Here is a 57671-nt window from a genome sequence, read left to right as displayed (position 1 = left end):
AGCGCCGCATGCGTCGGTGAGGTTTTGAAGCCGAGGCTGATCAGATCGTGTGCGCTGTAGCCCGTGTCGTCGAGTGGATCGCTCCAGCTGTCGGCTTCGAGCGCTCCGCCTTCGGGGCTGGCGATGTCGACCTGGTATCCGTGCTCGGTGAATTCCCAATAGGGGTGGGTCAATTCGGACCACCAGAATCCGATCGGCCACCCCGTCTGCCGCGATACCGCGGGATTGGATGCCACGATCAGCACTCGCTTGGGTTTGTCCGGATTCAGGATGTCCACGGTTGCAACCACCGTTCACACCTTCCTGTCACGCGCGGCCCGGTCGATCGCGCCGCGCTCCGCCCATGAGTGTGCGGCGGTGTGGGCGCGATGATGCCGGACTACGCGTTCAGCGAACTACGCCCGAAGCCGAATCTTTCGCCGGAGCAATGAACGCCGGATCAATCAACGCCGAATCAATGGACGCCGGATCAATCAACTACATGGCGGGCGGCAGCTCGAGCCCCACCGACTCGCCCCAATACCGGGGATCCCAATTGACCAGGATCATGCCGGACACGCTCCCGGCGCAGGCGCAACAGGAGTGCACGCTGATGTGCTTGTCCACATCGATATCGCCGCTCATGACCGCGCGGGCCGATAGCCAGACCGCGCGGACGTTCAGCGGTGCGGGTTTCCCGCATCGCACGCATTCGGGAAATCCGGTGCCCTCGTCATTGCGGGCGATGCGCACCTCGGGGACCACCGGGGCGCCGGGGCCCAGGTCGTCGTCGAGAAGCGGCGAGAATTCGTGGCGCTCATGGTCTTGCACCTGCGAAGGCTAGCGAGTTCCGAGATCACGCGCACCCGCTACGACCGGGGACGTTATTCGAGCAGGATGGAATCGTGAGCTCAGATGGTGGTCGATTGGCCGCCGCGGAACCACGGGTCAACGGTATTGATCGCCTCGAGTAGCAGGCGGATTGCCGCCACCCGGCGTTCCTTGCCGGGCAACAGATCCAGCGCGCATTCGGGATCGGCGGGCGGACCCAGATGGGTGCAGCCGCGCGGACAATCTTCGATCGCCTCGGCGAGGTCGGAGAAGGCGCTGATGACATCGTCGGAGGTGATGTGGGCCAGGCCGAAGGAGCGCACACCGGGGGTGTCGATGACCCAGCCGCCATTGGGCAGTGACAGCGCCACCGACTGGGTGGAGGTGTGCCGCCCCTTGCCGACACCGGACACCACGCCCACGGCCCGATCCGCGTCCGGCACAAGCCGATTCACCAGCGTGGACTTGCCGACACCGGAATGCCCGATGAAGGCGGTGAGCTTGCCGTCGAGCAGGTCGAGCACCGGTTCGACCGGATCCTCGATGCCGCCGTAGACGATGGTGAGATCCAAATCCTCGAAGGCCTCGGCGAATTCGGATTCGGCGGCCAGGTCATGCTTGGTGAGGCACAGGATCGGTTGCAGCCCACCGACATACGCGGCGACCATGGCGCGCTCCACGAATCCGGTGCGGGGCTGCGGATCGGCCAGGGCGACCACGATGAACAGCTGTTCGGCATTCGCGACGACGATCCGCTCGAACGGATCGGTGTCATCGGCGGTGCGGCGCAGGACCGTCGACCGCTCGGCCACCCGCACGATGCGGGCGAGGGAGTCCGGCTTACCGGACAGATCGCCGACCAGATCCACCTGATCGCCGACCACGATGGGGGTGCGCCCGAGTTCGCGGGCGCGCATGGCGACGATCCGCTGCTCCGGATCGTCGTCGAGCACGCAACCCCACCGGCCCCGGTCCACCGCGACCACCATGGCGGCCTCGGCGTCCTTGTGTTCGGGCCGATTCTTGGTGCGCGGACGAGTGCTCTTGCCCGGGCGGACCCGGACGTCGGACTCGTCGTACTCGCGGCGCCTCAGTGTCCCGCCTCCGGACCCGCCAGCATGGCTTCCCAGAGTTCCACGAAGTTCGGGAGGGTCTTGGCGGTGGTGCCGATGTCCTCGATCTCGACGCCCGGCACGACCAGGCCGATGATCGCGCCCGCGTGGGCCATGCGATGGTCGGCGTACGAGCGCCACTGCCCGCCGCGCAGCGGAGTCGGGTCGATGATGAGGCCGTCCTCGGTCTCGGTGACCTTGCCACCGAGGCGGTTGATCTCGGTGGTGAGCGCCGCGAGCCGGTCGGTCTCGTGCCCGCGCAGATGCGCGATGCCGCGCAGCCGGGACGGCGAATCCGCCAGTGCCGCAAGGGCGGCCACGGTCGGGGTCAGTTCGCCCACATCGTGCAGGTCGATATCGATGCCCGCCAGCCGGTCCGGTCCCTGCACGGTCAGCGCGCCGTCCAGGAAGCCGCATTCCGCGCCCATGCGCACCAGGATTTCCCGGATCACATCGCCGGGCTGGGTGGTGTAGCGCGGCCAGTGCGGAATGCGCACCGCGCCACCGGTGACGGCGGCCGCCGCCAGGAACGGGGTGGCATTGGACAGGTCGGGTTCGATCTCCCAGTCCACCGCCCGGATCGGGCCCGGCGCTACGGTCCAGGTCTGCGCCTTGCGCGGATCCTTGGGTGCCTCCACCTGCACGTCGGCCTCGCGCAGCATCTGCACGGTCATCTCGATATGCGGCATCGAAGGCAGTTGCCCGCCGTCGTGATTCACCGTCACGCCCTGCTCGAACCGCGCCGCCGAGAGCAGCAGCCCGGACACGAACTGCGAGGACGCGGACGCGTCGATGGTGACCGGGCCGCCGCGCAGCGCGCCGGTGCCGTGCACCACGAAGGGCAGTGTGTTGCCGTCGATATCGACGCCCAGCGTGCGCAGTGCGTCCAGCACCGTGCCCAACGGCCGCACCCGCGCCTGCTCATCCCCGTCGAACGCCACATCACCCTGCGCGAGCGCCGCGACCGACGGCAGGAACCGCATGATTGTGCCCGCCAGCCCGCAATCCACCATGGCGCTCGTGAATTCCTTCGGCGGCGTGACGGTGAGCGTCTCGCCCTCGCCCTCGATGGTGGTACCCATGGCCTGCAATGCCGCGATCATGAGATTGGTGTCCCGGCTGCGCAGCGCACCGGTGAGAGTGGACGGCCGATCCGCCAGGGCGGCGAGAATCAGGGCCCGGTTGGTGATGGATTTGGACCCGGGCAGGGTCACGGTCGCGTGCACGGGAGCTTGAACATGGGGCGCGGGCCAGAAAGTCACCCCCCTATCTTCCCAAACGATCCATACTTCGCGGCGGTCCGCGCCCCTTTAACCTCGCCGACCCCTGGAAATGGCGAACGCCGGTCCCTCCATAGGGACCGGCGTTCGCCGAGACGCAGCTCCTGGGGGTTCGGGGGCGAAGCCCCTGAGGACCCCAAGAGTTGGGTCAACTCCTACTTATGGCGTCCGTGGACGAACGGCACGATCTTGCGCAGCAGCTTCATGGTGCTGTCGGTCCGCGAGTAGGACAGCAGCGCCATGCCCGGAATCGTGAAGCGCTGCACCGCGATCGAATGCGGACGGGAGAACTCCAGCAGGCCCGGCGCGCCATGGATGCGGCCGATGCCGGAATCGCCGGTGCCGCCGAACGGCAGTCCGGAGATGGCGGCGTAGCTGAGCACCGAGTTCACCGAGGTGCAGCCGACATTGAGGCGGCGGGCGATCTCGAGGCCGTTCTTGCGGGAGTACACCGCCGAACCCAGGCCGTACTTGCTCTTGTTGGTGAGCTCGACGGCCTCGTCGATGCCGTTCACGGTGCGAATGGTGACGGTCGGGCCGAACGTCTCCTCGCAGACCGCGTCGGAGGATTCGTCGGTGTCGACCAGGATGACCGGCTCGATGTAGGGGCCCTTGATCGATTCCGGCCCGCCGAGTACGGCCTTGCCGCCGTTCTTGAGGGCGTCGTCGATATGGCGGCGCACGATATCGATCTGGCTGGGCATGGTCATCGGGCCGTAGGAGGCCTTGTCGTCCGAGCCGGGCTTGATATCGGTCAGGATGCGCTTGACCTCGGCGATGAACTCGTCGGCGACCGACTTGTCCACGTACACGCGCTCGACGCCCGCGCAGGTCTGGCCCGAGTTGGCGGTGGCGCCCCAGGCGACCGCGTCGGCCGCGGCCTTGATGTCGGCGTCGGCGGCCACGATGACCGCGTCCTTACCGCCGCACTCGAGCAGCACCGGGGTGAGGGTCTCGGCGGCGGAGGCCATGATCTTCTTACCGGTCGCGGTGGACCCGGTGAAGGCCAGCTTGTCGACGCCGGACTTGACCAGCGCCGCACCCGTCGCGCCGAAGCCATTGACGGTGATGAACACCCCGTCGGGCAGTTCCGGATTCGCCTCGGCGAAGGCCTTGGCGACGAAATTGCCGATGCCCGTGGAGAATTCACTCGGCTTGAACACCACCGCATTGCCCGCGGCGAGCGCGTAGGCGATGGACCCGTTGGGGGTGTAGACCGGGTAGTTCCACGGCCCGATCACGCCCACGACGCCCAGCGGCCGCTGCTCGAGGTGCGCGGCGAAGTTGGCCATGAACATGCCCGGCGCGACCTTCTTGGCCTTGAGCACCTTCTCGGCATTGGAGGCCGCCCACTTGATGTGCTCGAGGGCCAGCATGAGCTCGAGGAAGGCGTCATCCAGGGGCTTGCCGTTCTCGGCGTGGATGAGCTCGCTCAGGGCGTCGGACTTCTCGACGAGCTTGCTGCCCCAGCGCAGCAGATGCTTCTTGCGCTCGGCGAAGGTCAGCGCGCCCCAGGTGGCGGCGGCGGTGCGGGCCTTGGCAACGGCCGCGTGCACCGCCTCCTCGTCATCGATCTTGTAGGTGGCGAGCGTATCGCCGGTGGCCGGGTTGACGGAGGTCAGTGTGGCGTCCCGCTCGATCGAGGCGGTGTCGGTTGCAGGCATGGTGGCGGCGATCCCCTTGAATTGATGTCAATTGCCATCAGATGTGTACGTCACATCCCATCATGCCCCTCCCGGGCCCGTAAAGACCGCATGAACCGACATCTGTCGGTGTCCGGTGGCAGCATGGTCGTCATGTGCGGAAGGTATGCGACAACGACAAACCCCGCCACGCTGGCGGTCGAGCTCGATGCCGTCGACGAGACCGGCGATACGGGGTTCAACCCGAACTACAACGTGGCGCCGACGAACCAGGTGCTCACGGTGGTCGAGCGGCACGACCGCGACCATCCGGAGGATCCGGCGAGCCTGCGCATCCGGGCCATGCGGTGGGGGCTGATCCCGCCGTGGAGCAAGGCCTCGGAACCCGGTGTGCCCGTGAAGGGCAAGCCCCTGTTCAATGCCCGCGCCGACAAGGCCGCGACCACCGCGTCCTTCCGGGATGCCGTGAAGAAGCGCCGCTGCCTGGTGCCCATGGACGGCTGGTACGAGTGGGTGACAGACGCCGATGGGCTCGGAAAGGCCGTCAAGCGGCCCTATTTCATGTCGAAGTCCGATGGCGGCCGCCTCTATATGGCGGGCCTGTGGTCGGTCTGGCGCGATCGCAGCCTGGGGGATGAAGCCAAGCCCCTGCTGTCCTGCACGATTCTGACCACCGATGCGGTCGGCGATCTGACCAAGATCCACGACCGCATGCCGCTGCCCATGCCGCGCTCGCACTGGGATGCCTGGCTGGATCCGGATCATCCGGCTCCCGAGGAGCTGCTGGAAACCCCGCGCCCCGAGGATATTTCGGACATCATCCTGCGCGAGGTGCCGTCGCTGGTGAACAGCGTCCGCAATAACGGCCCGGAGCTATTGGGCTCGGTGAACGAACAAGCCGGTCAGACCACGCTGATCTGACCGGCTCGGGACTATCGGCTCACGAGCATTTGACGGTCGGTATGGCGATGTTCAATCCGCACTTGAGCACGTTCTCGGCCAAGTCCAGGACGCCGGTGATCGTCGATCCGCCGAGCTTCTCGGCCTTTTCGACCTTCTCATCCTTCTTCGGCGGCTGGCCGGGCGTGCCCGGATCGGATCCGAGCGGATAGTTCGGGTTCGCTCCCGAAGTGGCGATGGTCAGCGGTGCGGCTCCCAGCGCGAGTACCAGCACCGCGGAACCTGCGACCACGATCGTGCGAAAACGCTGATGGGTGGACATAGTCACATCACATCCTCGAAGGTCGAACGAGCCTGGCAAGTCGGTCGAGTCGATCAAGCACAGCAACTACACAGCGCACGCACAGACAAGTAACGCACACATCCGGGCGCGACATGTGGAATGCGCCCGGATGTGTGCGTGTCAAAGTTGTGCCGTGCCAGTCTGAACTAGACCTTGTCCAGTTCCACGTCGGACTCTTCTGTCTCCTTCTTGCCTTCCTGGCTGGCCTGGATGCCGCCCGCGGTACGCAGCGGCACCTCCTTCCAGAACAGCACCAGGACCATCGCGATCAGCGCGACGCCCGCCGCCGACAGGAACACCGTGTCCATGGCATTGGCGAAGCCCACCTTGAACGGATGCGCCAGCGTCGGATCCAGCTTCTGGATGATCGAGCTGTCCTTCAGCACGTCACCGGTCGCGGACAGATCACCCGAGGCCAGCGCCTTGGACAGCGCGGCATCGGCCGGGTTGCTGCTGTGCACGCCCGCCGCGATCGCCTGCTGGTAGGCGGGCTGGGTCGCCGCCACCTTCATCTCGTCCGCGATATTCGGGGTCACCTGCGAGAACAGGATCGACAGGAACACCGCGACGCCGAGCGTGCCGCCGATCTGCCGGAAGAAGGTGGCGGCCGCGGTGGAGACGCCCATGTCCTTGGGCGGCAGCGCATTCTGGATGGCCAGGGTCAGCGGCTGCATGAGATTGCCGAGGCCCGCGCCGGTGATGAGCATGAACAGCATGGTCACGTACAGGTGCGTATCCGCGGTGACGAAGTGCAGCAGGAACAGGCCCAGCACCAGCAGCGCCGCGCCGATCGGCGGGAACAGCTTGTAACTGCCGGTGCGCGAGATGAGCTGACCGGCGATCACCGAGGCGACCATCATGCCGATCACCAGCGGCAGCATCTGCATACCCGCGAGGGTCGGGCTGGAGCCGCGGACCACCTGCAGGTACTGCGGCAGCAGCGTGATGCCGCCGAACATGGCCGAACCGACCACGACCGAGATGACCACGCCCAGCGCGAAGGTCTTGTTCTTGAACATGCGCAGCGGAATCAGCGCGGCGTCACCGAGTTTGGCCTCGACCGCGATGAATCCGATGATGCCGAGAATGCCGACCACGTAGCAGCTGATGGAATTCGCACTGGTCCAACCCCATTCGCGGCCCTGTTCGGCGACCACCAGCAGCGGCACCAGGCCGAGCGCGATGGTGAGCACGCCGAACCAGTCCACCGAGACATTCGGCCGTTCCGTCTTGGGCAGGCGCAGCACGCGCGACACCACGGCGAGGGCGATCAGGCCCAGCGGCACGTTCACCAGGAACACCCAGCGCCAGCCGGTGATGCCGAAGATCTCGTCCTGGCCGGAGATGATGCCGCCCAGCACGGGGCCGACGACGCTCGAGGTACCGAACACGGCGAGGAAGTAGCCCTGGTAGCGGGCGCGTTCACGCGGCCCGACCATATCGCCGAGGATGGTCAGCGCCAGCGACATCAGGCCACCGGCCCCCAAGCCCTGGAAGGCGCGGAACGCGGCGAGCTGGTACATCGATCCGGCGAAGGCGCACAGCAGCGAGCCCGCGACGAAGATGGTGATGGCCGCCAGATAGAACGGCTTGCGGCCGTACATGTCCGAGAGCTTGCCGTACAGCGGGGTCGAGAGGGTGGCGGTGATCAGGTAGGCCGTGGTCACCCACGCCTGCATCGAATAGCCCTGCAGGTCATCGGCGATGGTGCGGATCGAGGTCGACACGATGGTCTGGTCGAGCGCGCCCAGCAGCATGCCGAGCAGCAGCCCGCTCAGCACGACCATGATCTGCTTATGGGTGAATCCGGCTGCGGATTGTGGTTCGTTCTGCGTTGTGGTCGTCACGAATTGTTCTCCGGGGCTTGGTAATACGGGTGAAGGTCTTTATTTGCCGCGAGGTGGGCCAGCATCTCCTGCCGGGTGGCGTCGTAGCCGTCGACGAAGCGGTGCAGCAGTCCGGCGAAGGTCTCCCGTTCGCTCGGCGTCCAGCCGTCGAGGATCTTGCGCAGCGACTCGTTGCGGCGAACCCTGATCTCGGCGGCGGCCGCCATGCCCGCTTCGGTGACCGCGAGCACGCTCACTCGGCCGTCGGCGGGATCGGCGCGGCGTTCGATGAGTCCGCGCTTCACGAGCGCGGCCACCTGCCTGCTGATCGTCGACGCATCCGAGTAGAGGCCATCGGCCAGCACTCCGGAACGGATCGGCCCGCAGTGGATCAGGTGGAACAGGATGGCGAATGCCCCCGGTTCCACTTCGCCATTGGTGACGGCCGCGATCTGGGCGTTGGTGCGGTCGCGCAGCTTGGTCAGCCGCGTGACCTGGAAGCCGATGCTGTCGAGCACATCTTCTGGGATGTCGACTGCCTCGGGGATGTCGGCTTTCGCCGGGTCATCGCTCATGGGCGGGCTCACCTCCTTGCATCAATCAACTGCTTGCAGAAATCAACTAGTTGTACTGAGCAAGTATGTAGAGATAGTTGCCCGATGGCAAGCTATTTCCGGAGGAGGTGTCTCAACTTACAAAGAAGGCCTGGTCAGCTCACCGCGACGGCCGCCGTCACCGCACCCGTCAACCGCACCAGATCGCCCGGGGCCAGCTCGATCTCCAGCCCGCGCTTGCCCGCACTGCACAGCACTCGATCCCACTCCAGCGCCGATTCATCGATCACCGTCGGCAACCGCTTCTTCTGCCCGAGTGGCGAAATCCCGCCCAGCACATACCCGGTCGTGCGTTCGGCCTTCGCCTTGTCGGCCATGGCCGCCTTGCCGCCGCCCAGCGCGGCGGCCGCCGCCTTCAACGACAGCGTGGTCGGCACCGGCAGCACCGCCACCGCCAGCCCGCCCGACCCCAGTTCGATCACCAATGTCTTGAAGATCTGCCCCGCGGTCACCCCGAGCTCCTCGGCCAGGGCCTCCACGGCCTCCGCGCCATAGGAGTCGCTGCGCGGATCGTGCGAATAGGAATGCACCCGATGGTCCACCTTCGCCTGAACAAGTGCCTTGATCGCCGGAGTGGAAGCAGCAGCCATTCGTCACACCCTAGACAGCGCCCTATCCGCTGGGACACCGGATTTCCACGTTGTGGGAACAGGGTGTGCGTTCGGCCTGTTGCATGCGATACGCGCCTCGCAGCAACCGCAGGGCCCACGGTGAGAGGCCGTAATCCATGACTAAGGAGGAGTCGGTGACCGTTCTGGTCGAAGAGCCCCCGGTGCGGACCGGGCCGCTGCTGTTCCGCACAGCAATTCCGTGGGATAACACCCTCGAAGTCCCTCGACCTGCCGGTGTCCCGGCAGCAATCCCTCGCGCGGTAGATTCGAGTGCTACGGCGATCGAAGGGATTAGCGTGACGAGCGACGACGACATGGTCGATCGCCTGCGCGATGACGACTCGGAGACGAGTGCGGGCATCGACGCCGGTGACGATCCAGCGGTCGACACTGAAGTGGGGGACAGCGAGAACGGTGCGCGCAGTACCGAATCGGTCGACGAACTGGGCCGTCGGTTCGAGCGCGACGCGCTTCCCATGCTGGACCAGCTCTACGGCGCGGCACTGCGCATGACCCGCAATCCGGCCGATGCGGAAGACCTGGTGCAGGAGACCTTCGCCAAGGCCTACCAGGGTTTCAAGTCCTTCCGCGAGGGCACCAATCTGCGCGCGTGGCTGTACCGCATCCTCACCAATACCTACATCAACTCGTACCGGAAGAAGCAGCGCCAGCCCGCGCAGTATCCGACCGACGAGATCACCGACTGGCAGCTGGCCGCCACCGCGGAGCACACCTCGCAGGGGCTGCGCTCGGCCGAGATGGAAGCCCTCGAGGCACTCCCGGACGACGACATCAAGGCCGCCCTACAGTCCTTGCCCGAAGAATTCCGGATGGCGGTGTACTACGCCGACGTGGAGGGCTTCCCCTACAAGGAAATCGCCGACATCATGGGAACCCCGATCGGCACAGTCATGTCCCGCCTGCACCGCGGACGCAAGCAGCTCAAGGGCTTGCTCGCCGATGTGGCACGGGAACGCGGATTCAACCGGTCGGGCAGCGAGGACTCGCGTCAGGAGGTAACCCAGTGAGCGACGATATGGACCTGGACTGCTCGGCGGTGATCGCCGACGTCTGGCTGCTCCTGGACAATGAGTGCGACGAGACCGCCAAGGCGCGTCTGCAGGAGCACATCAACCGCTGCTCCCCGTGCATCGAGGCGTACGGCCTGGAGGAGAAGCTCAAGTCGCTGCTGAACCGCAAGTGCGGCGGCGATCGCGCCCCCGACTCGCTGCGCCAGCGCCTCACCATGGAGATCCGCACGACGTTCACCTCGGTGGAGACTCGGATCGAGCCCGCGGACTAGACCCTCCCAAGAAATAGCCTGAGCGGCACACTTCCCAGTGGGAAGTCGTGCCGCTCAGTGCATTTCAAGCTACGTGCTCAGCTCAGGCGTTCGGACGCTTGCCGTGGTTGGCTGCGTTCTTCTTCCGGCTGCGCTTCTTACGTCCACGCTTACCCATTAGTAGGCTCCCTTCTGTTGAGGCCATTCTTTCACGTGTGGTTGGCTGTACCGTCAGGGGCTAGAGGTCACACGAAACACGAGAGGTGTTCATGGCTGAGGAAGTGCGCGCTGAGATGGTCTCCACGGTCCAGGAGATCCTGCTCTCGGTCGGCGACAAAGTGAAGGTCGACGACGCCTTGGTCATGCTGGAATCCATGAAGATGGAGATCCCCGTGGTGGCCGAGATCGAGGGCACCGTCACCTCCATCAACGTGAAGCCGGGCGACGTACTTCAGCAGGGCGATCTCATCGCAGTGATCTCCTGACGACTACCCACGCCGCGGCGTGGGAACATACACCCGACGTGGGATAAGAGGAGCGTGGGTGAATGTCGACACTGAGCGATCTACTGGCCGAGCACACCGATCTACCGGGTGCCGCCGTCGATCATCTGCAGCGGGTGGTGGGGGACTGGCAACTGCTGGCCGATCTGTCGTTCGCGGACCTGACCTTATGGGTGGGTACCGGACCGGTCGGCGCGGGCGCGGACATCGTGTGTGTCTCGCAATGCCGTCCCACCACGGCGCCCACCGTGCATCCCGAGGACCTGGTGAGTGGTCACGCGACGAAGGACACACACCAGCAGATCTATGAGGCATTGCTCACCGGTGACATCGTGCGCACCGACGGGGATGCGGAGACGACGGGCGTCTACCACCCCCACCCGATTCACACCATGCGCGAGGCGATTCCGGTGCGCGTCGGCGACGACATCATCGCAATCCTGGGGCGCGACACCGATATTCAGCGTCGCAAGATGCGCTCCAGCCTCGAGATCGCGTACATGTCCTGTGCGGACGACCTGTGCCAGATGGTGGCCGACGGCACCTGGCCCGCGCTGGAGGATCGCACCGGTTCGCACTCCAGCCCGCGCGCCGGTGACGGTTTCATCCGTCTCGACACGCAGGGCGCGGTCGTCTACGCCAGCCCCAATGCGCTCTCGGCCTATCACCGCATGGGCTTGCAAAACGATTTGGTCGCACAGGATTTGGCGCTGACCACCAAGTCCTTGATCACCGACCCGTTCGACGCGCAGGAAGTGGTCGGCGATATCCAAGCCGCCCTGGCCGGAAAGGCCGGTCGCCGAATGGAAGTCGAGGCGCGCGGCGCGACGGTCCTGCTGCGCACCCTGGTGTTGCGCCCGCACGGTGAACTCGCCGGTGCCGCCGTGCTGGTCCGCGATGTCACCGAGGTGAAGCGCCGCGACCGCGCGCTGCTCTCCAAGGACGCGACCATTCGCGAAATCCACCACCGCGTGAAGAACAACCTGCAAACCGTCGCCGCCCTCTTGCGACTGCAGGCCCGCCGCACCGAGAACGAGGAAGCCCGCCTGGCCCTCACCGAATCGGTCCGCCGGGTCACCTCCATTGCCTCCGTGCACGAAATGCTGTCCATGTCGGTAGACGAGGAAGTCGATCTCGACGAAGTGGTGGACCGCCTCTTGCCGATAATGGCCGACGTTGCGACGGTGCACACCGCTCGCATCAAGGTCCGCCGCTCCGGATCCCTCGGCGTCTTCTCCGCCGAACGCGCAACCCCTCTTGTCATGGTCCTGACCGAGTTGGTCCAGAACGCCATCGAGCACGCTTTCGATGCGGGCGAAAACGGTACGGTCACAATCCGCTCCGAGCGTTCGGCCCGCTGGCTCGACGTCATAATCAGCGACGACGGCCGAGGCCTCCCCGACGGATTCAGCCTGGAGGCCTCCGACCGTCTGGGACTCCAAATCGTCCGCACCCTGGTTACCGCCGAGCTCGGCGGTTCCATCGGCCTGCACCCCGGCGCGGACATCGGCACCGACGCCGTCCTACGAGTTCCCCTGGGTCGCCGCTCCGCCCGCTGACGCGCTGAAAGGACCAGCTGAAGCGCTGAAAGGCTGCGTCCGCTCATTCGTTCGAAAATTGCAATCCCGTTCACCGGAATTGCAATTGCGAATACGCAGGAAGCACGATCGTAAAAGCCCAGTTCGTCGGCACATCCCCCGCAAAACTCTCACTCGAGAGGATTCGGGAAGCCCAGCCGGAGAAGTCTCTCCAATGGCGTTTAGGGCGCAGTCTCGAGGGAATCCCGAGGGGTTCAGGGCGCAGTCCCAGAGATTCTCGCGGGGTTCGGGGCGCAGCCCCGAGAGTTTCGAGGGGGGTTCGGGGGCGAAGCCCCTGAGAGTTACGAGAGTTGGTCTTTACACAGTGAAGCCCGGCACCAATGTTGGTGCCGGGCCGAATTGCGTTATGGCCGCGAGGCTGGGGTCGGCCGTAACGCCGGTCGTCAGCGAGTTAGACGACGGTGCGGGTACGCGTGCGAGCGTTACGTCGCTTCAGTGCACGACGCTCGTCTTCGCTCATACCACCCCAAACGCCGGCGTCCTGTCCGGACTTCAGAGCCCAGGACAGGCAGTCGGCGGTAACGGGGCAGCGAGCGCAGACCAGCTTGGCATCGGCAATCTGAGCGAGCGCAGGACCACTGTTACCGACCGGGAAGAACAGCTCGGGGTCCTCGTCGCGACAGATGGCCTTGTGGCGCCAGTCCATTCCTCTGCTCCTTTGCTAGGGCGCGCACATAGCGCTGCCCCTCGGGTTTGTGGTCCGTTCACTTGTGCGACTCGAATGTTTCCGCACGGTTGCTTGTGAATGCTTTCACGAACACCGTAGATGTCAATAGATACTTGGTGCACCGTGGGGAAGCTCACGCTGTAAGGCCCCTACATGGAGGGCCTGCCGTGTCATTTCTACTCGGTCCAGCAGGTTTTCGCAGCACAACGAGGATGTTCCTCAGGTGTGTCGAGCCCGCTAAGGCTTCGGCGCGACCACATCGAGGATATCCGGAACCGCTGTGAAATTCACCATGTTGCGTCGGCCGATGAAGTCGCCGTCGATTTGCAACCCGATCGGCTCCGCGGCCTCGATCCGCACGGCCGGAACATCGTCCTCGCGAAACAATTTGTGGCCCTTGGGATTTCCGTTGGAAGCCAGCAACTGCTGCGCGATCAACAGGGTCGGCACCACCCCCATGGTGCGCATGGCAAACACCCCGAGACCCGATTCGAAGCTGGTTCCCGGGTTCGTGCGCACGGGCGTGTTGTCGAGGTATGTCCATGGGCTGGTGTTGGTCACGAATGCGTAATGCACGTCTGTGACCTCTTCGTGACCCGGAATGTCCAGGCGCACCTGGGGATCGCGCCGTTGCTGGCGGAAGAACTGTTTGACCGTGGCGCGCAGATACCGTGCGGGAGTCGCGGCTTTTCCGTTCGCGCGCTTGGCATCGATGGCCTCGCACACATCGGCGTCCAAGCCGACGCCCGCACTGAAGGTGAACCAGCGATCGTCTTCGGGTGCGTCCGGGGATTCCGCGACGCCGAGTCCGATGCGGCGATCGGCATCATCGGCGAGCAGATCGATCAACTGATTGGCGGCGGTCACCGGATCTTGTTCGATTCCCAGCGAGCGCGCGAACACATTCGCGGAACCGCCCGGAATGATTCCCAAACGCGGCAGCCATTCGCGCTGTTGCCGGCCCGGCAATGGCAGAAAACCATTGATGGTCTCGTTCACGGTGCCGTCGCCGCCGTGCACCACGATCAAATCCATGCGCTCGTCCGCGGCCCATTGCGCCAGCTCCGCCGCGTGCCCGCGACGCTCGGTCTGGGCGACGGTCAGCTGGGTGCGGCTCTCCAATGCGTGTGCGAGCAGATCGCGAGTGGCCCGGGTGGTCGAGGTGGCATTGGGGTTCACGATCAGCAACGTCCGCACGCAGAGCAGCCTACTGTGTTCGATTGCGCCGCTCCCGCGATGCGGCACCCGGGCGCACGCGGCGCGGGCGAGCCGACCGCGCATCGTCGACGGCTGCGGCGAATCGACGCAGCTACGGCGGGGCCACCGAAACCTGTTGCGCACCTGACCGCCGGTACGCGAATGGGATTCTCGCGGCTCTCGGCTGGGCGCAGAAGTTTCGGGGAGGCGGGGGAGCCTTAGGCTGTCCGGGTGGCTGAGCAGAACAATGGTGGTGGCAGCACGTTCCGGCGCCGGATCGTCGCGGCGGGCGTGCCGGACACGATCGCCGGGGCGGGTGCGCTGGTGGCGCTCGAGGGCGTGGTCGGCGTGGTCGTGGGAATCGTGCTGATCGTGCGCGCGGTGGGCGGCGCGGATCAGCATGTGGTGAACGGTTACGGCACCGCCGCGTACGTGATCATCCTGGCGGGCGCGGTGCTGGCGGCGGGTATCGCGCTGCTGCGCGGTAAGCGGTGGGGCCGCGCCATCGCGGTGCTGGCGAATCTGCTGCTGCTGCCACCGGCCTGGTACATGTTCACCTCGGGTCAGGCGAAGTACGGCATTCCGCTGGCGCTGGTCGGCCTCGTGACGCTGGGCCTGCTGTTCGCGCCCGCGTCGAGCCGGTGGCTGGCCGCCGGGTACGACACCTCTGACGACGACGAGTAGCCGGACGTAAGGCCTGCTGAAAGGCTCGCCGACGGCTTACTGGTCGCTCGTCCACGCTTCCGGGTGCCCGCCGCGGCTAGAGACCGCAGCGGGCGAATCAGGCGTCTGCCGAATCAGTCGTCGGCGTGCGAGGCGAGGCGGGTGAGGTGCGTGCCGGACAGGCGGTAACCGGTCCACTCGTCCTGCGCACTCGCGCCGAGGGACTTGTAGAAGTCGATCGACGGGGTGTTCCAGTCCAGCACTGCCCAGTCGACGCGGGCGTAACCGCGCTCGACCGCCTCGCGGGCCAGCGCGGCGAGCAGGTCGCGGCCCAGGCCGAGACCGCGGGTCTCCGGCTTGACGTACAGGTCCTCCAGATAGATGCCGTGCGTGCCGGTCCAGGTGGAGTAGTTCAGGAACCAGATGGCGGTGCCGACCACTTCGCCGTCACGCTCGGCCACATGCGCGAACAGGGCGGGAGCGGGACCGAACAGGGCGGCCTCGAGCTGCTCGTTCGTGAGCGTGCACTCCTCGCGCGCCTTCTCGTATTCGGCGAGGTCGTAGACGAGCTCCACCATGGCCGGAACATCGGCGGGTGTGGCGCGGCGGATCATCGGGCGTCCCCTTCCTGCGGAACCAGGTTGTGCGCGAGCACTGTTCGAGCGTGATAGTCGTGCCCGAGCACGGTAACCGCGGCGGTGGACAGGAAGAATCGCCGCCCCTCGATCACATCGAATTCCACCCAGCGCGCGATCAGCGCCCGCGAGAAATGGCCGTGCCCGACCAGGACCACATCGCGATTCGCCAATTCCGGCATGACCCGGGCGAGCACTTTATCGGCGCGCTTCTGCACCTGGCCGGGTGTTTCGCCCTCGGGCGTGACGCCGGTCCAGATGGTCCAGTCGGGCGACATCCGCTGAATTTCCAGGGTCGTGAGGCCCTCGTATTCGCCGTAATCCCATTCGGCCAGATTGTCGTCGATGCGCACGCCCTGCAATCCGGCCAATTCGGCCGTCCGCAGCGCGCGCTGCCGTGGGCTGCTGAATACCAGCGGATCCTGTAACCCCAACCCCGCCAGCAGTTTTCCCGCCGCCACGGCCTGCGCCTCGCCGGCCTCGGTCAGGGGAATATCGGTTCGCCCCGTATGCTGCCGCGACGCCGACCACTCCGTCTCGCCGTGGCGTAGCAGGACCAGCCTGAATTCGGTAGCACTCATGACTCGATCATGCCGGACAGGCCGCTCGGAATTCGCGCACCCCCCGCCCCGGTGGAGTCAGTCGCTGCCGAGGGCGTAGAGCGTGGTGCCGCGGCGTTCCAGCACGGTCGGGCCGATGGACGACATGCTGATCGGATCACCGTGGTAATCGCTGCGCTGCACGGCAATTCGCATGGTCTGCGCACCGGTGGTGGGATCCAGGGCGGCAATGCCGTCGGGGACCGGGACCAGGAACTGGCCGGTGAGCAGGGTGGGGGTGCCGAGCGCATTGCCGAACGACCACATCGGGTCGAAGGTGGTGGCGTTCAAGGCGATCAGGCTGTCGCCGGTGTAGACGAAATACGCCGAACTCAGGTGGGTGACGAACGCCTTGTCCGAGATCGGGGCCGAAAGCTGGTGGCTGGCAATGAGATTGCCGGAGACGTCATAGATCGCGAATTGCGGTGCGCTGGAATTGGTTCCGGGTAGGAACAGGGCGATTCGACTGTCGGACACCGCCAGTACGCGCGCACCGTCCACCAGAGCGCCCGGCTCGGTGAGGACATGCGTGCTGTATTCCTCGGGAACCGTGCCGTCCTTGGGGGCCGGATTGAGAATGGTGAGGCGATCGGCCGTCTCGTTCGGGCAGCGCTCCAGCACCGCCAGTCGGCTGGGGGCCGAGGCGGCCGAGAGCAGGGTGCACCCGAAACGCTGCTGGGTGCGCGGATTCACCGGGGCGTCGACCTTGCCGTATTCGAGGGTGCGGACCAGGTCCGAACGCCACATCTCCAGGCGATCCGGGCCCAGCGCGAGCGTGTAGGTGCCGTCCACCGACAGCCGCACCTGATCGTCCATCTCGCTGGACCGCGCGGTCAGGCGCGAACCGGATTCGGCGTTCAGCAGCGTGGTCTGGCTGCACCCGCGGTCGTCCCGATAGGTCGCGATGACCGTGCCGAACTGCGATTCCACCCCGCACAGCGGCAAATCCCGCTGGTACTTCCACACCTGTTCCCCGGTGCGCGGATCGCGCCCGACCACGGTCCCGCCCTCGGCGGTGACCGCCACCCCGCCGACGCCCAGCGCCCGGGTGGCCGCCGCATCGGGCTCATGCCACAACTCGCGCAGCTGCGACGGCAGCTTCTCCGGGGTGGGCGGGGCGGAAAGGGTATGCGCGGCGGTATCGGATTCGGTCCGGCGCGCATCGCTCTGCCACCAGACCACTACTGCCGCGATCGCCACCAGAGCGGCGATCGCGACAGCGGTGAGAATATCGGCGCGCGTCCGCCGCTCAGGTGCGAGCACGACAGCGAGGTTAGCCGATCCGAGCCACTACGCGGAGGCCGCGATGGCGGTGTCGGTTGCGACAGCGGCGGATTCGCCACCCACCGCGGCCTTGCTCCGGGTCCGCTTCTTGGCCGGTGCGGCCGCCTCGGCAACCTCACCCGAACCCGCGACAACCTCGGCGACAGCCTTGGTAGCCCGACGCGGAGCCCGCTTCTTCGGGGCCTCGGCCACCGCAGCGACCTCGCCCGAACCATTCACGGTCTCGCCCGCTTCGGCAGCCTTGGCCGCCTTACGAACGCGCTTCTTCGGCGCCTCCGCGACAACCTCGCCCGAACCGCTTGCGGCCTCGGCCGATTCGGTCGCCGACTCGGCGGCAGCCTTGGTGGCCTTGCGAACCCGCTTCTTCGGGGCCTCCGCCGGAGCATCGCTTGCAGCCTCGACCACAGCGGTGGCCTCAACTGCGGCGGTGGCCTCGGCAGCGGCCTTGGTGGCCTTGCGAACCCGCTTCTTCGGAGCCTCCGCCGGAGCCTCGCCCTCGGCCACGGTCACGACGGTGGATTCCACCGAAGCGGTCGCGGTATCGCCCGCGGCCTTGGTGGCCCGCCGGGCGCGCTTGGGCGCAGCCGGTGCTTCGGCCGCACTCGCGTCGACATCCGTGGCGACGGCGGAACCGTTGGCGGTCTCGTCCGACGCGGTCACGGCGTCACCGGCGGCCCTGGTGCTGCGACGGGCGCGGGTGCGCGCCTTCGGAGCCTCGGCCACCGCGTCGTCAGCGGTTACGGTGGCGACAGCCTCGGGCGCTGCCGGGGTGGCCTCGACCGAAATGTCAGCCACACCGTTCACGGTCTCCTCCGAGCCCTTGCTGCGGCGAGTGCGCTTGCGGGCGGGGCTCTTCGGAGCCTCGGAATCGCTCGCGTCGATCGGCGCGGTGTCGGCGGTAGCCGTGGCGGCCACGTCGGACGGAGCATCGGCCTGCACTGCCGGGGCGGCCTCGACCGAAGCCTCGGTCGCACCGTTCGCGGACTCGTCGGAGCCCTTGGTGCGGCGAGTGCGCTTGCGGCCGGAGGACTTCGGAGCCTCGGCGGCTTCGACCGCGTTGTCCGTGGTGTCGGCCGTCGTGGTCACCGAGGCGGTGGTTACCTCGCTCGGGGCAGCCGCTGCTTCGACGGTGCTGTCCGAACCGTTCGTGTCGCCCGAGCCGTTCACGGCATCGGAGGAACCGCGGCGGCGGCGGTTGCGGCGGCGGTTGCGGCCGCCGGTGCGCTCGGTGCCATCGCTATCGCCGTTGCCGTTGCCCTCGCCGTTGTCGGCGGGGGCCGGAGCATCGGTGTCGACGGACTCGGTTGTGGTGGCGGTCGCGTCGACGGGGCGGTCGGCACCGCCGCGACCCCGGCGGCGGCGACGACGGCCGGTGCGCTCGCCGTCGTTGGACGAATCACCTTCGGCCGCAGGGGAATCCGACTCGGTGGTGACGGTGGCTTCCGCGCCGCCTTCGAGGGCCGTGCCGCCACGGGTGCGACGGCGGTTGCGATTGCGCGGGGCGCGGGGTTCGCGCTCCACGATGGTCGCGTCCTCGTCGCGGGCGGCCGGCTTGGGCTTGCGGAGCTGGCCGGTCACGCCCTCGGGGATGCCGAGTTCCTCGTAGAGGTGCTTGGAGCGGGAGTAGGTTTCGGCCGCTTCGGGGATGCCGAGGTCGAGGGCCTTGTTGATGGAGGCCCAGCGGTGCAGCTCATCCCAGTCGACCAGGGTGACGGCGACGCCGGCCTTGCCCGCGCGGCCGGTGCGGCCGATGCGGTGCACGTAGGTCTTCTCGTCCTCCGGGCACTGGTAGTTGACCACGTGGGTGACGTCGTCGATATCGATGCCGCGGGCGGCGACATCGGTGGCGACCAGCACGTCGATCTTGCCGTCGCGGAACTTCTTGAGCGCCTTCTCACGGGCGATCTGCCCGAGGTCGCCGTGGACCGCGCCGACCGCGAAACCGCGCTCGGCCAGATCGTCGGCCACCTTCTGCGCGGTGCGCTTGGTGCGGGCGAAGATCATGGTCGCGCCGCGGGTCTCGGCCTGCAGGATGCGCGAGAGCAGCTCGGTCTTGTCCAGCGCGTGCGCGCGGTAGATGAACTGTTCGATGCGATCGTGCACCGCGGACTCGTGATGCTCCTCGGCCCGAATGTGGGTGGGCCGGTTCAGGAACGTGCGCGCCAGGGTGATGATCGGGCCCGGCATGGTGGCCGAGAACAGCATGGTCTGGCGCTGGTCCGGGACCATCCGCAGAATGCGTTCGATATCGGGCAGGAAGCCCAGATCGAGCATTTCGTCGGCCTCGTCGAGGACGAGGACCTGCACCTTGCCGAGGATGAGGTGCTGCTGCTCGGCTAGGTCCAGCAGGCGGCCCGGGGTGCCGACCACGACGTCGACACCACTGCGCAGCGCGGCGATCTGGGTGTCGTAGGGGCGGCCGCCGTAGATGGCGTGTACCCGCAGCGGGACGCCGTTCGCATCCTTGACGTACTTGGCGGCGTTCTCCAGATCGGAGGTGACCTGCATGCACAGCTCGCGCGTCGGCACGATGACCAGGGCGCGCGGGGTGCCGTCGAGCTGGGTGGTGCCGGAGCCGGTGGTGCTGATCCGGTGCAGCAGCGGCACGCCGAACCCGAAGGTCTTGCCCATGCCGGTGCGGGCCTGGCCGATGAGGTCCTCACCCGCGAGGGCCAGCGGCAGGGTGAGTTCCTGGATCGCGAAGGTGCGTTCGATGCCGATCTCGCCGAGTGCGCGCACGATTTCCGGGCGCACTCCCAGTTCGGCGAAGGAGGGAGCGGTGTGGGTGTCGTCGAGTTCTGCGGTCAGCAGCGTCTCGGCCACGCCCGGTTCCTGCTCTACGGTGATCTTGCTCAGGGTATTGCCTTTCCTCGTCATCGCGTCTCGCGCGCACGAGGCGTGGGGCGGACCCGGTCGGCCCGCGACTACCACACTGATCCGTCTCGCCGCTGCGGGATGCCCATCCGGTTTCTCGAGAGGGCATCTACCTGGCGCGGCGTGCAATGGGAGGATCTGAGTGCGCGCACATTTTCCTGGACTACGGGCATCGAGCCCGGGTTCACGCGGCGGCCGCTGCAATCGGAGCTGCCGGAAAACTCGGTCGGGCGCGATGTCATATTCGCTGTCCGCTGAGATTGTAGCGTGATACGGGCTTCGCCTCGATTTCCGCCATGGCAAATGTGGGGCGTTACTGCCCTGGTAGGCGCGGTGCCGGGTGGTTTTCCGGCATGGGCGCGCCGCTTCGCATCGGCGTTAAGGGCTGCGCCGCACCGCAATTCACCGGCCGCGGGGCCCGCCTGGCCCCATTGACAGTTGGATTGCTCACATATGTGTTACAAGGTGTACCAGTATGTGCGAAGTTGGGCGGGTGAGCTTGGCAGACACGGTGAGCACCGCCGCGCGCAATGCGTGGAACCTGACCTTCGGCGAGGGCATCGAAGCCCCCGAACCCACCCCGTCGACGGTACTGTCCGACGCCCCGCATCGCGAGTTGCGCCGCTACGACGGCGCCGCCGACGATGCCCCGGCCGTCCTGCTGGTGCCGCCGCTCGCCGCGCCCGCCTTCTGCTTCGACCTGCGTCCCGATCAGAGCCTGGCGCGCTTCCTGCTCGAGACCGGCAATGCCCCCTACCTGGTCGATTATGGCGAGATCGGTTTCGAGGACCGCCGCATGGGCTTCGAGGACTGGATCGACGACATCCTGCCCGAGGCCATTCGCCAGGTGTCCGCCGATCGCGGCGGGCGGCCGGTCGATCTGGTGGGCTGGTCCATCGGCGGCGTCCTCGCCCTGCTGACCGCCGCCGCCGATCAATCGCTGCCCATCCGGTCGATCACCGCGGTCGGCGCACCGCTGAGCTACAACCACATGGTCGGCGTGCGGGAGCTGCGCGCGCTGGCCCGCCTCGATGGCGGGCGCACCGCCACGGCCGCGATTCGCGCGGTCGGCGGCGTCTCCGCGCGGCTGACCCGGGTCGCCTACCGCGCCACCGCGTGGGATCGAGAACTCAAGCGCCCCTTCTTCATTGCGAGCAATCTCGCCGACACCGCGACGCTGGCCCGGATGGAGACCATCGACCGGTTCCAGAACGCACTGCCCGGCTATCCGGGCCGGTTCTACAACCAGCTGTGGGGCCGCTTCATGCTCAATAACGACATCGGCCAGGGCGTCGTGCACCTCGGTGAGCGCGAGATCGCCCTCGCCGCGGTGAATGTGCCGGTGCTGCTGGTCGGCGGCCCCTCCGATGTCATCACCCCGGCCGCCGCGGTCGAGCACGGCACCACCACGCTGACCGGGGCGCCGGAGGTGCGGTACGAGACCGCACCCGGTTCGCACCTCGGCATTCTCATCGCCCGCGAGACCACGTGGACGTATCTGGACAAGTTCCTGCGCGATCTGGCCTGACCGCTAGATTCCGGGAACCGTTGGGAACGGCCGCTTTCCGGGCCAGGATCCGGGGTCGAGCTTGCCCAGTTGGTAGCCCTTGGCCATGGCCGTGTCGACGATCTGCCGCCCGATGAGCTCGTACACCGCTTCCGTCGGGTGGGCGAGATCGCTGGTGGTCAGGGCGCGGCGCAGGCCCGGATCGGTCATCGGTTCGGGTGCGCCGAGATAGCGGACCGGACCGTGCGATTGGGGGAGCCCGACGAGGTTGAAGGCCTTCGGATCGGCCGAGACCACCTTCATCCAGTCGGCCATGCGCACCCTGCTGACGTGAGTGGGATCCGCGCCGCCGACCGGGGTTACCTCGGAGGCGCCGAAGGAGGGCTTCTCTTTCGTGACCTTGGGCGTGTTCCAACTCGTCGGCGGCCAATGCGCGGTCAGGGCGGCGAGCAGTTCGTTGAACCGCGCCACCTTGCGGGCGTCCTCCGCCGCTGCCCATTCACCCTTGTCGGCGATCTTCTCCTGGAATCGGATCGAGACGCCGGGGGCGGGCAGATCGACCAGGATGAAATGCTCGTGCTGTGGGCCGAACACATCGGCGATGCGGTTGATCTCCCGTTTGATCTCCTGCGTCAGCGGGGTGATTCCGGTGCCAGCGGTCGATTGATCGGGGACGTCGACCGGTTCGTGGGTTGCCGCCGCCTGGGGTCCGAGTTCCATGCCCTCCGGTCTTTGGGCGGTGACGATGTCATTGAGTCCGATCCAGACGATGTGCAGCGTGTCGCCGGTGTAATGGTTGCCCATGGCGCGGCGCTCGTCGACATACCTCGCGACCTGGCTCTTCAGGTAGGTGAGCGCACCGGCCTTGGGCTTCCAGTCCGAGGCCGCGATGGCCCCGCCCTCGGCGTAGTTGGAGTAGCGCACCGGCAGCTGGCCTCCGACATTGGTGCTGAGAATCAGCGATTCCTTGCTCAGTTCGCGGTGTACCGCGGTCGCACGTTCGGTCTGCTTCTTATCCTCGCGAATGAGTGATTCGCCGCCCATCCATTCGACCAGGAAATCGGTCCAATTCTTGCCGTCGCTGTAGCGGCCGACTTCATTGGTGCGCATGAATCCGGCGGCTCGGGCGAACAGGCCGGTGGGCGCTTCGCGTTTGATGCCGATATCGGACAGGCTGTCGCCGAGGATGATGAGGTTCTGAATTGCGATGGGCATGGCGAACTCCGAAGCTGCGCTGGTTTGATCATGAAAATTCAAGTGGCACAATGCTTTTCGAACCAACCGAGCGTACGCCCGGCGAGCTGTCGCCGATGGGTGAATGGGCTTCACCCGAGCGGGCTAGGGTGGGGACTCATGGGAGCAAATTCGTCTACTGCGCTGGGCGTCGGGTCGGGGCCGTCGGACGCCACACAACCCGGAATCACCGACTTGTTCGCGGTTCTCGCCTATGGCGAGATTTCCGCCTTCTACCGGCTGGCCGAAGAGGCCAAGCTGTCGCCGACACTGCGCGGCAAGGTCGCCGTCGCCAAGATGGCCGCCAATGAGATGGAGCATTTCAAGACCCTCGAGAAGGCGCTCGCCGAACGCGGCGTGGACGTCTTCGACGGCATGGCTCCCTTCGTGCGCGCCCTGGACGCCTATCACGCCTCCACCGACCCCTCCACCTGGCTGGAGTCGATGGTCAAGTTCTATGTCGGTGACGGCATCGCCGCCGACTTCTATACCGAGATCGCCGGCGCCCTGGCTCCCGAGGTCGCCGACGTGGTGCGGGACGTGCTGGCCGAGACCAGCCATTCCGAGTTCGTGATCGAGGAGGTGCGCACCGCGGTCGCGCAGAACCGCTCCGAGCGCGACCGGCTCACCCTCTGGGGACGCCGCCTCCTGGGTGAGGCCATCACGCAGGCGCAGTACGTCATGGCGCAGCGCGATGAGCTCACCGATCTGGTGCTCAGCGCGACCGGCGACCTGAACGGCATCGCGACCCTCTTCGAGCGCATGCAGGACAGCCACGCCGAGCGCATGCACGTGCTCGGGCTCGGCTAGGAAGCCGCGGCGCTTCGGCGAGTTCGCTCAGAGCGGAGGGCCGTCCCTGCCGGGGACGCCTCGCGCTGCACTAACCTGATCAAGACAGCACAGGACTCTAGGTTCGGAGGTTGGCCGTGGAGGTCAAGATCGGTATTTCGGATAGCCCGCGTGAACTGATCATCATCAGCTCGCAGACCCCTGAAGAGGTCGAGGCTGTGGTCTCCGGTGCACTCGCGGGCGAGAGCGGCGTCGTGTCGCTGACCGATGAGAAGGGCCGCAAGTACCTGATCCAGGCCGCCAAGGTCGCCTACGTCGAGATCGGCACCTCGACCTCCGGCAAGGTCGGCTTCGCCGCCGTCTGAAGTTGAGAACAAAAGCAATTGCCCCCGTTGAGAATCTCAACGGGGGCAATTGCTTTCGGTAAGTCGAATCAGTCGATCGGGTGCAGCGGGACGTGCTTGAGGCCGCCCCAGCAGAGTGCGACGGTGGTGTCGACCGCTTCTTCCTTGGGGATCGGGCGATCGGCTTCGAGCCAGTAGCGCGCACTGAATTGGCTTGCGCCGACCAGGCCTACGGCCAGCACGCGGGCGCGGTAGGGATCCAAGCCGGAGTCGTGGGCGACGAGGTCGAAGACCGCGTCCACACACGCCTCGGTGGCCTGCTCCACGCGCCGTTGCACCTGCGGCTCATTGGTGAGGTCGGATTCGAAGACCAGGCGGAAACCCTGGGTTTCGTGATCCACGAAGTCGAAATAGGCCTGTACGGCGGCGCGCACACGCTGCTTATTGTCGGTGGTGGAGCGCAGCGCCTGGCGCACGCTCGACACCAGGGCGTCGACATAGTTCTGCAGCACCGCCAGGTACAACTCGAGCTTGCTCGAGAAGTGCTGGTACAGCACGGGTTTGCTGACGCCGGCGCATTGCGAGATCTCGTCCATCCCGGAGGCGTGGTAGCCACGCATCACGAAGACTTCACTCGCGGCGGCGAGGAGCTGTGCGCGCCGCGCCTCACGGGGCAGTCGGGTGCCGCGCTTGCTCGGCGCCATGGCCTCGGATGACATGCGGGATGCGGTCATCCGGTCCACGAGGTCAGTCATTTTCCGAATCTCCCAGTCAGTCTTGCTCGATACCCAGCCCAGCGGGAAGGATGTCGCCGGGTATCCCACGAACGATACTCGCTCACGGGGCCGGTGCCGATCCAGGTTCCGAATATTGGATTGCGATCTTTGATGAGAGATCGCCGCAGTCATTATGCGAGGCCGGTCACAACCGCGCTAGACATGTCCGAATTTGTGACATGTACCGCTTTTCGAGTGAGATATCTCGCAGCTATCCGGACTGCGCACCCGGCCCCTCTGTGAGCGGGCGCGCTCTATGAGAGTCTGATGGGCGTGACCGACCTTGGGGGCAGTGATTCCGGCGGGCGCGACGCACGCCGCCCCGTGGGAGCCGGCGCGCCGCGGGCGGCCGGTTCGAAGCGGCGAGGAAGACCGACCGGCCCGATTTACGATCCGCTCGGTTTGTATACCGAGAGTGGCACTCCCGGAAATGGCGCCGCCACCGGTAATGGCAATGGGGCCGGGAACGGCAATAGCGGAAACGGTGAATCCCGGACCGGCACAGCGGGACTCCCCGTTCCCGCCGGTGATCGCCTCCCGCAACCGCATCAGCCCTTGCGGGCACGCTGGGATCCGACCGCACCGCCGCAGGACGCTCGCCCCCGCCCGCGCCCGGAGCGCGAGACCAAGAAGCAGAGCGCGCTGGGCCGCTTCGTCAATGCCTATGGCTGGCGCGCGTATGCGCTGCCGGTGCTCTTGGTGGTGACCGTGCTGGTGGCGGTGGATGCCTTGCGCACCAGTGGCGATAGCGTCGCCGGAATGCCCGGTTTCGGGCGTTTGAGCGATCATTCGACCGGGACCTCCGGCATTATCGGCGCACCGCCCAAGGGCGACGGCAAATTCGGCAGCGATATGCCCGCGGGCGCGGTGCCCGGCGGTGGCCCGTACGCCGATGCGGGGGCGGGTACCTGGCATGTGGTGCCGGGCACCACCGGACAGGTCGGTCAGGGCACCGAGCACATCTTCAACTACACCGTCGAAATCGAGGACGGCGTGGACACTTCCGGTTTCGGCGGTGACGAGGCGGTCGGCAAGATGGTCGACGCCACCCTGTCGAATCCCAAGAGTTGGAACCATGATTCGCGTTTCGCCATGCGCCGCATCGATGCCGGTGACCCGGATTTCCGGATCTCGCTGACCTCCCGCGACACCACCCGCAAGTCCTGCGGTTTCGAGATCCCCATCGACTCTTCCTGCTACAACGCCGATCTCGGCCGCGTGGTGTTGTCGGAGGTGCGCTGGGTGCGCGGCGCTCTCGCCTTCGAAGGTGACGTCGGCTCGTATCGGCAGTACCAGATCAATCACGAGGTCGGGCATGCCATCGGCTATCACGAGCATCAGCCGTGCGATACCGACGGCGGCCTCGCGCCGGTCATGATGCAGCAGACCTTCGGCACCAAGAACAACGACATAGCCAGGCTCGATCCCGAGGGCGTGGTGCCCATGGACGGCAAGACCTGCAAGTTCAACCCCTGGCCGTATCCCCGGGCCTAGCCTCTCCGATCCTGGGGTTTCAGGGGCTTGCCCCTGAGAATCAAGAGTCCCCTCCGAGTCGTAGGCTCGGGAAGAACGATCCATATAGCGGTGTTGCACCTCTCGCCGCGAGTATTCGGCGAATTCGAATGAGGAGTCCGCAGACGTGTCATCGCATCAGTCCTTGCCGCCCCTGGTGGAGCCGGCCGCGGAGCTGACCAAGGACGAGGTCGCCCGCTACAGCCGCCATCTGATCATCCCGGATCTCGGGGTCATCGGTCAGAAACGTTTGAAGAACGCGCGCGTGCTGGTGATCGGCGCGGGTGGTCTCGGCTCTCCGGCGCTGCTGTATCTGGCCGCCGCCGGTGTGGGCACGCTCGGCATTGTGGAGTTCGACGAGGTGGATGCCTCGAATCTGCAACGCCAGATCATTCACGGCGAATCCGATATCGGCCGTTCCAAGGCGGACAGCGCCCGCGATTCGATTCTGGAGATCAATTCCGGAATCACTGTGGAGCTGCACAAGATTCGCCTGGAACCCGACAATGCGATCGAGTTGTTCTCCCGCTACGACTTGATCGTGGACGGCACCGACAACTTCGCCACCCGCTATCTCGTCAATGACGCCGCGGTGCTCGCCGGTAAGCCCTATGTGTGGGGCTCCATCTACCGCTTCGAGGGTCAGGTGTCCGTCTTCTGGGAAGACGCCCCCGACAATCGCGGCCTCAACTACCGCGACCTCTACCCGGAGGCCCCGCCGCCGGGCATGGTTCCCTCCTGCGCCGAGGGCGGCGTGCTGGGCGTGCTGTGCGCCTCCATCGGCTCGATCATGGTCACCGAGGCGATCAAGTTGCTCACCGGCATGGGCGACCCGCTCCTCGGTCGTCTGATGGTCTACGACGCACTCGACATGACCTACCGCACCATCAAGCTGCGCCGCGATCCCGCTCGCGAGCCGATTACCGAACTCATCGACTACGACGCCTTCTGCGGCGTGGTGTCCGAGGAGGGCATGGCGGCCGCCGCGGGTTCCACCATCACCGCCCGCGAGCTCAAGGAAATGCTCGACGCGGGCAAGGACGTCGCCATCATCGACGTGCGCGAGCCGGTCGAATGGGACATCGTCCGCATCGACGGCGCGACCTTGATTCCCAAGGACCGCATTCTGACCGGTGAGGCCCTGGCCGAACTCCCGCAGAACCGCCCGATCGTGCTGCACTGCAAGACCGGCATCCGTTCGGCCGAGGCCCTGGCCGCGCTGAAGAACGCGGGCTTCTCCGACGCCACGCATCTCCAGGGCGGCATCATCGCCTGGGCCAATCAGGTGGATCCCAGTCTCCCGGTGTACTGAGAACCCACTCTGATCGCGCCCGGTGCCGAATTCGGCACCGGGCGCACTGCTTACCGGCCGTGCTTCCAGATCCCGCTGTTGAGGAAGTTCGACCAGGACTCGGCGGGGAACCAAAGTTCTGGGCCGCCTGGGTTTTTCGAGCAACCACCGGAGCTGACCAGCCATGACGTCGGAGTAGGCAAGCTGCAGGCCTTCTCGACAGCTGCGGGGGTTGTAAGGCGTGCAACTGTCGAGAAGGCATGCAGTCTGAATCGGGCGTGGGAGTTTTCGGGGGAGTGGTCTCGGGAGTGTTTCAGCATGTCATCGGACCAAGTGGTGGTTCGGTGTGGCGTCCGATTCGAAAACGGGGACAGCGGTACCGTACGCGCGTGACCATGACTGCTGTGGAACCTCCCGAGCATGTGCGCTCGACCTTCGGGTTGCGCGAGATAGTGCCGGTTCCATCGGGGAACTGGGACGGTGGCTGGCGATGCGGCGATGTGGTCCTCAGCCCGGTGACCGATCACGCCCGCGCCGCCTGGTCGGCGAAGGTGCGCGAGAACCTGCGCGTGGACGGCATCCGCCTGGCGCGGCCGGTGCGGGCGACGGACGGTCGCTATGTCGTGTCCGGTTGGCGGGCTGACACTTACCTCGAGGGCGTGCCGGAACCACGGCATGACGAGGTGGTGTCGCTATCGCTGCGACTACATCAGGTGACGGCGGCGCTGGAGCGGCCGCGGTTCCTCTCGCAGCCGCCGGTCGCGCCATGGGTGGATGTGGATGTGTTCGCCGCGGCGGATCGCGCGGCGTGGGAGGCGGTGCCGCTGCGCAGCCTCAAGCTCGGCGGGATGTTGCCCGCGACCTCTCCGGATGGTGACCGGAGTCTGCATACGATCACGCAGCTGTCGACGCTGCGGAAGCCGGTGGCGACCCCCGCGCAGCTGGTGCATGGCGATCTGTTCGGAACCGTGTTGTTCTCCGGGTCTTTCGCGCCGGGGCTCACCGACATCACCCCGTATTGGCGGCCCGCGCCGTGGGCTGCCGCCGTGATCGTGGTGGATGCGCTGTCCTGGGGCGGGGCCGATGATGGACTCCTCCAGCGCTGGGGTGATCTCCCCGAATGGCCGCAGATGCTGGTGCGCGCGGTCATGTTCCGGCTCGCGGTGCATGCCCTGCACCCGCGCTCGACCCCGGAGGCCTTCCCGGGCTTGGCGCATACGGCCGACATGATTCGCCTGATGCTCTAGCCGGATTCGATATACGTTTCACCCGGAGCGGAAACCCCTCGCGCCCCGGGGATTTGCGATGTAATCATGTAATTCGGCGGAAGACCGTCGCTGAGTTACCAGTGAAGTGAATCGAGTTCGGTGGCCGATCAGCCAGAGCCCGTCAGTACCCAGGTCAGCCGCGAGGTGCCCGCACCCAAGGTGGCCGAGTTCGAGGGGCTGCTCCATGAAATCATCTCCGTGGCACGCGGATTCGACGGACATCTCGGTGTCGACGTGCTGCGCCCCGATGCGGGCGGGATCTATCAGATCATCTTTCGTTACCGCGGCCAGGCCGAGCATGAGGCGTGGATGGCGTCCGAGGAGCGCCATCGGCTGGTGGGGCGGATAGACGACCTGCTCGATGACGGCCGCCCCGAAACCGTGCGCGCCGTCAATGGCTGGGAGGGCTGGTTCGTCAATCCCGGCTATGCACCGCCGGTTCCACCCAAGCGCTGGAAGATGGCGGTGCTCACCCTGGCCGCGCTCTATCCGATCGTCCTGGGTCTCGGCATCCTGCTCAGACCGATCACCCACACCTGGCCCCTGGCGGTCGGCATGCTGCTGACCATGGGCTTGACCATCCCGTTCATGACGTGGGTGCTCATGCCCGCGCTCACCAACCGTCTCGGCTCCTGGCTACGCCGGTGACCGCGCGCAACAACAGATTCGGAGATCTTCCATGCTGAGCAAACAACCCGTCGACCCGCTGCTGCTGGTGACCGACCTGGAGGTGGCCAGGGAGTTCTATGGCACCAAGCTGGGCCTGGAAGTCCTGTTCGAGGATGGTGAACAGTTCATCACCTTCGGCTGCGGCGGTGACTCGAGGATCGTGGTCACCAAGAGCAGCACCGGCACCAAAGACGAAGCCACACAGGTGAGCTGGCGGGTGGACGATATCGCCGCCGAGGTCGCCGAGCTGCGCGCCCGTGGGGTCGAAATCCTCGAGTTTCCCGATCTGAACACGGTGGACGGCATTGCCGATGTCGGCTTCGCGCTCGCCGCCTGGTTCGAGGATCCGAGCAAGAACTCGCTCGGCCTGCTCCAGCTTCGGGGCTGAGCACTTCTCACTTCCGAAACGACCGTCGCGCCGCACGAATGATTCGTGCGGCGCGACAGTCGTTTTCGGGGTCAGACGTTGGCGTAGGCGAGGGACGGGACTCGGGCGAAGGAGGTGCGGAGGTAGAAGAACCAGGTGGCGGCGGCCATGCCGAGGAAGACCACGGCGTAGGCGGTGAAGGCCGGGTTCATGGAGTGGTAGTGCACGTTCGACAGGCGCAGCGCCTGCTGCACCAGCCAGCCGCCCGATGCGCCGATCGCGCCGATCACACCGATGGCCGCACCCGCCTGACGCTTGGCCGAGATCAGTGCCTCGGACGGATCCTGACCGTATTCCGAGGCGCGTCGCTTGGCTTCCGCGCTGAAGATGGACGGGATCATGCGGTAGGTGGAGCCATTGCCGATGCCGGTCAGCACGAACAGCAGCAGGAAGGCGGTCAGGTAGAGCGGGAAGCTCTTGGCCGCCAGCGCCGCCATGATCAGCAGGGTGGCGAGCGACATGCCGCCGAAGACGTACAGCGTCATCTTCGCGCCGCCGACCTTGTCGGAGATCCAGCCACCGAACGGACGGCTCATCGAGCCGACCAGCGCACCGAGGAAGGCCAGGTTGCCGATGGTGCTCATCCAGCCGATCTTGGCGAGGTCCGGGAAGTTGGCCTTGAGCAGGGTCGGGAAGGCGAAGGAGAAGCCGATGAAGGAACCGAAGGTGCCGATGTAGAGCACCGACATGATCCAGGTGTGCCGGTTGGTCAGTGCCAGCTTGTACGACTTGCCATCGGATTTCGCGCCGGAGATGGAGTCCATGTACCGCAGCGCGCCGAACACGGCGACCAGGATGAACGGAATCCACATGAGCAGCGCGAGAGTGATGCCGAAGCGGTAGCCGGCCGCGTCCTTGGCCATGAGGTGGGTGCCGAGGGTGATCACCAGCGGTACGAACAGCTGGGTCTGTGCGACACCGAGATTGCCGCCCGCGGCATTGATGCCCAGGGCCGCACCCTTCTTCCCCTCGGGGAAGAAGAAGTTGATGTTCGCCATGGACGAGGAGAAGTTACCGCCGCCGACACCGGCGAGTGCGGCCAGCAGCATGAACACCCACATGGGTGTGGCGGGCTGGTTGATGAACCAGGTCAGGCCGAGCACGGGCAGCAATAGCAGGGCGGCGCTGAACGCGGTGAAGGCGCGCCCGCCGAAGCGCGGGATGGCGAAGGTGTAGGGGACGCGCAGTGCCGCGCCGACCAGGGTGGGTGTCGAGGTCAGCAGCAGTGCGTTGCTCACGGCGTCCGGATTGTTCTTGCCGAGGAACGCGAATCCGGCGGCCCCCATGGAGACGACGACGCTTCCCCAGATAACCCAGATGCTGAACCCGAGATTTTCTGCGAATACGGAGAACATCAAATTCTTTCGAGCGGTCTGTTTCCCGCCGTTTTCCCAGAATTCATTGTTATCGGGTTCCCAGCGGTCGAGCCAACGGCCGCGTTTCTGGAAGTCGATGGACGTTTCCGGCGCCTCTACGGTTGCCATGAGCAGCTTTCCTCTCGAGCTGTCGACCGCCCTCATCGTTTCTCTCCGGGTGTGGATTGCGTGCGGGGAGAGTCGCTGCGGTCGGGACAACCGTACGAAGGAGTGATTACGCCCAGGTGGCTTTCGGTGACGCGGAAGGTAATTCCGGCTCACTGTTAGGGGATTTACACGGTGACCGTTCGGTTACCGCGAATTCTTATCGAGCGTCCGGATATTCGGCGATGAGTGAGCCGAGGAAGCAGTTGGCCGCTCGGGCCGCGCGCTCGGGATCCGCGTCGATGACCGCCTGCACCAGTTCGGTGTGCTCGGCGTGGTACGCCTCGCCGCCCTTGTCGGAGCGGGACCGGATACCGGCCTCGATGACGGGCAGCAGGGAGTCGTAGAACTCCAGATATACCGCATTGTGGCTGGCGACCACGATGGCGCGGTGCAGTTGCACATCGGCGTCGATGGCGGCCTCGAAGTCGGTGTCCCAGGTGATCCGCCGCTCCTCGAGGAGTTGCTCGAGGTTGGCGATATCGGCGGCGTCGCGACGGCTCGCGGCCAGGGAGGCGGCCGTGGTGTCGAGGGCGCGGCGCAGTTCGAGGATGTCGCGCTGCTGGGACTCGGCGAAGTATTCGGTGAGCGCGCCGCCGAGGCTGGAGGTCGAGGTCACGTAGGTGCCGGAGCCCTGACGTCGTTCGACCATGCCTGCGTGCACGAGCGCCTGGACGGCTTCGCGGACGGTATTGCGGCCGGTGCCGGTGAGCTCGGTGAGCTCGGGCTCGGTGGGGATACGCGAGCCGACGGGCCAACGGCCGGAACGGATTTCGGCACGAAGCTGCTCTGTCACCTGGGCGATGAGGCTCGTGCGCCGGACTGGTTGCACAGGGGACAGCGTACCGTGCCTCACATTCCTTGCATCACATCATCGGGTCATCCTATGATTTCGTGGTGACTGCGACGCTGAACGAGACGATGGCCCCGGAGCGGGGCCTTACTTCTGCCAACCGGCAGAAGTCCATTGTCGAGCCCACGCGACCGGTCGTCGAACATCATCAGCCGACCAAGCGCTCCCTCATAGAGGGACGACTTCTGGTGCTCGCCGCCATCCTCATGTCGGCGCTCACCCTGCGCGTCGCGGTGACCGCGTTCTCGCCGCTGGCCGCCCGCATCGGCGATGACATCGGCTATTCGACCGCGGTGGTCGGCATCTTCGGCATGATCCCCACCCTCATGTTCGCCGCCGCAGGCCTGCTGACCCCCATTCTGACCAGGCGTTTCGGCCTCGAAGCCACCGCGCTGGCCGCCATGGTGCTGACCGCCATCGGTACCGCGGTGCGCGCGATCGTGCCCGACACCTGGGAGCTGCTGATCTTCTCCGCGGTCGCGCTGACCGGCATGGGCATCGGCAATGTGGTGATTCCGCCGCTGGTCAAGCGTTACTTCTCGGATCGCCTGGCGCAGCTGTCGGCGGTCTACATCGTGATGGTGCAGCTCGGCACGGTGATTCCGGCGCTGATCACGGTCCCGATCGCGGACTCGCACGGCTGGCGGGTCTCGCTCGGCATGTGGGCGGTGCTGCCGCTGATCGCCATGGTGCCGTGGCTGGCCGTGCTCCGGGTTCGCCGTCAGGCCGCCCTGGCGGATGTCACCGACCTGCCCGCCACGGCCGCCGAGGCCACCGGTCAAGCCTGGCGGTCGCCGCTGGCCTGGGGTATGGCCTTCATGTTCGGCATGACCTCGCTGATCACCTACGCCATGTTCGCGTGGATGCCGACGATCTTCACCGACGCCGGAGCCAGCGCCGCGTACGCGGGCAGCATGGTCGGCATCTTCGCGCTGATCGGCCTGGCGGCGGCGCTCTCCACGCCGATGGTGGCCGGACGCATGGTGAACCCGTTCCCGGTCGTGATCGGTTGTGCGGTCTTCTTTTTCGGCGGTTTCGCCGGACTGCTGATCGCTCCCATGAGCGCGCCGCTGCTGTGGGTGCTGCTGCTGGGTCTGGGTCCGTCCACCTTCCCGATGGCATTGACCTTGATCAATCTGCGCACCCGCACGGCCGCCGGTTCGGCCGCGCTGTCGGGCTTCACGCAGGGCGTGGGCTACCTCGTGGCATGTGTGGGGCCGCTGGTGTTCGGTGCCCTGCATTCGATGACCGGAGGGTGGCTGGCTCCGTTCGGTTTCCTGGTGGTCGCGGTGCTGGTGCTGCTGGCCGGAGCCTGGCAGGCGTGCAAGCCGCGCATGCTCGAGGACACCTGGAACTGACCCGGGGCTCCGGGCACTGAACTAATTCACTGTTCGAGTTGCCGACCCGTGAGGTATTGGCCATGCTGTGTGGCAGGGCTCTCACCTCACGGGTCGCATTCGCGTTTTCAGGCTCTTTGTGACACACGGAAACCGTTGTGACACACGGGCGAAACATACCGCCCATTCTCACGCCGCATCCCGGGGATTCGTGAGCAACCGTTGATTTGACGGTCATTCCGCGCAGCATTGCGGCAATACCCGTTTTCTACCTTTGGGTCATCCGATTTCAGGAGGACCCTTGTTGACGACGCTGAAGCGCAACCATGACATCGAGCATTGGGATGCCGAGGATGTGGCTGCCTGGGAAGCCGGTGGCAAGAACATCGCGCGCCGCAATCTGATCTGGTCGGTATTCGCCGAGCACATCGGGTTCTCGGTGTGGTCGATCTGGTCGGTCATGGTGCTGTTCATGCCGCAGGATGTCTTCCACATCGACACCGCGGGCAAGTTCTTCCTGGGTGCGGTGCCGACTCTGGTCGGCGGCATCATGCGGATTCCGTACACCGTCGCCACGGCGAAGTTCGGCGGTCGCAACTGGACCATCTTCAGCGCGCTGGCGCTGCTGATCCCGGTGCTGCTGACCCTGTACTTCATCAACCAGCCGGGCACCTCGTACACGACATTCCTGGTCATCGCGGCCTTCGCGGGTCTGGGCGGCGGCAACTTCTCGTCGTCGATGTCGAATATCAATGTCTTCTACCCGCAGCGGCTCAAGGGCTGGGCGCTGGGCATGAACGCGGGCGGCGGCAATATCGGCGTGCCGGTGGTGCAGCTGATCGGCCTGGCCGTGATCGCCACGGTCGGCAACAAGTACGGCAATGCCTCGGTTGTGTGCGCCATCTACTTGGTTCTGATCGTGCTGGCGGCGATCGGCGCGGCGCTGTTCATGGACAATGTCAAGAACCAGCAGGCCGACCTGTCCTACATGCTGAAGGCGCTGAAAGTGCCGCAGTCGTGGGCGATCGCGTTCCTGTACATCGGCACCTTCGGTTCGTTCATCGGCTACAGCTTCGCGTTCGGCCAGGTGCTGCAGATCAGTTTCAAGGCGGGTGGCGCGACCGCACCGCAGGCCGCCCTGCATGCCGCGCAGATCGCGTTCATGGGTCCGCTGCTGGGTTCGCTGGCTCGTCCGTACGGCGGCAAGTGGGCCGACAAGATCGGCGGCAGCAAGGTCACGCTGTACACCTTCGCCGCCATGACCGCGGCGGCCGCGGTGGTGGCCGTGGCCAGCACCATGGGTGACAGCACCGGCAGCCCGAAGGGCGGTGTGCTGGTCGCGCTGATCATCGGTTTCACCGCGCTGTTCGTCATCTCCGGTTTCGGCAACGGTGCGGTCACCAAGATCATCCCGTCGGTGTTCGAGGCGAAATCCCGCAGCCTGCCCGGTGATTCGGCCACCCGCGCCGCTTGGGCGCAGAACATCTCCGGCGCGCTCATCGGTTTCGTCGGCGCGATCGGCGCGCTGGGCGGTGTCGGCATCAACCTGGTGCTGCGTTCCTCCTACGCCTCCACCAAGTCGGCCACCACCGCGTTCTGGGTGTTCATGGCCTTCTACGTGGTGTGCGCGGCGGTCTGCTGGGTGGTCTTCATGCGCCGCCCGAGCCTGCGCTCGCTGGCTACCGATTCCAGTGACACCGCTGTCGTCGTCGAGGCCGAAGCCCTGGTGCTGCAAGCCGAATCCGAGAACACCGGCTCCTCGTCCACTTCGTCGGCTCGCGCCTGACTTCCCTACTGCGAAAGGGACTCTCATGACCTCGATCGAACGTAAGACCGCAGTTGTCATCGGGCACGGCATGGTCGGCCACCGCTTCGTGGAAGCCCTGCGCTCCCGCGACGAGGCGGCCGCCTGGCAGGTGGTGGTGCTCAGCGAGGAGAAGCTGCCCGCCTACGACCGTGTCGGACTGTCTGCCTACGTCGGTGTCTGGGAGTCCGCGCATCTGGCGCTGCCGGGTAATGAATACGCCGGTGACGATCTGGTCGATCTGCGCCTGGGCGTGAAGGCCGACACCATCGACCGCGCCGCCCGCAAGGTCACCACCTCCACCGGCGACGTGATCGGTTATGACGCACTGGTTCTGGCGACCGGCTCCTACGCCTGGGTGCCGCCGGTGCCGGGTCACGACTCCGAGGGCTGCTTCGTCTACCGCACCCTGGAGGACCTCGACGGTATTCGGGCCGCGGCCGAGGCGGCCGGACCGGGCGCGGTCGGCATTGTGGTCGGCGGTGGCCTGCTCGGCCTGGAGGCGGCGAACGCGCTGCGCCTGCTGGGCATGACCCCGCACGTGGTCGAGTTCAACAAGTGGCTCATGCCCGCCCAGATCGACGAGGGCGGCGGCGCGATCCTGGAGCAGCTGGTCTCCGAACTGGGGTTGCGGGTGCACACCGGCGTCGGCACCTCGGCCATCGAAGTCATCGGGGACGCACCGCTTTCCGAGCGTCTCGAGGTTTCGTTCTCCGATGAGTCGAAGCTGCGCGCCGCGCTGGTGGTGTTCGCCGCCGGTGTCCGCCCGCGTGATGAGATCGCCCGCGTCTCCGGCATCGAGGTCGGCCCGCGCGGTGGCGTGATCACCGACCTGGGCCTGCGCACCTCGGACCCGAACATCTACGCCATCGGTGAAGTCGCTGCGGTGGAAGGGGTTTGCTACGGCCTGGTCGCTCCCGGCTACAGCACCGCCGAGGTGGTCGCGGACCGTCTGCTCGGCGGCGCGGGTGAATTCCCGGGCGCCGACATGTCGACCAAGCTGAAGCTGCTCGGCGTGGATGTGGCCAGCTTCGGTGACGCGCACGCCAAGACCGACGGCGCGCTGTCGGTGGTGCTGCACGATGCCGCCAAGGGCACCTACGCGAAACTTGTTGTCTCCGATGATGCCAAGACCCTGCTGGGCGGCATTCTGGTCGGCGATGCCGCGCAGTATTCGGCGCTGCGCCCGCTGGTTGGCCGCCCGCTTCCGGCGGATCCGGCCGCGCTCATCTCCCCGGCCGGTGCGGAACTGGGTGCGGACGCGCTGCCCGACGATGCCCAGATCTGCTCTTGCAACAATGTTTCCAAGGGTGCGATCTGCGGTGCGATCGCGGACGGCGCGTGCGATGTCCCGGGCATCAAGAGCTGCACCAATGCCGGAACCTCCTGCGGCGGTTGCGTTCCCATGCTCAAGAAGCTGCTGGAGCAGTCGGGCGTCGAGGTCTCCAAGTCGCTGTGCGAGCACTTCTCGCAGTCGCGCGCCGAGCTGTTCCACATTGTGCAGTCCACCGGCATTCGGACCTTCTCGGGCCTGATCACCAAGTACGGCAAGGGATCCGGCTGCGATATCTGCAAGCCGACGGTCGCCTCCATCCTGGCCTCGACCTCCAGCGATCACATTCTGGACGGCGAGCAGGCGGCCCTGCAGGACACCAATGACCACTTCCTGGCCAACCTGCAGAAGAACGGCACCTACTCGGTGGTGCCGCGCATGCCCGGTGGTGAGGTGACCGCCGAGCAGCTCATCACCATCGGTCAGGTCGCCAAGGAGTTCGGCCTGTACGTGAAGGTCACCGGCGGTCAGCGCATCGACCTGTTCGGCGCCCGGGTCGAGCAGTTGCCGTTGATCTGGCAGCGCCTGGTGGACGCTGGCATGGAATCCGGTCACGCCTACGGCAAGTCGCTGCGCACGGTGAAGTCCTGCGTCGGTTCCACCTGGTGCCGCTACGGTCAGCAGGATTCGGTGGGCATGGCGGTGTTGCTCGAAAAGCGTTACCGCGGTTTGCGTTCCCCGCACAAGCTGAAGCTGGCCGTATCGGGTTGCGCGCGCGAGTGCGCGGAGGCGCGCGGCAAGGATGTCGGCGTCATCGCGACCGAGCACGGCTGGAACCTGTACGTCGGCGGCAATGGCGGTCTCACCCCGAAGCACGCGGTGCTGCTGGCCGGAGATCTGGACGACGACACCTTGATCAGCTACATCGACCGCTACCTCATGTTCTACATCCGCACCGCGGACCGCCTGCAGCGCACCGCGCCGTGGCAGGAGGCCCTCGAGGGCGGCATCGATTACCTCAAGGCCGTCATCTGCGAGGACAGCCTGGGCATCGCCGCCGATCTGGAGGCGACCATGGAACGCCATGTCGCCGGTTACCGGGACGAGTGGGCGGCCGTGCTGGAGGACGAGGAGAAGCTCTCGCGCTTCGTGTCCTTCGTGAACGCGCCGACCGAGGCCGATTCGACCATTTCCTTCGACGACAGCGGTGAGCGCAAGGTCCCCGTGCTGCTCGGCATTCCGGAGCTTCCGGTGGCTGCCGCGGCTGTGAGCACCGGCACCGTGTCCGCCACGAACGGGAAATGACTGCTTAACCGCATGGAAACAGGGCGCCCGTATCAATAGACAAGGGCGTTCGGAGGAGAGTTACCGATGACCGTAATCGACACACCAGGCACCGCTACCAGCACGACCGGCTGGACCCCGGCATGCCGACTCGACTATCTGATTCCGGGCCGCGGCGTCGCGGTGTTGTTGAAAGGCGGCCGTCAGGCGGCCCTGTTCTTGACGACGGACGGCACGCTGTTCGCCGTCGGCAATATCGATCCGTTCGGCCGGGCGGCGGTGATGTCCCGCGGCATTGTCGGTGATCGCGGCGGCGTGCCGGTGGTGGCTTCGCCACTGCTCAAGCAGGCCTTCTCGCTGATCGACGGGCGCTGCCTGGACGACGAGAACATGTCGGTTCCGGTGTACGCGGTGCGCGTGCTGGACGGTGTGGTCGTGGTATCCAATGACCCGGTGGCGTTCCCCGGTGGTACAGCATGACCGAGGTCGATGCGGGAATCCCGCTCGCTGGTTTCACGGTCGGTATCACGGCCGCTCGCCGTTCCGAAGAACTCGCCACCCTGCTGGTGCGCCGTGGCGCGAATATTGTCACCGCCCCCGCCATCAAGATCATTCCGCTGTCCGACGACACCGAGCTGGAGCGGGTGACCCGCCAGCTGGTGGCCGATCCGCCGCAGATCGCGGTGGCCACCACCGGTATCGGCTTCCGCGGCTGGATGGAGGCCGCGGAGGGCTGGGGCATCGCCGAGGATCTGCGGATCACGCTCGGCAGTACCCGGCTGCTGGCCCGCGGTCCCAAGGCCAAGGGCGCCATCCGCGCGGCGGAGCTGCGCGAAGAGTGGTCTCCCGCTTCGGAATCCAGCGCCGAGGTGCTGGATCACCTGCTCGCCCAAGGGGTCGAGGGCGTGCGGATCGCGGTGCAGCTGCACGGTGCGACCACCGAATGGGAGCCCGTCCCGGACTTCTGCGAGGTATTGCGTTGCGCCGGAGCCGATGTGGTTCCGGTTCCGGTCTACCGGTGGGTTCCGCCGGAGGACCGCATCCCGATGGACCGCCTCATCGAGGCGATCGTCACCGTCGGTATCGACTGCGTGACCTTCACCAGCGCCCCGGCCGTGGCCTCACTGCTCATGCGCGCCAAGGAAACCGGACTCCTGGAAGCCGTGCTGCACGCCATGCGCACCCGGGTGCTCCCGGCCTGCGTCGGCCCGATCACGGCCGCGCCCCTGGAAGAGCTCGGCGTGGCCACCTCCATGCCCGGTCGCGCCCGGCTGGGCGCACTGGCCCGGCATGTGGCCGAGGAACTTCCCCGGCGCGCCAACCGGATTCAGGCCGCCGGTCATGTTCTGAGCGTGCGCGGCGCGTGCGTGGTGGTGGACGGCCAGGTCCGGCAGCTCGCCCCCGCGCCCATGGCGCTCATGCGTTCGCTGGCCCGCCAGCCCGGCCGCGTGGTCTCCCGCGAGGATCTCCTGGCGGCCCTGCCCGGCGGCGGCGATGACACCCATGCCGTGGAGACCGCCATTGCCCGGCTGCGTGCCGGGTTGGGCTCGCCCAAGGCCATTCAGACCGTGGTCAAGCGCGGCTACCGCCTGGCCCTGGATCCGGCCGAATGCGCCGATGATCCGCGCCCGGAGTTGTCCGTGGCCACGAATCCGATTGCCCGGCAGCCCTTCCAGGGACGTACCGCGGGTCTCGGCAGTCGGCCGGAACTGCCTCGCACTCCGGGTGCGACCCGGCCTCCCGAGTTCCCTTCGGCCACCGTGGCCCCGCGCCCGAACCCGATCTTCCCGGCCCGGACTGCCAGTGCGCAGTACCCCGCTGGCCAGCCACCGGTGACCGGTTCGGGTGTGCCGGTGCGCGCGCACGGTCCGGGGGCCTGGTGAGTAGCCCGGCGCTGGTCCTGGTCGCGCACGGCACCAGGAGCGCGCGTGGCGTGCAGATGATCGCCTCGCTGGCCGAGGCCGTGGCGCGCGAGTTGGAGGCGTCACATCCACAGGCAGATGCCGGTGCGGCTTTCGGGGCCGCATCGTCATCCTTGCTCGAGCTGCCGGTGCCGCGCGTGCGGACCGCGTTCGTGGACGTGCTCGGACCATCCCCTGCCGAGGTGCTGGGGGACCTGGGTTCCGTTCCCGCCGTGGTGGTTCCGGCATTCCTCGCCTCGGGCTATCACGTATATCAGGATGTGCCGCGAGAGGTGGCCGCGAGTGCCCATGAGGCGGTCGCGGTCACCCAGGCCATGGGTCCGGATCCGGCCCTCGCGGCGATCATGAAGCTGCGGCTGCGTGATGCGGGTTGGCGTTCGGGTGACGCGGTGGTGTTCGCCGCCGCCGGTTCCTCGGATGCCCGTGCGCGCGAGGATGTTCGGCGTGCCGCCGGGCTGCTGGCGGAACGCCTCGGCGCTCCGGTGCGGACGGCCTACATCGCCACCGGTGAACCTCGCGTGCCGGAAGTTGTTGCGGCCATGCGTGAATCGGGTGCCCGGCGAGTCTTCATCGCCTCATACCTGCTCGCGCACGGGCTGTTCCACGAGCGCCTCCACGATGCGGGCGCGGATGGCGTAGCCGAGCCCATCGGCGTCCACCCCGCCGTGGTTCGTTTGCTGATCGATCGCTACCGCACCGCCGCAAGGACTCTGACGGCCGCCCGCGTAGCTTGACGTGTTTTGACGAGAAACGCCGGATTCCCAGATCGCTTGGAAAATCCGGTGTTCCCATGGCAGCCTGAATCCCGATTTCGATTTATCGACTCGGGAGGATCTCCTAAGTGAAGAAACTTATCGTCACCGTCGGCCTTGTCGCCGGTCTCGCGGGCGCGGCATATGTCCCGGCGAATGCGGTCCCGCTGTTCGATCCGTGGGCTGCCTGCAAGAACATGGGGAAGACGGAGGCCGAATGCCACGGCGACGGCACCAATGACGTCACTCCCACCCAGGACGATATCGGCGTCTTCGGTGTTTCGGGTTCCGCCGCGAAGCAGTAATTCCGAAGCAATTCAATTTCACAATCCGCGATACCATTGAGTCGCATCGATTGTCCCGGTGACCGGGATCGACGACGGGTGTTGCGGCGGCCGTGGTCAGGATGACGGGATGTCGCCCGAACATCCTGCCCGCCGCGCCGGACTCGCCTCGCAGGCCGCGGTGCGCGCGAAACGCAAGGACGAGTGGCTGGCGCTCTTCGCTGCGGATGCGCGGGTGGAAGACCCGATCGGGGTGTCGCCCTACGACCCTGCCGGGAATGGGCACACCGGGCGCGGCGCGATCGCCGCGTTCTGGGATACGGCGATCGCCAAGAGTGACATCGACTTTCGCTGGGCCGACTCGTTCGCCTGCGGCGACGAGATCGCATTCACGGGGACGATTCGCAGCGTGCGCGCGGGTGTGGCTGTCGAAGTCGATCTGGTCGCTACCTATCGCGTGAATGCCCACGGGAAAATCGTTGCGCTGCGGGCTTTCTGGGAGCTCGAACGGGCGCGCGCGACGCAGTCGACGAGTTGAGAGGCCGCGGAAGCGGACTTCTTGTCACGCTCGTGGATCTTGTGGACCATGGGGGGTGTGGACCGAGAGACCGCCGGTCGGATCTTGGTGGGGGAGGACAGGGCCGCTTCCGTCGAGTATTGCCGGTATGCAATGGATATTGCCGCGCAGGCAGCCGAACGTATTCGGCAGATTGCCGATGCGCCGGTAGTCGATGTGCTGGTCACCGCTGGGGCGGCAGAGGCGGCGGCCCTGCTGGGCAATGTGCAGTGGTGGGAGTTCACCGCGGGGACCGACTACCTCTCGACGACTCACGGATTCAGCTCCCGAATCCGGCACCTGTGGCGGGCGAACCCCACCTTTCCCCCCGGCGCCGGTGCGACTCTTCACGAGACGAGGTCTCGTCTGGTGGATTTGGAACAGGCCCTGCGTGCCGCGGCTTCCGCTGATTCCGTGCTCATAGTTCCGAATTTCGAGCCTCCGTCACGCCATGCCCGTCTGAAGCCAGGATTGAACGCTCGCGTGCTGAAGGACGAGCTCGCGGACAGCGTCGACCGAGGTCGCGAGCTGAGCCGAATGCCGGTGAGACCCGCGACGGCGCCTACCGAAGTCGAACATTGGGTGATGTGTGTTTCGAATTTGCTGGATGGCTTCGAAGTCTCGTCCGGCTCACCATGTTTCACCGATCAGTTCGGTGGGCTCATCGAAGGTGTGGCTGCCGCGAGGAGTCCCCTGGTCGCAGAGTCGGCGCAGCTCACCAGGGCGTATCTCGCTCTGGGAATCACCTATCTCGAGGAGGTACACGGCCAAATGTCAGATTATGCGGAGACGTCGGGCCAGTCCGAACGCGATCCCAGCTTCAGGCTCGACATCAGCGGTGGAACGTTCTATGGCGGAATGTTCGGGGCGAAGATCATGAATATCGACTCGACCATCCTGACCATTGCGCAGCAGGGCGATGGTCGAACAGCCGATGCGCTCAAGGCAATCGAGCATGCGGTGCTGGCCGAGCCTGAGCTGGATGATCAGAGTCGGCAGGAGTTGCTCGAGACTGTCGAGTACCTGGCGCAGAGTGCTGAGCAGCCACCCGAGAAGCGGAGCCGGGGGATGGTCAAGTCGGCGCTGGCCGCGCTTGGTGTGGCAGCGACCGCGGGCACGGAGCTGAACAAGGCCATGGAAGCGTGGGGGCAGGTACTGGGAGGTGTGCTTCCCTCCTGATTCGAAGTTTCGACTCCTACTGGGACACCTGACCGTAAACACCCGGAAGTGTCGCGTAGCCGCCCGCTTCCTTTACGAGTCGCTGAAACTCGCTGGGTGGCAATGGTTTCCGTATGGGAAGTCGGGTGATCGACGAGTGCTGCCAGAAGCAACGCGAACAGTGGTGGCAGTAATAGCCGCCGTTCCATGCAGCCTGGGCTGCACCGATCGCCCGTTCCCGCGCGTTGGTGGCAGCCGACCATGTCTTCTCCGCCTGGTCACGTGTGTGCCTGCGGGACAGCGGAATCAGAATCGCGGCGGCGATCGCGCCATAGAAGCACAGGGTGAAAATTACGTCGAATGCGTCGTCGAAACCGGAAATCGATGCCGAGAAGATCGGCAGCACTATGAAGATCACCACGAATGCCAGGCAGCCGATCCGCCCCCAGGGTAGCGGCTCGCGCATCGGCCGTGGTTCCTTCGGTCGTAGGGCGCTGGGCTGGGCGGGCAACGATGGCGGCTCGGGGAACTCGAGCGCCACGGCCAGCAACTGAGAGTATGAAGCTGTTCTCATCGTGCGTGTGGCTGTTCCGTGCCGCGATGGGCCCTGACACGCGGCCGGGACCAGCTGTACGTACTCGTCGTGGCCGCACTGTGGGCAGGAAATCGAGGCCATACCTCAATCATCAGGCGCGACAAAGGTTCCTCGCCACCAGTGGAATCAGGCTCCCGGGGTTTGGAGCGCAGGGAACCAGATATCGGTGAGCACCGCGGCTGCCTGATCCGCGGTGACGTCGATGGTGCCCTGCATGGCCCAGCGGGTGAAGAAGCGTTCCAGCTGGGCGACCAGGAGTTCTATCCGCAATCGTGCTTCGTCCTGCTGTGTTTCGGGCCAGCGGGACAGGTATGAGGTCATGACGTTCGGCAGGGCGAGAATGCCCTCGCGCGCCACCTCCCGGAATTCCGGTTCGAGTGTGGTTGCTTCGTCCCAGGCGGGGAGCAGGTCCTTGTACTCCTGGAACCAGTCGATGGCGCGGCGCATCCAGGCGCCGAATTCTTCGCGGGAGCCGCTGTCCAGGACGTGGTCGAGGTCTTCGTAGAAGTGCTGGACGCTGGGCAGCGTGCCTTGTTCGGCGATGGCGCGCAAGACATCCGGTTTGCCGGTGAAGTGCAGGTAGAAGGTGGCGCGGCTGCATCCCACGGCGGCGGCGATGTCGTCCACGCGGACCGGTGCGTAGCCCTGGGTGGTGAACAGCTGTTTGGCGGCGTCGATGAGCCGGCTGCGGGTGAGCCGCTTCTGTTCCTCGCGCAGAGAGGTGCGCCGTTCGGTCTGCATGCGTTGATGATAGACGTACGTCGACTCACTAGACGCACTGTCTAGTGAGTGTTAGCGTGTGTGGCACGTCACGTCGGGCCGGGTGTTCTTCGTCCTGCCCAGCGTGACCCAGTGCCGAATCAGGAGAGTGAATTGTCTGAGCAAACCGCACGCGAGCTGCCCCGCGTCTGCATAATCGGTGCGGGCCCGTCCGGGATCACCGCGGCCAAACGGCTCGCCGAATACGGCATCCCCTTCGATTGCTACGAAGCCTCCGACGAGGTGGGCGGCAACTGGTACTACAAGAACCCGAACGGCATGTCGGCCTGCTACCAGAGCCTGCACATCGACACCTCGAAGTTCCGGCTCGCGTTCGAGGACTTCCCCGCGCCCGGCGAATGGCCGGACTTCCCGCACCACACGCAGCTGCACCAGTACTTCAAGGATTACGTCGCGCATTTCGGGATCGGCGATCGAATCATCCTGAACACCAAGGTGATCTCGGCCGAGCGCGATCAGGACGGGCTGTGGGTCATCACCACCGACACCGGCCACACCGAGGTCTACGACGTGCTGCTGGTGTGCAACGGTCACCACTGGGATCCGCGGATCCCCGAGTACCCGGGCGAATTCGACGGCGTGCTCATGCATTCGCACTCCTACAACGACCCGTTCGATCCGATCGATATGCGCGGCAAGCGAATCGTCGTGGTGGGCATGGGCAATTCAGGGCTGGATATCGCCACCGAGCTGTCGCAGCGGTTCATCGCCTCGAAGTTCTATCTGTCCGCCCGCCGCGGCGTGTGGGTGCTGCCGAAGTATGTGAACGGCAAGGTGGGTGACAAGCAGTCGGTGCCCGCGTGGATGCCGCCCAAGATCGCGCTGAAACTCAAGCAGCGCTTCGTGGTCAAGAACCGCGGTCATATGGAGAACTACGGGCTGCCGAAGCCGGATCACCTGCCGTTCGAGGCGCATCCGTCCGCGAGTGAGGAATTCCTGCACCGGGCCGGATGCGGTGACATCACGTTCAAACCCGCCATCACCCGGCTCGACGGTGACAAGGTGCATTTCGCCGACGGCAGTGTCGAAGAGGTCGATGTAGTGGTGTGCGCCACCGGGTATCACATCAGCTTCCCGTTCTTCAGCGATGCGGAGCTGGTGCCGGACGCCAAGAACAAGCTGCCGCTGTACCGGCAGATGGTCAAACCGGGCATCGACAATCTGTTCTATCTCGGTCTGGCACAGCCCATGCCGACGCTGGTGAACTTCGCCGAACAGCAGTCGAAGCTGGTCGCGGCCTATCTGACCGGCAATTACCGGCTGCCGTCGCAGACGGAGATGACCGAGTTCATGGCCGAGGCGGAGGCGAGTCGTTCGGACCGCTACTACGACTCGCCGCGGCACACCATTCAGATCGAATTCGAGCCGTACGTCAGGGATTTGCAGCGTGAGATGGCGCGGGGCGCGAAGCGCGCGGCCGCCTACAACTACACGCTGCCGGTGCCCGCGCGCGCCGAGGCCCGAGTCTAGGAAAGGGGCGGAACAGATGAGCACTGTCGCTGGATTCTGTGCCGACGAATTCGCTGAAGTCCGAACGGTTTTCACCGAGCAGGTGGAGTCGGGGGCCGAGCTGGGCGCGTCACTGTGTGTCACGGTGGACGGCGAAGCGGTGGTCGACCTGTGGGGCGGTTACGTCGATCGGGAGCAGACCACGCCCTGGGGCGCGGACACGCTGGTCAACACCTTCTCCATCACCAAGACCATGGCGGCGCTGAGTGCGCTGCTGCTGGTGGACCGCGGTGAGCTGGACGTGCATGAGAAGGTGGCGCACTACTGGCCGGAGTTCGCGGCCAATGGCAAGGCCGATATCGAAGTGCGGCACCTGCTTTCACACACTTCGGGTGTCTCGGGCTGGGATGCGCCGATCGAACTGCACGACATCTACGACCTGGAGGCCTCCACCGCGCGGCTGGCTTCGCAGCAGCCGTGGTGGGAGCCGGGCACGGCATCGGGCTATCACGCCATCAACTACGGACATCTGGTCGGCGAGGTGATTCGCCGGATCACCGGGCGCACGCTCGGGAAGTTCTTCGCCGAGGAGCTGGCCGAGCCGCTGGGTGCGGATTTCCATATCGGCACCGCTGCGGGGCTGCATGAGCGAATCGCCGACCTGGTGCCGCCGGAGATGCCGGAGTTCGATGTCTCGCTGCTGCCGCAGGACAGTGTCATGTACAAGACGCTGTTCCAGCCCATGCTGGAGTTCCCCGAATGCAATACGGCCGCGTGGCGGCAGGCGCAGATCGGTGCCGTGAACGGGCACGGCAATGCGCGTTCGATCGCCCGGGTGCAGTCGCTGATCAGCAATGGCGGCGTGCTGGGCGGGCGGAAGTTCCTGTCGGACAAGACGATCGACCTGATCTTCGAGCAGCAGTCCGACGGTGTGGATCTGGCGATCATGGTGCCGCTGCGTTTCGGCATCGGCTATGGGCTGCCGCAACCACAGACCGCACCGCAGGTGCCGGATGGCCGGGTGTGCTGGTGGGCGGGACTGGGCGGGGCGTTCGTGGTGAATGACCTGGACAATCGGGTCACCTTCGCCTATGCCATGAATCGGATGGCCCCCGGGCTGATCGGATCCGATCGGGCCGACGCGTATTTGAAGGCCACCTTCGCCGCGGTGCGGGGGTAGTCGTGATCCGCCGTAAAAGTTGTACGGATGCGCCAGAAATTTGCCTGTTTGCCCCCACCGGCCCGACCCGCTCGGGCAAGCTGCGAGGGCGAGGGATCCCTGACGATCGAGGACTTGATTCATGACGAAAGCCGTTGACCTCCAAGCACTGGCCGCGCAGATCTCCGGAAAGCTGGTCGGCCCGGGCGGGCCGTTCGAGATGACCGCGGAGCCGGTGCTGGGCGCACCGACGCCGGTGTTCCGCCATCGCGCCCGTTCCCTGGCGGAGCTGCTGGAGGCGTCCCGCGAACTGGGGGACCGGGAATACCTGGTGGGCGGCAATCAGCGCATCACCTTCGCCGAGCACTATCGGGCGGCGGGCGCGCTGGCGGCGGCCCTGCGCGATCAATACGGTGTCGGCAAGGGCGACCGGGTCGGCATTCTGGCGGCCAATTCGCCGGAATGGGTGCTGGGTTTCTGGGCGGCGCAGCGGCTGGGTGCCATTCCGGTCGGCTACAACGCCTGGTGGGCTCCGCGCGAGATCGCGTACGGGCTCGAGCACGCGCAGCCGAAGGTGGTGCTCGCCGACGATAAGCGGGCCGCGCGGCTGGCCGAGACCGGCTCGCAGGTTCCGGTGCTGAAAACGCACCGCGAACTCATGCGGCTGCTCGATGAGTACTCGGGTGAATACCCGGAAACCATTGTGGATGAGGATGATCCGGCGATCATGCTCTACACCAGCGGCACCACCGGACGGCCCAAGGGCGTCGTGCACACGCACCGCAATCTGGTGGCGGTGGCCAACTATCACCGTTTCACCGATGCGCTGTCGGCCGGATTCCGCGGTATTGCCTGGGACGGTTCGCCGTCCAGCCGCCGCTTTCTGGCCACCATGCCGATGTTCCACATCGCGAGCCTGCACAATCTGGTGATCCCGCGGCTCACCACCGGGGACGCCGTGGTGTTCCCGACGGGCGGCGCGTATGACACCGACTCGATTCTGCGGCTCGTCGAGACCGAGAAGGTCACCAACTGGGCGGCCGTGCCGACCTTGGCCAATCGCATGCTGCAACTGGACACTTCGCAGTACGACCTGTCCTCGCTGACGGCGTTCTCGCTGAACTCCGCACCGTCCTCCCCGGCCTTGCAGCAGCGTCTGCGGGAACGGTTCCCAGTGGCGTTGCAGGGCATGACCACGAGTTACGGGTGCACCGAGAGCGGTACCGCCGCCACCGTCGCGGCTCCGATGGAGCTGGCGGGGGATCCTGAGACGGTGGGCCGGGCGGTGCTCGGCGTCTCGGTCGAGATCCGGGATCCGGACGGTAAGGCCGTGCCCGAGGGGGTCGAAGGCGAGGTGTGCGTCCGCAGTCCCTACGTCATGCTCGGCTACTGGAACGACGAGGCGGCCACCAAGGCGTCCATCGACGCGGACCGATGGCTGCGCACGGGCGATTTCGGGACGCTGCGCGAGGGCAAGCTCTATATCTCCGGTCGGCGTTCGGATCTCATTCTGCGCGGCGGGGAGAACGTGTACCCGCAGGAGATCGAGAACGTCCTCGACGAGCATCCGGCCGTGCGGGAATCCGCCGTCCTGGGCGTGCCGCACGAGGATCTCGGACAGGAAGTCGCGGCCATTGTCGTTGTCGACGAACCGGATTCGCTGACCGAGGACGAACTGCGTGACCACGTGGCCCGGCAGCTGGCCTACTTCAAGGTCCCCGCGCGCTGGCTCATCACCGCGGATGCACTGCCGCGCAATGCGACCGGCAAGGTGATGCGCCGCGAACTCTCGATAGGCGAGTGAATCACCATGTACGACACCATCATCAAGGGTGGACGCTGGTTCGACGGCACGGGCGCGGAGTCGGCCATCCGCAATATCGGCATTCGTGACGGGCGGGTCGCCGTCGTCACCGCCGAGGCTATCGACGAAACCGGGTGCGGGCGGGTCATCGACGCCACCGGGCAGTGGGTAATGCCCGGCATGATCGATATCCACACGCATTACGACGTGGAGGTGCTGCTCGATCCGACGCTGTCGGAATCGCTGCGGCACGGCGTCACCACGCTGCTGCTCGGATCCTGCTCGCTCTCGACCGTGCATGTGGACGGGTCGGATGCGGGCGATCTGTTCGGTCGCGTGGAGGCCATTCCGCGTAAGCATGTGGTGGAGGCGGTCGACGGGCTCAAGACCTGGAACAGCGCGCACAGCTTCGTGCGCGCGCTGGAATCACTGCCGCTCGGGCCGAATATTGCCGCGTTCATCGGGCATTCGGATATTCGGGCGGCGCAGATGGGCCTGGAACGGTCCACCCGGCCGGATGTGCAGCCGACCGAATCCGAGCTGAAAGCCATGGAGCACAAGCTGAACGAGGCACTCGATGCCGGGTTCGTCGGCATGTCCTCCCAGCAGCTGCTGTTCGACAAGCTGGACGGGGAGGTGTGCCGGTCCCGCACGCTGCCCTCGACCTATGCGACGACCAAGGAGCGGCGACGGCTCAATCGCATTCTGCGCGAACGCAAGCGGGCCCTACAGGGTGGTCCCGATGTGGCCCGGCCGCAAAGCCTGGTCGCCATGGCGGTCAGCAGCCTCGGCATCTTCCGTCCGAATCTGAAGGTGAGTCTGCTGTCGGCTGCCGACATCAAGGCGATCCCCGGCGTGGTCAAGATCTTCCCGCTGATCGGCAAGATCCTGAACCGGCTCGGCGGCGACTTCCGATGGCAGCATCTCCCGGTCCCGTTCGAGGTGTACTCCGACGGCATCGACCTACCGGTATTCGAGGAATTCGGTTCCGGCGCAGCCGCTTTGCACCTGACCAATGAGCTGGGTGCGCGACGCGAACTGCTCGCCGACGAGAACTACCGGCGCTGGTTCCGCAAGGACTACGACAAGAAGTGGGGCCCGCGAGTCTGGCATCGAGACTTCTTCGATGCCGAAATCACCGAATGCCCCGACGCCAGCGTGATCGGCAAGACATTCGGTCAGGTCGGCGTGGATCGCGGCGGCGTACATCCCGTGGACGCATTCCTGGATCTGGTCGTCGAATACGGCAATAAGGTCCGCTGGCGCACCACCATCTCCAACCACCGCCCCGAGGTACTGGACCAACTGGCAGCGGATCCCAGTATGCAACTGGGCTTTTCGGATGCGGGCGCACACCTGCGCAATATGGCCTTCTACAACTTCGGCCTACGCCTACTGAAGCGAGTACACAAGGCCCAGCGCGCCGGTCGCCCGTTCATGACCATCGAGCATGCCGTGCACCGCCTCACCGGCGAACTGGCTGACTGGTACGACCTCGACAACGGCCACCTCCGCGTCGGGGATCGCGCGGACGTCCTGGTACTCGACCCGGAGCGCTTGGACGACAGCCTCGAGGCCTACGCCGAAAACCCGGTCCCCGAGTACAACAACCTCTCCCGCATGGTCAACCGCAATGACGCCACCGTCACCGCCGTACTCGTGAACGGCGAGTACGTCTTCGGCCTCGGCGAAAAGGCCCCCACCCTCGGCAAAGAGCGCACCGGCGAGTTCCTCCGCGCCGGCCGCCACGCCACGGAAGGAGCCGCCCGCTCATGAGCAGATTCACCGGAAAGACCGCCCTGGTAACCGGTGCCGCCTCCGGCATAGGCTCCGCCCTGGCCACCGGCCTGATCGCCGAGGGCGCCAACGTGATCGGCCTCGACATCGACGAAGCCGGATTGCAGAAAAAGGCAGCCGAACTCGGCGATTCCTTCGTCTCTGTGATTGCCGACGTGACAGTGGAGTCTCAGGTCGAAGCCGGAATAGCCACCGCCGCAGACCGTTTCGGCGGCCTGGACATCGCTTTCAACGTGGCAGGCGGCTCCCGCATCGGCGCAATCACCGACTTGACCGAAGCCGACTGGGATTTCACCGTAGACCTGGTCCAAAAGAGCGTCTTCCTCTGCACAAAGCACGAAGCCCGCCTCATGCGCGACACCGGCGGCGGCTCCATCGTCAACATCTCCTCCCTCGACGGCCGCATCCCCATGCCCGGTGGCAGCCCCTACGCCACCGGCAAAGCAGGCGTCGTCATGTTCACCAAAAACGCGGCCCTCGAATTGGCCCAACACCGAATCCGCGTGAACTCGGTCCTCCCAGGCCTAGTCGACACCCCGTTGGTAGCCGCAGTCATGGGGTACGAACCGGCGAAACAGATGTTCCTGGACCGCATCCCCCTAGGTGCGGCCGCCACCCCGGAACAAATCGTCGCCCCCTGCCTCTTCCTCGCCTCCGACGAAGCCTCCTACATCACGGGGATCGACATGGTGGTAGACGGCGGCTGGGAACTAACCAACTTCCCCAACCTGGCCAAACTGGCAGCTTCCTGAATCAGTCGATCGATCACTATGCATCGGTGTAGCCAAAACGCGAGAAGCGCCCTGCACCAATGCATGGTGGTTGTCGATTACTCAGGCTCGAGTTCCGTCCACGGAATGTCGATGGGGAACGGGAACTCGGTACGAATGGCCTCGGTGTCCTTCGGCGACCACTCGTCGATGAGGACGTAGTTGTTGGGGTACATCGGCCTTGCCCCATCGGGCAGCGGACCGCCTTCGGTCATGAGGCCGTAGGCTCGCACGGTTTCGATGCCATGTGCTGGATTCGGGCCGCGAGAAAGATCCACCTCCCAGTACCACGGGATCTGAGCCGAGGCATATCGAACCTTCTTTGCCTCGACAAGACCGCGGTTGCTGGGTGACAGCACCTCGCCGACGATCAGCACATCGTCGCCGCGGATGTCCTGATACCGGTCCGCGAGGCAGCGGCGCAACGCATTCCAAATGGTCTTGCTGTAGGTCTGATGCTCGGCTGGGCCCCGCCGCATCCACACCACCGGGCCGTTCCACGACTCGATCTCGCCCGCGATCTCCTCGGGTAGCTGATCGAGCTCCCCCCAAGTCATGAACTCGGGAAGGTTCGGAGGTTCAGCATTCGGCCTGGCCACGCCGCCATCGTAGCTGCGTAAGGCAGTCGACAGACGGAGTTCGCCGACCGCCGTCGATCACGTCGGCATGCCGTCCTCGTCGTAGAGGTCATCGGTGTTGAGCAATGCCTGTGCTTCGGGTGTGAGGTGAGAGTCGAGATCGGCGAGGAGGGTGTCGATCTCGTCCTTGATGTTCGGGCTCACTGTTACCTCCTGTTTGCTACCAGCCTAGGAGGGGGTAGCAAACAGGGTGGAGGAATCAGCGGGGTGGGAGGACGGGGGCGTCCCAGGCTCGGGAGTAGCGGCGTTTGTCGGGGGCCTTGTATTGCTTGCTGCGGTAGACGACGTAGGGGCGGACGAAGTAGCCGAGGGGGGCGGAGAACATGTGGACGAGGCGGGTGTAGGGCCAGATTCCTATGAGGGTCAGGACTATCAGGCCGTGGGCCTGGAAGGTCCAGGGGGTGCCGACCATGAGGGTGGGCTCGGGGTGGGCGGTGAAGAGGCTGCGGAACCAGGGGGAGACGGTTTCGCGGTAGTTGTAGGTGCCCCAGAGGAGGTTGCTGCCGACCGTGTTGAGCAAGCCGGTGATCAACGCGCCTGCGAGGAGGGTGTACATCAGCTTGTCGTTGCGGGTTGTCGCCTTGCGGACGGCGGTGACTGTGATTCGGCGGTAGAGGAGGATGCCGATGCCTGCGATGACGGCAACGCCCGCAACGGTTCCCGCGGAGACCGCTACCACGTGGTAGAGGTGCTCGGAGATGCCTACGGCGTTGGTCCAGGATTCGGGGATCAGGACGCCTAGGACGTGGCCGCCGATTACGCCGAGCATGCCGAAGTGGAAGAGGGGGGAGCCGAGGCGGAGGAGGCGGGATTCGTAGATTTGGGAGGAGCGGGTGGTCCAGCCGAATTGGTCGGTGCGGTAGCGCCAGATGTGGCCGAGGATGAAGGAGGTGAATGCCACGTAGGGGAGGGTCATCCAGAGGGTGGAGGTCATCTGCGGCCTTCCAATCCGGTGAACATCATCGGGTCCATGGAGAAGGGCTCGAGGCCTACTTCTTCTTCGGGTGGGCCTTGGGCGGCCAGTTCGGCTATGCGGCGGCGGTCGGCGGTGGTGACCGGGGGTAAGGTGGCGGTTACGGCGGTGAGGATTCCGGCGTACGGGGATGCGTTGTCGGACAGGGAGAGTCGCAACAGTTCCAACACCGGGACGTGTTCGCCGAGGAGGCGTTCGCCGCCGATTGGGTCTACGGTGGCGGCGAATTCCAGGAGGACCGCGAGGTGGTCGGGGAGTTCTGAGTCGTCGAGTTCTACGCCTGCCTGGCGGTAGGCGTGTTTGAAGCGGAGCAGGGCCATGCCGCGTTTGCGGGTGTCGCCGTAGGCGTAGAAGGTGAGGTGGAGGCTGGCTCGGCGGCGCATGTCGAAGGTTTCGACGTACTGCTGGGCCAGGACGATATCGCCGGTATTGCGCAGGTGGGTGAGGAAGTCCGCCAGGCCTGGGCGCACACCGTCGGGCAATTCGCTTATGGCGCTGTCGAGTTCGTCCAGCATGGCCAATAGCTGTTCGCCGGGGTAGTCGAGCAATAGGGCGGCGAGCCGCCAGACCAGTTGGCGATCCCGCTCGGACATGGCGACCGTGGGTTCGGGGCGACGGCGCAGTTTGAGCAGGCTCATCGGACTACTCCGGCCGCGATGCCGTCATCCACATCCGTGGCGCTACCGTTCGGGTCGGAACCGTTGTGGCCGTTGCTATCCGGTGCCGGTTCATGCCCGTTTGTTCCGTTTACGCCGGTGCCGTTCACGCCATTGCCTTCGGCCGTGGGGATCAGGCCCTTGGTGCTCTTGCCGTCCCAGTTCAGCAGGTTGATCCGGTTGGACTTCTGATCCGGTGCGGCCGCACCGTTGGTGTCGGTGAGGTGGAACTTGTCGGCCATGTAGTCGAAGGCGGTCATGCCGGGTCCGCCGTCATTGTCGAGGCTGCATCCGGTGGCGAGTGAATCCAGTTCGTGCGCACGGGTTGTCGCGGCGGGCGGGATCACGTAGCGGTGCTCGTATTTGGCGATGGCGAGCAGCCGGTACATGGCTTCGATTTCCTCGGGTTCGAGGCCGACCGCGTCGGGAATCGACATGTCCGGTTCCTGGCCGAGGTTGATCGAGCGCATGAACGAGCGCATCCCCGCGAGTCGTTGCAGCGCCGCGCGCACGGGTCCGAGTTCTCCGGCGGTGAACAGTTCGGCCAAGTACTCCAAGGGAATTCGCAGTGCGTCGATGGCTCCGAACAGGTTGGCGTGGTCTTCGCCATCGTGCCCGGTCTCGGTGAGCACATCGACCACCGGCGAGAGCGGCGGCACGTACCAAACCATCGGCATGGTGCGGTATTCCGGATGCAGCGGCAGTGCCAGCTGGTAGTCCACGATCAGCTTGTAGACCGGCGAATCCTGGGCGGCCTGAATCCATTCCGGGGAGATCCCGGCCTCCTCGGCGGCGGCTACCACGCGCGGATCGTGCGGATCGAGGAAGACCTCCAGCTGCGCCGGGTACAGGTCCTTGTCCTCCTCGACGGAGCAGGCTTCCAGGACTTTGTCGGCGTCGTAGAGCATGACGCCGATGTAGCGCAGCCGCCCGACGCAGGTCTCCGAGCACACGGTCGGAATGCCGACTTCCACACGCGGGTAGCAGAACGTACATTTCTCCGCCTTGCCCGTCTTGTGGTTGAAGTAGATCTTCTTGTACGGGCAGGCGGATACGCATTGTCGCCAGCCACGGCACTTGTCCTGATCGACCAGCACGATGCCGTCTTCGGAGCGCTTATAGATCGCACCGGAGGGGCAGGCGGCCGCACACGACGGGTTGAGGCAGTGTTCGCAGATGCGCGGCAGGTAGAACATGAAGGTCTCCTCGAATTCGAGTTTGACCTTCTCCGACAGCTTGCCCAGCAGCGGATCCTTGCCGACCTGCTCGGGCCCGGAGCCCAGCGAGTCGTCCCAGTTCGCGCCCCAGGTGATGTCGGTGTTCTCGCCGGTGATCAGCGATTTGGGCCGCGCCACCGGGGTGGTGTCCATTTTCGGCGCGGACAGCAGGTTCTCGTAGTCGTAAGACCACGGGTCGTAGTAGTCCGACACGGTGGGCAGGTCCGGGTTGGCGAACAGGTTGAGCATCCGCTTCATCCGCGACCCGGACTTCAGGGTCAGGCGCCCCTTCTTGTTGAGAGTCCACCCGCCCTTCCACTTCTCCTGGTCCTCGTACTGCCGCGGATATCCTTGTCCCGGACGGGTTTCCACATTGTTGAACCACACGTATTCGGTGCCCGCGCGGTTGGTCCAAGCCTGCTTACAGGTGACGCTGCACGTGTGGCAGCCGATGCACTTGTCCAGGTTCATGACCATGGCGAGCTGTGCCATGACGCGCATGTCAGTACTCCACTTCCTGCGAGCGCTTGCGGATCGTGGTGACCTCATCGCGCTGATTTCCGGTGGGGCCGTGGTAGTTCAGCGCGAACGACTGCTGCGCGTAACCGCCGATGAGATGCGACGGTTTGATCATGATTCGGGTCAGCGCATTGTGAATACCGCCGCGCTTGCCCTTACCCGCCACGGTGTCCGCGGCACCCTCGATGCGCGGCACGTTCACGGCGCGGTCCTGCGCGTGGTACATGAACACGGTGCCCTCGGGCATGCGATGCGACACGATGGCGCGGGCGACGACGATACCGTTGCGGTTGATCGCCTCGATCCAATCATTGTCGGCCACACCGATCTTGGCGGCATCGACCTCCGACATCCAGATGGCCTGACCGCCGCGCGAGAGCGTCAGCATATGCAGGTTGTCCTGGTAGGCGGAGTGGATCGACCACTTGGAGTGCGGCGTCAAATACCGCACGGTGACGCCGTTCTCGTTCACATTGCCGATGCCGGGCTCGCTGAAGAGCGCCGACATGTCCAGTGGCGGACGGTAGATCGGCAACTGCTCACCGAGTTCCACCATCCAGTCGTGATCGAGGTAGAAGTGCTGGCGTCCGGTCAGCGTGTGCCAGGGCTTGAGCCGCTCGGTATTGATGGTGAACGGTGAGTACCTGCGCCCGCCGGTCTCACTGCCCGACCATTCGGGGGAGGTGATCACGGGAACGGGCCGAGCTTGGGTGTCGGCGAAGGTTATTCGCTTGCCCTCATGCTCGGCGGCCAGGTCGGCCAGCTTGGTTCCGGTGCGCTTTTCGAGCGCGTGGAACCCTTCCACCGCGAGCCGCCCATTGGTGGTGCCGGACAGTGCCAGAATCGCCTCGGCCGCATGCGTGTCCTTGGCCAGCGACGGACGGCCTTGTGCGATACCGGAAACCACGGTTCCGTTCATGCCCTTGAGGTATTCGACTTCCTCGACCGGGAAGGTCGTGACGCCCTTGGTGGTGAGGCCGAGCGTCTCGACGAGCGGTCCGAGTGCGGCCATCTTCTCCGCCACATTCGGGTAATCGCGTTCGACCACAACCAGTTTCGGCATCGTCTTACCCGGAATGGGCTCGCATTCGCCCTTCTTCCAGTCGAGTACCCGCCCACCGGCCTGCGCCAGCGCATCGGCGGTGTCGTGCTGCAACGGCACCGCGACAATGTCCTTGCGCTTGCCGAGATGCTTCTCCGCCAGCCACGAGAACCCCTTGGCAATCCGGTGGAACGCACTGAAGTCGGTGCGCGCCTCCCACGGCGGGGAGATCGCCGGGGTGAAGGCATGCACGAACGGGTGCATATCGGTCGACGACAGGTCGTGCTTCTCGTACCAAGTGGCGGCGGGGAACACGATGTCGGAGAACAGCGTGGTGCTGGTCATCCGGAAGTCCAGGGAGAGCAGCAGATCCAGCTTGCCGGTGGCGGGCTGGTCGCGCCATTCCAGTTCCTGCGGGCGGATTCCGGTGGCGTCGCTGGTTTGCAGATTGGAGTCCGCGCCGAGCAGATGCCGGTGGAAGTACTCATTGCCCTTGCCCGAGGAACCGAGCAGGTTGGCGCGCCAGACGGTGAGCACGCGCGGGAAGTTCTCCGGTGCGTCCGGATCCTCGCAGGCGAACCTCAAGTCACCGGATTTCAGCCCGTCGACAACGTATTCGGCCGCGGTCTTACCGGCCGCCTCCGCCTCGTCCGCGAGATCCAGGGGATTGCGGTTGAGCGTCGGGTAGGACGGCATCCACCCCAATCGTGAAGCGAGCGCGATATTGTCGGCGGCCGTGCGACCGGCGAAGGTGCCCTCGCCCAGCGGCGACGCGAACGATTCCGACGTGAACGGGTCATACCGCCACTGGTCGTTGGTGAGATACCAGAACACGGTGCCCTGCATCTGGCGCGGCGACCGCTGCCAGTCCGAGGCGAAAGCCAGTGTGGACCAACCGGTTACGGGACGGCACTTCTCCTGCCCCACGTAATGCGCCCAGCCGCCGCCATTCACGCCCTGGCACCCGGTGAGCAGAGTGAGCGTGAAGAACGACCGGTAGATCTGGTCGGAGTGGAACCAATGGTTGGTGCCCGCGCCCATGAGAATCATGGACCGACCCTTGGATTGTTCCGCATTGGCGGCGAATTCGCGTCCGATGCGCTCGGCCTGTTTGGCGGGGACGCCGGTGATCGATTCCTGCCAGGCGGGCGTGTAGGGCTCGCTCGGGTCGTCGTACCCCGTCGGCCAGCTGCCGGGTAGGCCGGAGCGCGCCACACCGTACTGCGCGAGCAGGAGATCGAACACCGTCGTCACCAGTTTCCCGGCCACGAC

The 57671-nt window shown here is 65.8% G+C and carries 54 protein-coding genes and 1 pseudogene (2 of these 55 cut by a window edge); 28 read left to right on the top strand and 27 right to left on the bottom strand.

The window, feature by feature from the left end; translation table 11 throughout:
• From AB0N05_RS17605 to AB0N05_RS17585, 5 genes are all read right to left on the bottom strand, one after another.
• On the bottom strand, window positions 1-290 hold the 5' portion of the coding sequence (locus tag AB0N05_RS17605) for a type 1 glutamine amidotransferase domain-containing protein (RefSeq protein WP_364694482.1). The gene continues 457 nt to the left of window position 1, outside the view; the window shows 290 of its 747 coding nt (coding positions 1-290); the start codon lies at window positions 288-290; its stop codon lies beyond the left edge, outside the window.
• Window positions 291-477: 187 nt separating this feature from the next.
• Window positions 478-810, bottom strand: a complete 333-nt coding sequence (locus tag AB0N05_RS17600; protein WP_364694479.1) for a hypothetical protein — start codon at window positions 808-810, stop codon at window positions 478-480.
• 80 nt (window positions 811-890) lie between these two features.
• On the bottom strand, window positions 891-1904 hold the full coding sequence (gene rsgA / locus AB0N05_RS17595; protein ID WP_364694672.1) for a ribosome small subunit-dependent GTPase A: 1014 nt from the start codon (window positions 1902-1904) through the stop codon (window positions 891-893).
• Window positions 1901-3184: a 3-phosphoshikimate 1-carboxyvinyltransferase gene (gene aroA, locus AB0N05_RS17590; protein ID WP_364694476.1), complete on the bottom strand. Its 1284-nt coding sequence runs from the start codon at window positions 3182-3184 to the stop codon at window positions 1901-1903. Before aroA ends, rsgA begins: the two co-directional genes overlap by 4 nt.
• Before the next feature lie 173 nt (window positions 3185-3357).
• Entirely contained in the window at window positions 3358-4866 is a 1509-nt protein-coding gene (locus AB0N05_RS17585) for an aldehyde dehydrogenase family protein (protein ID WP_364694473.1), read from the bottom strand.
• Window positions 4867-4998: 132 nt separating this feature from the next.
• Between AB0N05_RS17585 and AB0N05_RS17580 the strand changes: the two genes are divergently transcribed.
• The gene (locus AB0N05_RS17580; RefSeq protein WP_364694669.1) at window positions 4999-5766 is read left to right on the top strand and encodes an SOS response-associated peptidase; all 768 of its coding nucleotides are present in this window, start codon (window positions 4999-5001) and stop codon (window positions 5764-5766) included.
• A gap of 19 nt (window positions 5767-5785) precedes the next feature.
• Here the strand turns inward: AB0N05_RS17580 and AB0N05_RS17575 are convergent, their stop codons facing one another.
• The 4 genes from AB0N05_RS17575 to ybaK form a co-directional block, all read right to left on the bottom strand.
• On the bottom strand, window positions 5786-6073 hold the full coding sequence (locus tag AB0N05_RS17575; protein WP_364694471.1) for a hypothetical protein: 288 nt from the start codon (window positions 6071-6073) through the stop codon (window positions 5786-5788).
• 161 nt (window positions 6074-6234) lie between these two features.
• Complete coding sequence (locus tag AB0N05_RS17570; RefSeq protein ID WP_364694469.1) at window positions 6235-7935, bottom strand: MDR family MFS transporter; 1701 nt, start codon at window positions 7933-7935, stop codon at window positions 6235-6237.
• Entirely contained in the window at window positions 7932-8489 is a 558-nt protein-coding gene (locus tag AB0N05_RS17565) for a MarR family winged helix-turn-helix transcriptional regulator (RefSeq protein WP_364694466.1), read from the bottom strand. Before AB0N05_RS17565 ends, AB0N05_RS17570 begins: the two co-directional genes overlap by 4 nt.
• Window positions 8490-8623: 134 nt before the next feature.
• Window positions 8624-9118 carry a Cys-tRNA(Pro) deacylase gene (gene ybaK, locus AB0N05_RS17560; RefSeq protein WP_364694463.1) on the bottom strand — a complete coding sequence of 165 codons (495 nt, stop codon included), beginning with the start codon at window positions 9116-9118 and terminating at the stop codon, window positions 8624-8626.
• 335 nt (window positions 9119-9453) lie between these two features.
• Between ybaK and AB0N05_RS17555 the strand changes: the two genes are divergently transcribed.
• The 4 genes from AB0N05_RS17555 (at window position 9454) to AB0N05_RS17540 (ending at window position 12483) form a co-directional block, all read left to right on the top strand.
• Window positions 9454-10167 carry a sigma-70 family RNA polymerase sigma factor gene (locus AB0N05_RS17555; RefSeq protein WP_364694666.1) on the top strand — a complete coding sequence of 238 codons (714 nt, stop codon included), beginning with the start codon at window positions 9454-9456 and terminating at the stop codon, window positions 10165-10167.
• 8 nt (window positions 10168-10175) lie between these two features.
• Entirely contained in the window at window positions 10176-10442 is a 267-nt protein-coding gene (gene rsrA, locus AB0N05_RS17550) for a mycothiol system anti-sigma-R factor (protein ID WP_364694663.1), read from the top strand.
• Window positions 10443-10690: 248 nt separating this feature from the next.
• Window positions 10691-10906, top strand: coding sequence for a biotin/lipoyl-binding carrier protein (locus AB0N05_RS17545; protein WP_364694460.1), 216 nt, complete (start codon window positions 10691-10693; stop codon window positions 10904-10906).
• A gap of 62 nt (window positions 10907-10968) precedes the next feature.
• On the top strand, window positions 10969-12483 hold the full coding sequence (locus AB0N05_RS17540) for a histidine kinase N-terminal domain-containing protein (protein WP_364694457.1): 1515 nt from the start codon (window positions 10969-10971) through the stop codon (window positions 12481-12483).
• Window positions 12484-12913: 430 nt separating this feature from the next.
• Here the strand turns inward: AB0N05_RS17540 and AB0N05_RS17535 are convergent, their stop codons facing one another.
• The gene (locus tag AB0N05_RS17535; protein WP_011211115.1) at window positions 12914-13168 is read right to left on the bottom strand and encodes a WhiB family transcriptional regulator; all 255 of its coding nucleotides are present in this window, start codon (window positions 13166-13168) and stop codon (window positions 12914-12916) included.
• A gap of 258 nt (window positions 13169-13426) precedes the next feature.
• Entirely contained in the window at window positions 13427-14386 is a 960-nt protein-coding gene (locus tag AB0N05_RS17530) for a diacylglycerol kinase family protein (protein ID WP_364694454.1), read from the bottom strand.
• 291 nt (window positions 14387-14677) lie between these two features.
• Between AB0N05_RS17530 and AB0N05_RS17525 the strand changes: the two genes are divergently transcribed.
• Window positions 14678-15070 carry a hypothetical protein gene (locus AB0N05_RS17525; protein WP_364694660.1) on the top strand — a complete coding sequence of 131 codons (393 nt, stop codon included), beginning with the start codon at window positions 14678-14680 and terminating at the stop codon, window positions 15068-15070.
• 113 nt (window positions 15071-15183) lie between these two features.
• Here the strand turns inward: AB0N05_RS17525 and AB0N05_RS17520 are convergent, their stop codons facing one another.
• The 4 genes and pseudogenes from AB0N05_RS17520 to AB0N05_RS17505 all read right to left on the bottom strand — a co-directional run.
• A complete protein-coding gene (locus AB0N05_RS17520; protein ID WP_364694451.1) occupies window positions 15184-15663 on the bottom strand; it encodes a GNAT family N-acetyltransferase in 480 nt (159 codons plus the stop codon).
• A complete protein-coding gene (locus AB0N05_RS17515) occupies window positions 15660-16265 on the bottom strand; it encodes an acid phosphatase (protein WP_364694448.1) in 606 nt (201 codons plus the stop codon). The genes AB0N05_RS17520 and AB0N05_RS17515 overlap by 4 nt, the downstream gene beginning before the upstream one ends.
• A 57-nt stretch (window positions 16266-16322) precedes the next feature.
• Window positions 16323-17546: a hypothetical protein gene (locus tag AB0N05_RS17510; RefSeq protein ID WP_364694445.1), complete on the bottom strand. Its 1224-nt coding sequence runs from the start codon at window positions 17544-17546 to the stop codon at window positions 16323-16325.
• A 1356-nt stretch (window positions 17547-18902) separates the two neighbouring features.
• Window positions 18903-20444: pseudogene (locus AB0N05_RS17505) on the bottom strand (DEAD/DEAH box helicase); the annotation flags it as partial.
• 490 nt (window positions 20445-20934) lie between these two features.
• On the opposite strand from AB0N05_RS17505, the gene AB0N05_RS17500 reads away from it, so the two are divergent.
• A complete protein-coding gene (locus AB0N05_RS17500; RefSeq protein WP_364694440.1) occupies window positions 20935-21969 on the top strand; it encodes an alpha/beta fold hydrolase in 1035 nt (344 codons plus the stop codon).
• A 3-nt stretch (window positions 21970-21972) separates the two neighbouring features.
• Here the strand turns inward: AB0N05_RS17500 and AB0N05_RS17495 are convergent, their stop codons facing one another.
• Window positions 21973-23163: an SGNH/GDSL hydrolase family protein gene (locus AB0N05_RS17495; RefSeq protein ID WP_364694438.1), complete on the bottom strand. Its 1191-nt coding sequence runs from the start codon at window positions 23161-23163 to the stop codon at window positions 21973-21975.
• Window positions 23164-23301: 138 nt separating this feature from the next.
• Between AB0N05_RS17495 and AB0N05_RS17490 the strand changes: the two genes are divergently transcribed.
• Window positions 23302-23991: a ferritin-like fold-containing protein gene (locus tag AB0N05_RS17490; RefSeq protein WP_364694435.1), complete on the top strand. Its 690-nt coding sequence runs from the start codon at window positions 23302-23304 to the stop codon at window positions 23989-23991.
• A gap of 116 nt (window positions 23992-24107) precedes the next feature.
• Entirely contained in the window at window positions 24108-24335 is a 228-nt protein-coding gene (locus AB0N05_RS17485) for a DUF3107 domain-containing protein (protein WP_364694432.1), read from the top strand.
• 68 nt (window positions 24336-24403) lie between these two features.
• On the opposite strand, the gene AB0N05_RS17480 is transcribed toward AB0N05_RS17485, so the two are convergent.
• Window positions 24404-25069 (bottom strand): TetR/AcrR family transcriptional regulator, encoded by a 666-nt coding sequence (locus AB0N05_RS17480; RefSeq protein ID WP_364694429.1) that lies wholly within the window; start codon window positions 25067-25069, stop codon window positions 24404-24406.
• Window positions 25070-25492: 423 nt separating this feature from the next.
• Here AB0N05_RS17480 and AB0N05_RS17475 point away from each other — a divergent pair, with 423 nt between their 5' ends.
• The 5 genes from AB0N05_RS17475 (at window position 25493) to AB0N05_RS17455 (ending at window position 30218) form a co-directional block, all read left to right on the top strand.
• The gene (locus AB0N05_RS17475) at window positions 25493-26584 is read left to right on the top strand and encodes a DUF3152 domain-containing protein (RefSeq protein WP_364694426.1); all 1092 of its coding nucleotides are present in this window, start codon (window positions 25493-25495) and stop codon (window positions 26582-26584) included.
• A 145-nt stretch (window positions 26585-26729) separates the two neighbouring features.
• Entirely contained in the window at window positions 26730-27914 is a 1185-nt protein-coding gene (gene moeZ, locus AB0N05_RS17470; protein ID WP_364694423.1) for an adenylyltransferase/sulfurtransferase MoeZ, read from the top strand.
• 374 nt (window positions 27915-28288) lie between these two features.
• Window positions 28289-29140: a TIGR02569 family protein gene (locus AB0N05_RS17465; RefSeq protein ID WP_364694657.1), complete on the top strand. Its 852-nt coding sequence runs from the start codon at window positions 28289-28291 to the stop codon at window positions 29138-29140.
• 120 nt (window positions 29141-29260) lie between these two features.
• Window positions 29261-29809 (top strand): antibiotic biosynthesis monooxygenase, encoded by a 549-nt coding sequence (locus AB0N05_RS17460; RefSeq protein ID WP_364694420.1) that lies wholly within the window; start codon window positions 29261-29263, stop codon window positions 29807-29809.
• A 31-nt stretch (window positions 29810-29840) separates the two neighbouring features.
• Window positions 29841-30218, top strand: coding sequence for a VOC family protein (locus AB0N05_RS17455; RefSeq protein WP_364694417.1), 378 nt, complete (start codon window positions 29841-29843; stop codon window positions 30216-30218).
• A gap of 71 nt (window positions 30219-30289) precedes the next feature.
• Here the strand turns inward: AB0N05_RS17455 and AB0N05_RS17450 are convergent, their stop codons facing one another.
• Both AB0N05_RS17450 and AB0N05_RS17445 read right to left on the bottom strand, forming a co-directional pair.
• Window positions 30290-31741, bottom strand: coding sequence for an MFS transporter (locus AB0N05_RS17450; protein WP_364694415.1), 1452 nt, complete (start codon window positions 31739-31741; stop codon window positions 30290-30292).
• Window positions 31742-31937: 196 nt separating this feature from the next.
• A complete protein-coding gene (locus tag AB0N05_RS17445; protein ID WP_364694412.1) occupies window positions 31938-32609 on the bottom strand; it encodes a FadR/GntR family transcriptional regulator in 672 nt (223 codons plus the stop codon).
• Window positions 32610-32836: 227 nt separating this feature from the next.
• Between AB0N05_RS17445 and AB0N05_RS17440 the strand changes: the two genes are divergently transcribed.
• The 9 genes from AB0N05_RS17440 (at window position 32837) to AB0N05_RS17400 (ending at window position 43021) form a co-directional block, all read left to right on the top strand.
• A complete protein-coding gene (locus tag AB0N05_RS17440) occupies window positions 32837-33988 on the top strand; it encodes an MFS transporter (RefSeq protein ID WP_364694654.1) in 1152 nt (383 codons plus the stop codon).
• Between the two features lie 280 nt (window positions 33989-34268).
• Window positions 34269-35753, top strand: coding sequence for a nitrate/nitrite transporter (locus tag AB0N05_RS17435; RefSeq protein ID WP_364694409.1), 1485 nt, complete (start codon window positions 34269-34271; stop codon window positions 35751-35753).
• 34 nt (window positions 35754-35787) lie between these two features.
• Window positions 35788-38349, top strand: a complete 2562-nt coding sequence (nirB, locus tag AB0N05_RS17430; protein WP_364694651.1) for a nitrite reductase large subunit NirB — start codon at window positions 35788-35790, stop codon at window positions 38347-38349.
• A gap of 66 nt (window positions 38350-38415) precedes the next feature.
• On the top strand, window positions 38416-38808 hold the full coding sequence (gene nirD / locus AB0N05_RS17425) for a nitrite reductase small subunit NirD (protein WP_364694406.1): 393 nt from the start codon (window positions 38416-38418) through the stop codon (window positions 38806-38808).
• A complete protein-coding gene (locus tag AB0N05_RS17420) occupies window positions 38805-40211 on the top strand; it encodes a uroporphyrinogen-III synthase (protein WP_364694403.1) in 1407 nt (468 codons plus the stop codon). The genes nirD and AB0N05_RS17420 overlap by 4 nt, the downstream gene beginning before the upstream one ends.
• Window positions 40208-40984: a sirohydrochlorin chelatase gene (locus tag AB0N05_RS17415; RefSeq protein WP_364694400.1), complete on the top strand. Its 777-nt coding sequence runs from the start codon at window positions 40208-40210 to the stop codon at window positions 40982-40984. Before AB0N05_RS17420 ends, AB0N05_RS17415 begins: the two co-directional genes overlap by 4 nt.
• A gap of 107 nt (window positions 40985-41091) precedes the next feature.
• A complete protein-coding gene (locus tag AB0N05_RS17410; RefSeq protein WP_364694397.1) occupies window positions 41092-41307 on the top strand; it encodes a hypothetical protein in 216 nt (71 codons plus the stop codon).
• Between the two features lie 109 nt (window positions 41308-41416).
• Window positions 41417-41824, top strand: a complete 408-nt coding sequence (locus tag AB0N05_RS17405; RefSeq protein ID WP_364694648.1) for a nuclear transport factor 2 family protein — start codon at window positions 41417-41419, stop codon at window positions 41822-41824.
• A 57-nt stretch (window positions 41825-41881) separates the two neighbouring features.
• Window positions 41882-43021, top strand: coding sequence for a hypothetical protein (locus tag AB0N05_RS17400; RefSeq protein ID WP_364694394.1), 1140 nt, complete (start codon window positions 41882-41884; stop codon window positions 43019-43021).
• A gap of 16 nt (window positions 43022-43037) precedes the next feature.
• On the opposite strand, the gene AB0N05_RS17395 is transcribed toward AB0N05_RS17400, so the two are convergent.
• Both AB0N05_RS17395 and AB0N05_RS17390 read right to left on the bottom strand, forming a co-directional pair.
• Window positions 43038-43466: a hypothetical protein gene (locus tag AB0N05_RS17395; protein ID WP_364694391.1), complete on the bottom strand. Its 429-nt coding sequence runs from the start codon at window positions 43464-43466 to the stop codon at window positions 43038-43040.
• Window positions 43467-43721: 255 nt separating this feature from the next.
• The gene (locus tag AB0N05_RS17390; protein WP_364694388.1) at window positions 43722-44336 is read right to left on the bottom strand and encodes a TetR/AcrR family transcriptional regulator; all 615 of its coding nucleotides are present in this window, start codon (window positions 44334-44336) and stop codon (window positions 43722-43724) included.
• Window positions 44337-44468: 132 nt separating this feature from the next.
• On the opposite strand from AB0N05_RS17390, the gene AB0N05_RS17385 reads away from it, so the two are divergent.
• From AB0N05_RS17385 to AB0N05_RS17365, 5 genes are all read left to right on the top strand, one after another.
• Window positions 44469-45845 carry an NAD(P)-binding domain-containing protein gene (locus tag AB0N05_RS17385; RefSeq protein WP_364694385.1) on the top strand — a complete coding sequence of 459 codons (1377 nt, stop codon included), beginning with the start codon at window positions 44469-44471 and terminating at the stop codon, window positions 45843-45845.
• Window positions 45846-45861: 16 nt separating this feature from the next.
• A complete protein-coding gene (locus tag AB0N05_RS17380) occupies window positions 45862-47004 on the top strand; it encodes a serine hydrolase domain-containing protein (RefSeq protein WP_364694381.1) in 1143 nt (380 codons plus the stop codon).
• A 121-nt stretch (window positions 47005-47125) separates the two neighbouring features.
• Entirely contained in the window at window positions 47126-48787 is a 1662-nt protein-coding gene (locus tag AB0N05_RS17375; protein WP_364694379.1) for a class I adenylate-forming enzyme family protein, read from the top strand.
• A gap of 6 nt (window positions 48788-48793) precedes the next feature.
• Window positions 48794-50563 (top strand): amidohydrolase family protein, encoded by a 1770-nt coding sequence (locus AB0N05_RS17370; RefSeq protein ID WP_364694376.1) that lies wholly within the window; start codon window positions 48794-48796, stop codon window positions 50561-50563.
• Window positions 50560-51336 (top strand): SDR family NAD(P)-dependent oxidoreductase, encoded by a 777-nt coding sequence (locus AB0N05_RS17365; RefSeq protein WP_364694373.1) that lies wholly within the window; start codon window positions 50560-50562, stop codon window positions 51334-51336. The genes AB0N05_RS17370 and AB0N05_RS17365 overlap by 4 nt, the downstream gene beginning before the upstream one ends.
• Window positions 51337-51413: 77 nt before the next feature.
• Here the strand turns inward: AB0N05_RS17365 and AB0N05_RS17360 are convergent, their stop codons facing one another.
• The 6 genes from AB0N05_RS17360 to AB0N05_RS17335 all read right to left on the bottom strand — a co-directional run.
• Window positions 51414-51911, bottom strand: a complete 498-nt coding sequence (locus AB0N05_RS17360) for a Uma2 family endonuclease (RefSeq protein ID WP_364694371.1) — start codon at window positions 51909-51911, stop codon at window positions 51414-51416.
• A 99-nt stretch (window positions 51912-52010) separates the two neighbouring features.
• The gene (locus AB0N05_RS17355) at window positions 52011-52136 is read right to left on the bottom strand and encodes a hypothetical protein (protein WP_364694368.1); all 126 of its coding nucleotides are present in this window, start codon (window positions 52134-52136) and stop codon (window positions 52011-52013) included.
• A gap of 55 nt (window positions 52137-52191) precedes the next feature.
• The gene (gene narI / locus AB0N05_RS17350) at window positions 52192-52926 is read right to left on the bottom strand and encodes a respiratory nitrate reductase subunit gamma (RefSeq protein ID WP_364694365.1); all 735 of its coding nucleotides are present in this window, start codon (window positions 52924-52926) and stop codon (window positions 52192-52194) included.
• On the bottom strand, window positions 52923-53603 hold the full coding sequence (gene narJ, locus AB0N05_RS17345) for a nitrate reductase molybdenum cofactor assembly chaperone (protein ID WP_364694362.1): 681 nt from the start codon (window positions 53601-53603) through the stop codon (window positions 52923-52925). Before narJ ends, narI begins: the two co-directional genes overlap by 4 nt.
• A complete protein-coding gene (gene narH / locus AB0N05_RS17340) occupies window positions 53600-55330 on the bottom strand; it encodes a nitrate reductase subunit beta (protein WP_364694646.1) in 1731 nt (576 codons plus the stop codon). Before narH ends, narJ begins: the two co-directional genes overlap by 4 nt.
• A 10-nt stretch (window positions 55331-55340) precedes the next feature.
• Window positions 55341-57671 carry the 3' portion of a nitrate reductase subunit alpha gene (locus tag AB0N05_RS17335; protein WP_364694359.1) on the bottom strand. It continues 1356 nt past the right edge of the window, so the window shows 2331 of its 3687 coding nt (coding positions 1357-3687); the start codon falls outside the window, past its right edge — the gene reads right to left on this strand; its stop codon occupies window positions 55341-55343.

Source organism: Nocardia sp. NPDC051030, assembly GCF_040683015.1.
GTDB lineage: Bacteria > Actinomycetota > Actinomycetes > Mycobacteriales > Mycobacteriaceae > Nocardia.
This window is presented reverse-complemented; position numbering and strand designations above follow the sequence as displayed.

Excerpts from the sequence above, each read along its gene's own strand:
- AB0N05_RS17455 (WP_364694417.1), top strand. The coding sequence starts at position 29,841 with ATGCTGAGCAAACAACCCGTCGACCCGCTGCTGCTGGTGACCGACCTG.
- AB0N05_RS17395 (WP_364694391.1), bottom strand. The coding sequence starts at position 43,466 with ATGCGCGAGCCGCTACCCTGGGGGCGGATCGGCTGCCTGGCATTCGTG.
- AB0N05_RS17390 (WP_364694388.1), bottom strand. The coding sequence starts at position 44,336 with ATGCAGACCGAACGGCGCACCTCTCTGCGCGAGGAACAGAAGCGGCTC.
- nirD (WP_364694406.1), top strand. The coding sequence starts at position 38,416 with ATGACCGTAATCGACACACCAGGCACCGCTACCAGCACGACCGGCTGG.
- AB0N05_RS17370 (WP_364694376.1), top strand. The coding sequence starts at position 48,794 with ATGTACGACACCATCATCAAGGGTGGACGCTGGTTCGACGGCACGGGC.
- AB0N05_RS17540 (WP_364694457.1), top strand. The coding sequence starts at position 10,969 with ATGTCGACACTGAGCGATCTACTGGCCGAGCACACCGATCTACCGGGT.
- ybaK (WP_364694463.1), bottom strand. The coding sequence starts at position 9,118 with ATGGCTGCTGCTTCCACTCCGGCGATCAAGGCACTTGTTCAGGCGAAG.
- AB0N05_RS17405 (WP_364694648.1), top strand. The coding sequence starts at position 41,417 with ATGTCGCCCGAACATCCTGCCCGCCGCGCCGGACTCGCCTCGCAGGCC.
- narH (WP_364694646.1), bottom strand. The coding sequence starts at position 55,330 with ATGGCACAGCTCGCCATGGTCATGAACCTGGACAAGTGCATCGGCTGC.
- narI (WP_364694365.1), bottom strand. The coding sequence starts at position 52,926 with ATGACCTCCACCCTCTGGATGACCCTCCCCTACGTGGCATTCACCTCC.
- AB0N05_RS17360 (WP_364694371.1), bottom strand. The coding sequence starts at position 51,911 with ATGACTTGGGGGGAGCTCGATCAGCTACCCGAGGAGATCGCGGGCGAG.
- AB0N05_RS17545 (WP_364694460.1), top strand. The coding sequence starts at position 10,691 with ATGGCTGAGGAAGTGCGCGCTGAGATGGTCTCCACGGTCCAGGAGATC.
- AB0N05_RS17420 (WP_364694403.1), top strand. The coding sequence starts at position 38,805 with ATGACCGAGGTCGATGCGGGAATCCCGCTCGCTGGTTTCACGGTCGGT.
- AB0N05_RS17520 (WP_364694451.1), bottom strand. The coding sequence starts at position 15,663 with ATGATCCGCCGCGCCACACCCGCCGATGTTCCGGCCATGGTGGAGCTC.
- AB0N05_RS17480 (WP_364694429.1), bottom strand. The coding sequence starts at position 25,069 with ATGACTGACCTCGTGGACCGGATGACCGCATCCCGCATGTCATCCGAG.
- AB0N05_RS17490 (WP_364694435.1), top strand. The coding sequence starts at position 23,302 with ATGGGAGCAAATTCGTCTACTGCGCTGGGCGTCGGGTCGGGGCCGTCG.
- AB0N05_RS17535 (WP_011211115.1), bottom strand. The coding sequence starts at position 13,168 with ATGGACTGGCGCCACAAGGCCATCTGTCGCGACGAGGACCCCGAGCTG.
- AB0N05_RS17555 (WP_364694666.1), top strand. The coding sequence starts at position 9,454 with ATGGTCGATCGCCTGCGCGATGACGACTCGGAGACGAGTGCGGGCATC.
- AB0N05_RS17495 (WP_364694438.1), bottom strand. The coding sequence starts at position 23,163 with ATGCCCATCGCAATTCAGAACCTCATCATCCTCGGCGACAGCCTGTCC.
- AB0N05_RS17365 (WP_364694373.1), top strand. The coding sequence starts at position 50,560 with ATGAGCAGATTCACCGGAAAGACCGCCCTGGTAACCGGTGCCGCCTCC.
- AB0N05_RS17375 (WP_364694379.1), top strand. The coding sequence starts at position 47,126 with ATGACGAAAGCCGTTGACCTCCAAGCACTGGCCGCGCAGATCTCCGGA.
- AB0N05_RS17380 (WP_364694381.1), top strand. The coding sequence starts at position 45,862 with ATGAGCACTGTCGCTGGATTCTGTGCCGACGAATTCGCTGAAGTCCGA.
- AB0N05_RS17585 (WP_364694473.1), bottom strand. The coding sequence starts at position 4,866 with ATGCCTGCAACCGACACCGCCTCGATCGAGCGGGACGCCACACTGACC.
- AB0N05_RS17515 (WP_364694448.1), bottom strand. The coding sequence starts at position 16,265 with ATGAGTGCTACCGAATTCAGGCTGGTCCTGCTACGCCACGGCGAGACG.
- rsrA (WP_364694663.1), top strand. The coding sequence starts at position 10,176 with ATGGACCTGGACTGCTCGGCGGTGATCGCCGACGTCTGGCTGCTCCTG.
- AB0N05_RS17580 (WP_364694669.1), top strand. The coding sequence starts at position 4,999 with ATGTGCGGAAGGTATGCGACAACGACAAACCCCGCCACGCTGGCGGTC.
- AB0N05_RS17450 (WP_364694415.1), bottom strand. The coding sequence starts at position 31,741 with ATGGCAACCGTAGAGGCGCCGGAAACGTCCATCGACTTCCAGAAACGC.
- AB0N05_RS17465 (WP_364694657.1), top strand. The coding sequence starts at position 28,289 with ATGACTGCTGTGGAACCTCCCGAGCATGTGCGCTCGACCTTCGGGTTG.
- AB0N05_RS17565 (WP_364694466.1), bottom strand. The coding sequence starts at position 8,489 with ATGAGCGATGACCCGGCGAAAGCCGACATCCCCGAGGCAGTCGACATC.
- narJ (WP_364694362.1), bottom strand. The coding sequence starts at position 53,603 with ATGAGCCTGCTCAAACTGCGCCGTCGCCCCGAACCCACGGTCGCCATG.
- AB0N05_RS17440 (WP_364694654.1), top strand. The coding sequence starts at position 32,837 with ATGTCGGCGCTCACCCTGCGCGTCGCGGTGACCGCGTTCTCGCCGCTG.